The sequence below is a fragment of the Pseudomonas sp. TWI923 genome (assembly GCF_039673365.1).
Taxonomy (GTDB): Bacteria; Pseudomonadota; Gammaproteobacteria; order Pseudomonadales; family Pseudomonadaceae; genus Aquipseudomonas; species Aquipseudomonas sichuanensis.
This window is the reverse complement of the sequence record NZ_JBDJLM010000025.1, coordinates 1-57154: the sequence shown is the minus strand read 5'-3', so window position 1 is coordinate 57154 and position 57154 is coordinate 1. Positions and strand designations below refer to the sequence as shown.

At 63.5% G+C, this 57154-nt stretch carries 54 protein-coding genes, 1 tRNA gene and 1 pseudogene (1 of these 56 cut by a window edge); 19 read left to right on the top strand and 37 right to left on the bottom strand.

Translation table 11 applies throughout. From position 1 onward, the window contains the following. The 9 genes from ABE459_RS12470 to ABE459_RS12430 form a co-directional block, all read left to right on the top strand. Positions 1-1175 carry the 3' portion of an ABC transporter substrate-binding protein gene (locus ABE459_RS12470; protein WP_258705022.1) on the top strand. The gene continues 421 nt to the left of window position 1, outside the view, so only the last 1175 of its 1596 coding nucleotides appear in the window; its start codon lies off the left edge, out of view; the stop codon is at positions 1173-1175. 74 nt (positions 1176-1249) lie between these two features. Next, entirely contained in the window at positions 1250-2260 is a 1011-nt protein-coding gene (locus ABE459_RS12465; protein WP_125465371.1) for an ABC transporter permease subunit, read from the top strand. 10 nt (positions 2261-2270) lie between these two features. After that, a complete protein-coding gene (locus ABE459_RS12460) occupies positions 2271-3197 on the top strand; it encodes an ABC transporter permease subunit (protein WP_125465372.1) in 927 nt (308 codons plus the stop codon). A 10-nt stretch (positions 3198-3207) separates the two neighbouring features. Then, entirely contained in the window at positions 3208-4176 is a 969-nt protein-coding gene (locus tag ABE459_RS12455; protein ID WP_125465373.1) for an ABC transporter ATP-binding protein, read from the top strand. Beyond that, positions 4176-5144 carry a peptide ABC transporter ATP-binding protein gene (locus tag ABE459_RS12450; RefSeq protein WP_110993472.1) on the top strand — a complete coding sequence of 323 codons (969 nt, stop codon included), beginning with the start codon at positions 4176-4178 and terminating at the stop codon, positions 5142-5144. Before ABE459_RS12455 ends, ABE459_RS12450 begins: the two co-directional genes overlap by 1 nt. A gap of 355 nt (positions 5145-5499) precedes the next feature. Then, on the top strand, positions 5500-6309 hold the full coding sequence (locus ABE459_RS12445) for a helix-turn-helix domain-containing protein (RefSeq protein ID WP_323831472.1): 810 nt from the start codon (positions 5500-5502) through the stop codon (positions 6307-6309). Positions 6310-6373: 64 nt separating this feature from the next. Further along, the gene (locus ABE459_RS12440) at positions 6374-7780 is read left to right on the top strand and encodes an FAD-dependent oxidoreductase (protein ID WP_323831474.1); all 1407 of its coding nucleotides are present in this window, start codon (positions 6374-6376) and stop codon (positions 7778-7780) included. A 33-nt stretch (positions 7781-7813) separates the two neighbouring features. Then, positions 7814-8155: a cupin domain-containing protein gene (locus ABE459_RS12435; protein ID WP_125465379.1), complete on the top strand. Its 342-nt coding sequence runs from the start codon at positions 7814-7816 to the stop codon at positions 8153-8155. 52 nt (positions 8156-8207) lie between these two features. After that, on the top strand, positions 8208-9287 hold the full coding sequence (locus ABE459_RS12430) for a polyamine ABC transporter substrate-binding protein (RefSeq protein WP_323831476.1): 1080 nt from the start codon (positions 8208-8210) through the stop codon (positions 9285-9287). Positions 9288-9390: 103 nt separating this feature from the next. On the opposite strand, the gene ABE459_RS12425 is transcribed toward ABE459_RS12430, so the two are convergent. The 3 genes from ABE459_RS12425 to ABE459_RS12415 form a co-directional block, all read right to left on the bottom strand. Continuing rightward, complete coding sequence (locus ABE459_RS12425) at positions 9391-10974, bottom strand: peptide chain release factor 3 (RefSeq protein WP_125465380.1); 1584 nt, start codon at positions 10972-10974, stop codon at positions 9391-9393. A 103-nt stretch (positions 10975-11077) separates the two neighbouring features. Continuing rightward, complete coding sequence (locus ABE459_RS12420; RefSeq protein ID WP_323831478.1) at positions 11078-11407, bottom strand: XRE family transcriptional regulator; 330 nt, start codon at positions 11405-11407, stop codon at positions 11078-11080. Beyond that, positions 11388-11858, bottom strand: a complete 471-nt coding sequence (locus tag ABE459_RS12415; RefSeq protein ID WP_323831480.1) for a type II toxin-antitoxin system RelE/ParE family toxin — start codon at positions 11856-11858, stop codon at positions 11388-11390. Before ABE459_RS12415 ends, ABE459_RS12420 begins: the two co-directional genes overlap by 20 nt. A 302-nt stretch (positions 11859-12160) precedes the next feature. Between ABE459_RS12415 and ABE459_RS12410 the strand changes: the two genes are divergently transcribed. Genes ABE459_RS12410 through ABE459_RS12395 form a run of 4 tightly spaced genes read left to right on the top strand, consistent with a single transcriptional unit; the run spans position 12161 to position 15602 of the window. Next, positions 12161-12874 carry an ABC transporter permease gene (locus tag ABE459_RS12410; protein ID WP_125465382.1) on the top strand — a complete coding sequence of 238 codons (714 nt, stop codon included), beginning with the start codon at positions 12161-12163 and terminating at the stop codon, positions 12872-12874. Positions 12875-12886: 12 nt separating this feature from the next. After that, positions 12887-13798, top strand: a complete 912-nt coding sequence (locus tag ABE459_RS12405; protein WP_323831482.1) for a glycine betaine ABC transporter substrate-binding protein — start codon at positions 12887-12889, stop codon at positions 13796-13798. Continuing rightward, positions 13795-14448: an ABC transporter permease gene (locus ABE459_RS12400; protein WP_125860131.1), complete on the top strand. Its 654-nt coding sequence runs from the start codon at positions 13795-13797 to the stop codon at positions 14446-14448. The genes ABE459_RS12405 and ABE459_RS12400 overlap by 4 nt, the downstream gene beginning before the upstream one ends. Next, positions 14445-15602 carry an ABC transporter ATP-binding protein gene (locus ABE459_RS12395; RefSeq protein WP_323831484.1) on the top strand — a complete coding sequence of 386 codons (1158 nt, stop codon included), beginning with the start codon at positions 14445-14447 and terminating at the stop codon, positions 15600-15602. The genes ABE459_RS12400 and ABE459_RS12395 overlap by 4 nt, the downstream gene beginning before the upstream one ends. A gap of 129 nt (positions 15603-15731) precedes the next feature. Here the strand turns inward: ABE459_RS12395 and ABE459_RS12390 are convergent, their stop codons facing one another. From ABE459_RS12390 to ABE459_RS12380, 3 genes are all read right to left on the bottom strand, one after another. Then, entirely contained in the window at positions 15732-18149 is a 2418-nt protein-coding gene (locus ABE459_RS12390; protein WP_323831486.1) for a TonB-dependent siderophore receptor, read from the bottom strand. 109 nt (positions 18150-18258) lie between these two features. Next, complete coding sequence (locus tag ABE459_RS12385; protein ID WP_323831488.1) at positions 18259-19221, bottom strand: FecR family protein; 963 nt, start codon at positions 19219-19221, stop codon at positions 18259-18261. 17 nt (positions 19222-19238) lie between these two features. Further along, the gene (locus tag ABE459_RS12380; protein ID WP_110993484.1) at positions 19239-19727 is read right to left on the bottom strand and encodes a sigma-70 family RNA polymerase sigma factor; all 489 of its coding nucleotides are present in this window, start codon (positions 19725-19727) and stop codon (positions 19239-19241) included. A 584-nt stretch (positions 19728-20311) separates the two neighbouring features. Here ABE459_RS12380 and ABE459_RS12375 point away from each other — a divergent pair. After that, complete coding sequence (locus tag ABE459_RS12375; protein WP_110993485.1) at positions 20312-21475, top strand: type III PLP-dependent enzyme; 1164 nt, start codon at positions 20312-20314, stop codon at positions 21473-21475. Positions 21476-22185: 710 nt separating this feature from the next. Here the strand turns inward: ABE459_RS12375 and ABE459_RS12370 are convergent. From ABE459_RS12370 to ABE459_RS12355, 4 genes and pseudogenes are all read right to left on the bottom strand, one after another. Further along, a pseudogene (locus ABE459_RS12370) lies at positions 22186-22272 on the bottom strand (sel1 repeat family protein); the annotation flags it as partial. Between the two features lie 101 nt (positions 22273-22373). Then, a complete protein-coding gene (locus ABE459_RS12365; protein WP_125465389.1) occupies positions 22374-22895 on the bottom strand; it encodes a hypothetical protein in 522 nt (173 codons plus the stop codon). A gap of 53 nt (positions 22896-22948) precedes the next feature. Then, entirely contained in the window at positions 22949-23719 is a 771-nt protein-coding gene (locus ABE459_RS12360; RefSeq protein WP_323831490.1) for a tetratricopeptide repeat protein, read from the bottom strand. A 3-nt stretch (positions 23720-23722) separates the two neighbouring features. Continuing rightward, the gene (locus tag ABE459_RS12355) at positions 23723-24403 is read right to left on the bottom strand and encodes a Fe2+-dependent dioxygenase (protein ID WP_125465391.1); all 681 of its coding nucleotides are present in this window, start codon (positions 24401-24403) and stop codon (positions 23723-23725) included. 221 nt (positions 24404-24624) lie between these two features. Between ABE459_RS12355 and ABE459_RS12350 the strand changes: the two genes are divergently transcribed. Together ABE459_RS12350 and ABE459_RS12345 are read left to right on the top strand one after the other, a co-directional pair. Beyond that, positions 24625-26928, top strand: a complete 2304-nt coding sequence (locus ABE459_RS12350) for a TonB-dependent siderophore receptor (protein WP_125465392.1) — start codon at positions 24625-24627, stop codon at positions 26926-26928. 99 nt (positions 26929-27027) lie between these two features. Further along, positions 27028-29583 (top strand): sulfite reductase flavoprotein subunit alpha, encoded by a 2556-nt coding sequence (locus ABE459_RS12345; RefSeq protein ID WP_323831492.1) that lies wholly within the window; start codon positions 27028-27030, stop codon positions 29581-29583. 126 nt (positions 29584-29709) lie between these two features. Here ABE459_RS12345 and ABE459_RS12340 read toward each other — a convergent pair whose 3' ends face one another. The 21 genes from ABE459_RS12340 to trmJ form a co-directional block, all read right to left on the bottom strand. Next, positions 29710-30501 (bottom strand): amidohydrolase, encoded by a 792-nt coding sequence (locus ABE459_RS12340; protein ID WP_125465394.1) that lies wholly within the window; start codon positions 30499-30501, stop codon positions 29710-29712. Then, complete coding sequence (locus ABE459_RS12335) at positions 30489-31637, bottom strand: pyridoxal phosphate-dependent aminotransferase (RefSeq protein WP_323831494.1); 1149 nt, start codon at positions 31635-31637, stop codon at positions 30489-30491. Before ABE459_RS12335 ends, ABE459_RS12340 begins: the two co-directional genes overlap by 13 nt. Before the next feature lie 211 nt (positions 31638-31848). After that, entirely contained in the window at positions 31849-33312 is a 1464-nt protein-coding gene (gene der / locus ABE459_RS12330) for a ribosome biogenesis GTPase Der (RefSeq protein ID WP_125465396.1), read from the bottom strand. Between the two features lie 117 nt (positions 33313-33429). Further along, a complete protein-coding gene (gene bamB, locus ABE459_RS12325; protein WP_189654496.1) occupies positions 33430-34572 on the bottom strand; it encodes an outer membrane protein assembly factor BamB in 1143 nt (380 codons plus the stop codon). Position 34573: 1 nt separating this feature from the next. After that, positions 34574-35215, bottom strand: a complete 642-nt coding sequence (locus ABE459_RS12320) for a tetratricopeptide repeat protein (protein WP_323831496.1) — start codon at positions 35213-35215, stop codon at positions 34574-34576. A gap of 38 nt (positions 35216-35253) precedes the next feature. Further along, positions 35254-36543, bottom strand: coding sequence for a histidine--tRNA ligase (hisS, locus tag ABE459_RS12315; protein ID WP_258643055.1), 1290 nt, complete (start codon positions 36541-36543; stop codon positions 35254-35256). Positions 36544-36568: 25 nt separating this feature from the next. Then, a complete protein-coding gene (gene ispG / locus ABE459_RS12310) occupies positions 36569-37678 on the bottom strand; it encodes a flavodoxin-dependent (E)-4-hydroxy-3-methylbut-2-enyl-diphosphate synthase (protein WP_110993496.1) in 1110 nt (369 codons plus the stop codon). A gap of 3 nt (positions 37679-37681) precedes the next feature. Continuing rightward, entirely contained in the window at positions 37682-38716 is a 1035-nt protein-coding gene (locus ABE459_RS12305) for a RodZ family helix-turn-helix domain-containing protein (RefSeq protein WP_323831499.1), read from the bottom strand. After that, entirely contained in the window at positions 38713-39474 is a 762-nt protein-coding gene (gene pilW, locus ABE459_RS12300; protein ID WP_323831501.1) for a type IV pilus biogenesis/stability protein PilW, read from the bottom strand. Before pilW ends, ABE459_RS12305 begins: the two co-directional genes overlap by 4 nt. A gap of 14 nt (positions 39475-39488) precedes the next feature. Continuing rightward, complete coding sequence (gene rlmN, locus ABE459_RS12295; RefSeq protein WP_110993499.1) at positions 39489-40631, bottom strand: 23S rRNA (adenine(2503)-C(2))-methyltransferase RlmN; 1143 nt, start codon at positions 40629-40631, stop codon at positions 39489-39491. A gap of 28 nt (positions 40632-40659) precedes the next feature. Continuing rightward, entirely contained in the window at positions 40660-41085 is a 426-nt protein-coding gene (ndk, locus tag ABE459_RS12290; protein ID WP_011532343.1) for a nucleoside-diphosphate kinase, read from the bottom strand. 89 nt (positions 41086-41174) lie between these two features. Further along, a complete protein-coding gene (iscX, locus tag ABE459_RS12285; protein ID WP_125465402.1) occupies positions 41175-41375 on the bottom strand; it encodes a Fe-S cluster assembly protein IscX in 201 nt (66 codons plus the stop codon). Positions 41376-41385: 10 nt separating this feature from the next. After that, the gene (gene fdx, locus ABE459_RS12280; protein WP_110735783.1) at positions 41386-41727 is read right to left on the bottom strand and encodes an ISC system 2Fe-2S type ferredoxin; all 342 of its coding nucleotides are present in this window, start codon (positions 41725-41727) and stop codon (positions 41386-41388) included. Positions 41728-41730: 3 nt separating this feature from the next. Beyond that, on the bottom strand, positions 41731-43593 hold the full coding sequence (hscA, locus tag ABE459_RS12275) for a Fe-S protein assembly chaperone HscA (RefSeq protein WP_125465403.1): 1863 nt from the start codon (positions 43591-43593) through the stop codon (positions 41731-41733). A gap of 43 nt (positions 43594-43636) precedes the next feature. Beyond that, positions 43637-44158, bottom strand: coding sequence for a co-chaperone HscB (gene hscB, locus ABE459_RS12270; RefSeq protein ID WP_125465404.1), 522 nt, complete (start codon positions 44156-44158; stop codon positions 43637-43639). An 8-nt stretch (positions 44159-44166) separates the two neighbouring features. Continuing rightward, positions 44167-44490: an iron-sulfur cluster assembly protein IscA gene (iscA, locus tag ABE459_RS12265; RefSeq protein WP_011532338.1), complete on the bottom strand. Its 324-nt coding sequence runs from the start codon at positions 44488-44490 to the stop codon at positions 44167-44169. Between the two features lie 28 nt (positions 44491-44518). Further along, on the bottom strand, positions 44519-44905 hold the full coding sequence (gene iscU, locus ABE459_RS12260; RefSeq protein WP_010452756.1) for a Fe-S cluster assembly scaffold IscU: 387 nt from the start codon (positions 44903-44905) through the stop codon (positions 44519-44521). 46 nt (positions 44906-44951) lie between these two features. Beyond that, the gene (locus ABE459_RS12255; RefSeq protein ID WP_125465405.1) at positions 44952-46166 is read right to left on the bottom strand and encodes an IscS subfamily cysteine desulfurase; all 1215 of its coding nucleotides are present in this window, start codon (positions 46164-46166) and stop codon (positions 44952-44954) included. A 43-nt stretch (positions 46167-46209) separates the two neighbouring features. Beyond that, positions 46210-46701 (bottom strand): Fe-S cluster assembly transcriptional regulator IscR, encoded by a 492-nt coding sequence (iscR, locus tag ABE459_RS12250; protein WP_110993503.1) that lies wholly within the window; start codon positions 46699-46701, stop codon positions 46210-46212. 168 nt (positions 46702-46869) lie between these two features. Beyond that, positions 46870-47658, bottom strand: a complete 789-nt coding sequence (gene cysE / locus ABE459_RS12245; protein ID WP_125465406.1) for a serine O-acetyltransferase — start codon at positions 47656-47658, stop codon at positions 46870-46872. A gap of 3 nt (positions 47659-47661) precedes the next feature. Next, positions 47662-48417, bottom strand: a complete 756-nt coding sequence (trmJ, locus tag ABE459_RS12240; RefSeq protein ID WP_323831527.1) for a tRNA (cytosine(32)/uridine(32)-2'-O)-methyltransferase TrmJ — start codon at positions 48415-48417, stop codon at positions 47662-47664. A 151-nt stretch (positions 48418-48568) separates the two neighbouring features. Here trmJ and suhB point away from each other — a divergent pair, with 151 nt between their 5' ends. Continuing rightward, the gene (gene suhB / locus ABE459_RS12235) at positions 48569-49387 is read left to right on the top strand and encodes an inositol-phosphate phosphatase (RefSeq protein WP_323831515.1); all 819 of its coding nucleotides are present in this window, start codon (positions 48569-48571) and stop codon (positions 49385-49387) included. A gap of 243 nt (positions 49388-49630) precedes the next feature. Here the strand turns inward: suhB and ABE459_RS12230 are convergent, their stop codons facing one another. From ABE459_RS12230 to queA, 6 genes are all read right to left on the bottom strand, one after another. Then, the gene (locus ABE459_RS12230) at positions 49631-50179 is read right to left on the bottom strand and encodes a glycine zipper 2TM domain-containing protein (protein ID WP_125465407.1); all 549 of its coding nucleotides are present in this window, start codon (positions 50177-50179) and stop codon (positions 49631-49633) included. Between the two features lie 120 nt (positions 50180-50299). After that, positions 50300-51208 (bottom strand): protein translocase subunit SecF, encoded by a 909-nt coding sequence (secF, locus tag ABE459_RS12225; RefSeq protein WP_110993507.1) that lies wholly within the window; start codon positions 51206-51208, stop codon positions 50300-50302. A 10-nt stretch (positions 51209-51218) separates the two neighbouring features. Continuing rightward, on the bottom strand, positions 51219-53081 hold the full coding sequence (secD, locus tag ABE459_RS12220) for a protein translocase subunit SecD (RefSeq protein WP_125465408.1): 1863 nt from the start codon (positions 53079-53081) through the stop codon (positions 51219-51221). A gap of 64 nt (positions 53082-53145) precedes the next feature. Continuing rightward, the gene (gene yajC, locus ABE459_RS12215) at positions 53146-53481 is read right to left on the bottom strand and encodes a preprotein translocase subunit YajC (RefSeq protein WP_008092587.1); all 336 of its coding nucleotides are present in this window, start codon (positions 53479-53481) and stop codon (positions 53146-53148) included. A gap of 43 nt (positions 53482-53524) precedes the next feature. Beyond that, on the bottom strand, positions 53525-54640 hold the full coding sequence (tgt, locus tag ABE459_RS12210; RefSeq protein WP_167409821.1) for a tRNA guanosine(34) transglycosylase Tgt: 1116 nt from the start codon (positions 54638-54640) through the stop codon (positions 53525-53527). Positions 54641-54654: 14 nt separating this feature from the next. Then, positions 54655-55704 (bottom strand): tRNA preQ1(34) S-adenosylmethionine ribosyltransferase-isomerase QueA, encoded by a 1050-nt coding sequence (queA, locus tag ABE459_RS12205; protein ID WP_125465410.1) that lies wholly within the window; start codon positions 55702-55704, stop codon positions 54655-54657. 108 nt (positions 55705-55812) lie between these two features. On the opposite strand from queA, the gene ABE459_RS12200 reads away from it, so the two are divergent. Together ABE459_RS12200 and ABE459_RS12195 are read left to right on the top strand one after the other, a co-directional pair. Then, positions 55813-55897: transfer RNA gene (locus ABE459_RS12200), tRNA-Leu, on the top strand. Positions 55898-56406: 509 nt separating this feature from the next. Then, positions 56407-56640: a hypothetical protein gene (locus ABE459_RS12195; protein ID WP_323831523.1), complete on the top strand. Its 234-nt coding sequence runs from the start codon at positions 56407-56409 to the stop codon at positions 56638-56640. Positions 56641-57154 lie beyond the last annotated feature (514 nt).

Here is a 57154-nt window from a genome sequence, read left to right as displayed (position 1 = left end):
TGGCCTTCAAGGACCTGCTCAAATCGGTGGAGAAGACCGACGACCACACCGTGGTGATCACCCTGACCCGCCCGGAAGCACCCTTCCTGCATGACCTGGGCATGGCCTTCACCTCGATCTACTCCGCCGAATACGGCGACCAGTTGCTCAAGGCCGGCAAGACCGCCGAGCTCAACAGCAAGCCCATCGGCACCGGCCCGTTCGTCTTTCAGCGCTACAACAAGGACGCCCAGGTCCGCTACAAGCCCAACCCGGACTACTTCCGTGGCAAGCCACCGGCCGACGCTCTGATCTTCGCCATCGCCACCGACAGCAATGTCCGCCTGCAAAAACTGCGTGCCAACGAGTGCCAGGTGGCGCTGTACCCCAAGCCTGACGACGTGTCCTCGATCAAGGCCGACCCGAAACTCAAGGTTGCCGAGATCGAAGCGCTGGTCACCGGCTACATCGCGATGAACACCGAGCACAAGTACCTGAGCGACGTCCGCGTGCGCAAGGCGATCAACATGGCCTTCGACCGCCAGACCCACGTCGACCAGTTGTTCGGCAAGGGCAACGCGATGGTAGGGGTCAACCCGTATCCACCGAGCATGCTCGGCTACAACAGTGCCAACCAGAACCCGCCCCACGACCTGGACAAGGCTCGCGCCCTGCTCAAGGAAGCCGGCGTACCGGAAGGCACGGTGATCACGCTGTTCACCCGCAATGGTGGTGGCGCGACCAACCCCAACCCACGCCTGTCTGCGGAAATGCTGCAGGCCGACCTGGCCAAGGTCGGTATCAAGCTCGATATTCGCGTGATGGAATGGGCCGAAATGTTGCGCCGAGCCAAGAACGGCGAGGCCGACCTCGTGTCGACCGGCTGGGCCGGTGACAACGGCGACCCGGACAACTTCCTCAGCCCGCTGCTCAGTTGCGATGCGGCAAAATCCGGCGAGAACTATGCGCGCTGGTGCAACCCCAAGTTCCAGCAGTTGATCACCCGCGCCCGTGAAGCCATCGACAACGACGAACGCGCCAAACTCTATAGCGAAGCGCTGGCGGTGTACGATGAGGACCAACCGTGGATCAGCATGGCCCACCCGAAGATGTTCACTGCGATGCGCGAGAACGTCGAGGGCTACGTGATCAACCCACTGACCAACAATAACTTCGCCACCACCAAGGTGAAGTAGAACAACAACGACCGCCGGCGATCTGCAAGGCAGCCGGCGGCTGTGCCCTTAGTGGCTGATGAGGTACCCCAAACATGTTGAGTTTCATTGCCCGGCGTCTGGGCCTGCTGATCCCGACCTTCTTCGGTATCACCCTGCTGACCTTCGCGCTCATACGCCTGATCCCCGGCGACCCCGTCGAAGTGATGATGGGTGAACGCAGGGTCGACCCCGAAATGCATGCCCAGGCCATGGAGCGCCTTGGCCTGAACAAACCGCTCCCGGTGCAGTACCTGGACTACGTCGGCAAGCTTGCCCAGGGCGATCTCGGTGAGTCGCTGCGCACCCGCGAAAGCGTCTGGCACGAGTTCACCACGCTGTTCCCGGCGACCCTCGAACTGGCCTTTGCCGCCCTGCTGTTCGCCGGCATCATCGGCCTGCTGGCCGGGGTGATCGCCGCGCTCAAGCGCGGTTCGCTGTTCGACCACGGCGTCATGGGCATCTCACTGGCCGGCTACTCCATGCCGATTTTCTGGTGGGGCCTGATTCTCATCATGTTCTTCTCCGTGAGCCTGGGCTGGACACCAGTTTCCGGGCGCATCGACCTGCTTTACGACATCGAGCCGAAGACCGGCTTCATGCTCATCGACACCCTGCTCAGCGACGAAGAAGGGGCGTTCAAGGACGCGCTGATGCACCTGATCCTGCCGGCCATCGTGCTGGGCACCATCCCGCTGGCGGTGATCGCCCGCATGACCCGCTCGTCGATGCTCGAAGTGCTGCGCGAGGATTACATCCGCACCGCCCGCGCCAAAGGCCTGTCGCCCGCCCGCGTGGTGTTCATCCACGGCCTGCGCAACGCCCTGATCCCGGTACTGACCGTGTTCGGCCTGCAGGTCGGCACGCTGCTGGCCGGCGCCGTGCTCACCGAAACCATCTTCTCCTGGCCGGGCATCGGCAAATGGCTGATCGAGGCCATCGGCGCCCGTGACTACCCCGTGGTGCAGAACGGCATTCTGCTGATCGCCTGCCTGGTGATCCTGGTCAACTTCGTCGTGGACATCCTCTACGGCCTGGTCAACCCACGCATCCGCCATCAGCGCTGAGGACTTCGTCATGACCAGCCCGATTCCAAAATCCGTCACCCCGCCAGCCGCGGTTGACCAAAGTTTGCTCTACCCCTCGCCCTACAAGGAGTTCTGGCAGGCCTTCTCGCGCAACAAAGGCGCGGTTGCCGGCCTGGCCTTCATGACCCTGGTGGTGTTCTGCGCCCTGTTCGCGCCCTGGGTGGCACCGCACAACCCCAGCGAGCAGTACCGCGACTTCCTGCTCACGCCACCGGTGTGGCTCGAAGGCGGCACCTGGCAGTTCATCCTCGGCACCGACGAACTGGGCCGCGACCTGCTTTCACGGCTTATCCAGGGCGCACGCCTGTCGCTGCTGATCGGCCTGTCGTCGGTGGTGATGTCGCTGATCCCCGGCATCCTGCTGGGCCTGTTGGCCGGGTTCTTCCCGCAGATTCTCGGCCCGTCGATCATGCGCCTGATGGATGTAATGCTCGCCCTGCCCTCGCTGCTGCTGGCCGTGGCCATCGTCGCCATCCTAGGCCCAGGCCTGATCAACACGGTGATCGCCATCGCCATCGTTTCGCTGCCGTCCTACGTGCGCCTGACCCGCGCCGCGGTGATGGGCGAGCTGAACCGTGACTACGTGACCGCCGCACGCCTGGCCGGCGCCAGCCTGCCACGGCTGATGTTCGTTACCGTGCTGCCCAACTGCATGGCCCCGCTGATCGTGCAGGCCACCTTGAGTTTCTCCTCGGCAATCCTCGACGCCGCCGCCCTGGGCTTCCTCGGCCTTGGCGTGCAGCCGCCCACCCCCGAGTGGGGCACCATGCTGGCCTCGGCGCGCGACTACATCGAGCGCGCCTGGTGGGTGGTGAGCCTGCCCGGCCTGACCATCCTGCTCAGTGTCCTGGCCATCAACCTGATGGGCGACGGCCTGCGCGATGCGCTGGACCCGAAACTCAAGAACGCCGCCTGAGGAGACCGCCATGTCACTGTTGCAGATCAACAACCTGAACGTGCGCTTCGGCGACGCCAATGCAGTACCGGTGGTGGACGGCCTCGACCTGAACGTGGACGCCGGCGAGATCCTCGCCATCGTCGGCGAGTCCGGCTCCGGCAAATCGGTCACCATGATGGCCCTGATGGGGCTGATCGACGCCCCCGGGCGCATCACCGCCGATGCCCTCACCTTCGATGGCACCGACATGCTCAAGCTCAGCGGCCGGCAACGGCGCAAGGTGGTGGGCAAGGACATCGCCATGGTCTTCCAGGACCCGATGACCGCGCTCAACCCCAGTTACACCGTGGGCTACCAGATCGAGGAAGTGCTGCGCCAGCACCTCGGGCTCAAGGGCAGGGCCGCCCGCCAGCGGGCCCTGGAGTTACTGAAAAAAGTCGAGATCCCGGGCGCCGAAAGCCGCCTGGACGCCTACCCGCACCAACTGTCCGGGGGCATGAGCCAACGGGTGGCTATCGCCATGGCCATCGCCGGTGAACCCAAGCTGCTGATCGCCGACGAACCGACCACCGCGCTGGATGTGACCATCCAGGCGCAGATCATGGAGCTGCTGGTCAACCTGCAGAAAGAGCGCAACATGGCGCTCATCCTGATCACCCACGATCTGGCCGTGGTCGCCGAGACCGCCAAACGCGTGTGTGTGATGTATGCAGGCCAAGCCGTCGAGGTCGGCCAGGTGCCGGAACTCTTCGACATCCCTGCCCACCCCTACAGCGAAGCGCTGCTGGCGGCCATCCCCGAGCACAGTATCGGCGCCGAACGCCTGGCCACCCTGCCCGGCATCGTTCCCGGCCGCTACGACCGCCCGCAGGGTTGCCTGTTGTCGCCACGCTGCCCTTACGTGCAGGACAACTGCCGCCGCCAACGCCCCGCCCTCGACCCACAGGCCCATAGCCTGGTGCGTTGCTTCTACCCGCTCAACCAGGAGGTGGCGTGATGGCCGTCGTTCTTTCAGCCCGTGAGCTGACCCGTCACTACGAAGTGTCCCGCGGCCTGTTCAAGGGCCATGCCCTGGTGCGCGCGCTTAACGGCGTGTCGTTTGAACTGGAGGCTGGCAAAACCCTGGCCGTGGTCGGCGAATCGGGATGCGGCAAGTCGACCCTGGCCCGTGCCTTGACCTTGATCGAGGAGCCGTCGTCCGGCTCGCTGCAGATCGCCGGCACCGAGGTCAACGGCGCCGGCAAGGCCGAGCGCAAGCAGCTGCGCCGCGATGTGCAGATGGTGTTCCAAAGCCCTTACGCCTCGCTCAACCCGCGGCAGAAGATCGGTGACCAGTTGGCCGAGCCACTGCTGATCAACACCTCGCTGAGCAAAGCCGAGCGCCGCGAAAAAGTGCAGAAGATGATGGAGCAGGTGGGCCTGCGCCCCGAGCACTACCAGCGCTACCCGCACATGTTTTCCGGTGGCCAGCGCCAGCGCATCGCCCTGGCCCGGGCGATGATGCTGCAGCCCAAGGTGCTGGTGGCGGATGAGCCGACCTCGGCGCTCGACGTGTCGATCCAGGCCCAGGTGCTGAACCTGTTCATGGACCTGCAGAAGGAGTTCAACACCGCCTACGTGTTCATCTCCCACAACCTGGCGGTGGTGCGCCATGTGGCTGACCAGGTGCTGGTGATGTACCTGGGCCGCCCGGCGGAGATGGGGCCGAAGGAGGATATCTACGAAAAACCCCTGCACCCGTACACCCAGGCACTGTTGTCGGCGACGCCAGCGATCCATCCGGACCCGCTGAAGCCGAAGATCCGCATTGCCGGTGAGCTGCCCAACCCGCTGAATCCGCCGGATGGCTGCGCGTTCCACAAGCGTTGCCCGTATGCCACCGAGCGTTGCGCCAAGGAGGTGCCGGCGCTGCGGCAGGTGGGTACGCGGCAGGTGGCCTGCCACTACGCCGAGCAGTTCCTTTAAACCTTATCGCGGGGCAAGCCCGCTCCCACGAGTTTGCACAGGCCTCGTGGGAGCGGGCTTGCCCCGCGATTTTCTCAATGCATGAAGAACCAGATCAGAATGATCACCGGAATCGGCACACCGATCATCCACAGCAGTATCGAGCGCATGATGCTTCTCCTCGTTCGTGGTCTACCAAGGTCCGTGCAGCGCTCATGCCAGTTGTGTCAAAAAATGACATCCATATGAAACAAGGCCTTAGCTGTTAAGCCGCTTTGATTCGCCGTGCAAAATGCCGGATCACCGCTTGGCCCCGAAGGCGTTCTGCAATGCCTGGCCTTGTCACCCGCAAGCGGGCCAATGCACTATCGCTGCCATGACCTCGACCACCCTCCCCGACGGCCCTGGGCAAACCCCGCTCACCGCCGACACCGTCATGCGCTACCACCTGTGCTGGAAGCATCGCGACCTGGACGGGGTGATGGCGCTGTACCACCCGGATATCCAGTACCACGACTTCTTCCAGAACCGCGTGCTCGGCCATGACGAGCTGCGCGACTACGTGCGCGCCTGCCTGCCCCACGAGGCCGGCGAGGACATCGTCCACAGCGACCGCATCCGCGTCGACGGCTGTACCGCGTTCATCCAGTACCAGGTCACCGTGCAAGGTGGCGAAGGGCTGGTGGCGTTCCAGTCCAGCGAGGCGATCACGGTCAAGGACGGGTTGATCTGGCGGATCAACGAATACGCAACACTGGTGCGCCAGCACGCCAAGGGCAGCCAGGCGGGTGGCCCGCGCCCGGCCACCAGCCGCCTGGGCCTGTCGCCGCGCCAGCTGTCGACCATGGCCCAGGACCTGGAGCACTACTTCAATCACCAGCGCCCCTACCTGGACCCCGAGCTGGACCTGCAACAAGTGGCCGACGAAAGCGGCTACAGCCGCAACCAGATTTCCTACCTGCTCAACCAGGTGCTGGGCCAGAGCTTCTACCGCTACGTCAACCAGGCGCGCCTGCAATACCTGATGGCCGGCCTGGACAACGGCAGCGCCGAAGCCCCGATCGACCAGCTGGCGTTCAATGCCGGGTTCAACTCGCTGTCGGCGTTCTACAAGTGCTTCCGCGAACACACCGGGCTGTCGCCCAAGGCCTACCTCAAGCAAATTTCCCTGCGTGCACGCACGTAAGACAGCCCTCCCCGCCCTTCACTAGCATCGGCCACAGACCCAACCGGATGTGGAGCCCGACCCGATGCAACCCCTGCGCACGATCAGCCTGTGGATGGACCAGCTCGAAGAGCCGCTGTGCGCACGCCCGGCACTGCGCGCAGACCTGGATCTGGATGTGTGCATCATCGGCGCCGGCTACACCGGGCTGTGGACCGCCTATTACCTCAAGCGCCAGGCCCCGCAGCTGAACATCGCGGTGATCGAGGCCAACATCGCCGGTTTCGGTGCCTCCGGGCGCAATGGCGGCTGGCTGATGGGCAACCTGCTGGGTGAGGACCGCCTGCTGGCCAGCCTGTCACCGCAACAGCGCCGCGCCAGCATCGACCTGCTGCACGGCATCCCCGACGAAGTGCACAGCGTGCTGCAGCGCGAAGGCATCGACTGCGACTACCGCAAGGGCGGCGTGCTCTACTGCGCAGCCCGCTACCCGGAGCAGGAACGCAGCCTGCGCGCCTGGCTGGACGACCTGTATCGCCAGGGCATGACCGAGGGCGACTACCACTGGCTACGCCCCGAGCAGCTGGATGCGCAGCTGCGCATCAGCAACCCCTACGGCGCGATCTTCAGCCCGCACACCGCGACCATCCAGCCGGCCAAGCTGGTGCGCGGGCTGGCCCGCGCAGTGGAAAACCTGGGTGTAGCCATCTACGAAAACACCCCGGCCATCGACTGGCAAACCGGCGAGGTACGCACACCCTTGGCGCGCATCCGCAGCCACTGGGTCGTGCCGGCAGTGGAGGGCTATGCCGCCAGCCTGCCGCCGCTCGGGCGCCATCAGTTGCCCGTGCAGAGCTTGCTGGTGGCCACCGAACCGCTGCCGGAATCGACCTGGGAGCAGATCGGCCTGAGCCAGGGGCAGGCCTTCAGCGAAAACAGCCGCCAGGTCACCTACGGCCAGCGCAGCGCCGATAACCGCCTGGTGTTCGGCGCCCGCGGCGGCTACCGCTTCGGCGGCCGGCTACGCGAAGATTTCACCCTCACCGACAGCGAAGTCGAACTGCGTCGCTACCTGTTCGGCGAGCTGTTCCCGCAACTCAAGCACGTGCGCATCACCCATTCCTGGGGCGGCAATCTGGGCATGGCCCGACGCTTCAGGCCGCACATGCTCTGCGACCGCCAGCGTGGCATCGCGCTGTCGGGCGGCTACGGCGGCGAAGGCGTCGGTGCCACCAACCTCGGCGGGCGCACCCTGGCGGCGCTGATCCTCGGCCAGCACAACGCCCTCACCGCCCAGCCCTGGGTACACGACAACCGCCCGCTGGCCAGCCTGGCCAGCTGGCCGCCCGAGCCATGCCGCTGGCTGGGCTACAACGCGATCATCCAGAGTTTCGTCCACGAGGACCGGACCCTCGCCAGCCCGGCCAGCGCCCCCTGGCGGCGGCGCCTGGCCAGCGGGCTGGCCGACTTCATGGAAGGCTTCATGCACTGACTTCCCCCTCCACAACAACAGGATCCACCGGTCATGAGCATCACCCAGTTCAAGCACACCGACAGCGCCATCCTGCAGAGCTGCAACCCGGTCGCCGTGCCCCTCGGCGAGCCGGTCGCAGTCACCTCGGTCACCTGCGTCGAACGCAGCGACGGGGTCGAGACCGGCATCTGGGAATGCACCCCGGGGCGCTGGCGGCGGCAGATCGTGCAACAGGAGTTCTGCCATTTCATCAAGGGCCGTTGCACCTTCACCCCCGACGGTGGCGAGCCCCTGGTCATAGAAGCCGGAGACGCACTGATGCTACCGGCCAACAGCGTCGGCACCTGGGACATCCAGGAGACCGTACGCAAGACCTACGTTCTGATCTTCTGATCCGCTGATCGCCTGCCTTCGATAACAACAGACAAAGCAAGGTAACCCCGACATGCGCACGCTCCTTTTCGCTCCCCTGATGCTGGCCGCCAGCGTGGCCAGCGCCGCCGACTCGGTGAAGATCTACAACTGGTCGAGCTACATCGCCCCCGACACCTTGAAGAACTTCCAGCAGGCCAGTGGCATCGTGCCGACCTACGACGTGTTCGACAGCAACGAGACCCTCGACGGCAAGCTGATGACCGGCAACTCCGGCTACGACGTGGTATTCCCCTCCAACCACTTCATGGCCCGGCAGATCCAGGGCAAGGCCCTGAAGAAGCTGGACAAGTCGCAGTTGCCCAACTGGAAGAACCTCAACCCGGTGCTGCTCAAGGCCCTGGAGGTCAACGACCCGGGTAACCAGTACGGTTTCCCGTACCTGTGGGGCAGCACCGGCATCGGCTACAACATCGACAAGGTCAAGGCGGTACTGGGCGACAACGCCCCGGTCGATTCCTGGGACCTGATCTTCAAGCCCGAGTACATCGGCAAGCTGAAAAGCTGCGGCGTGGCGGTGCTGGACAACGGCCCCGAACTGCTGCCAATCGCCCTGCATTACCTGGGCTTGCCGCAGCACAGCCAGGACCCCGCCGACTACGACAAGGCCAAGGCGCTGCTGATGAAGGTGCGCCCGTACATCAGCTACTTCCATTCGTCGAAGTACACCGGTGACCTGGCCAATGGCGATGTGTGCGTGGTGGTGGGTTTCTCGGGCGACGTGCTGCAGGCGAAGAACCGCGCCGAAGAGGCGAAGAACGGGGTGAAGGTGGGGTATTCGATCCCCAAGGAAGGCGCGCCGTTGTGGTTCGACATGGTCGCCATGCCGGCCGATGCGCCGGACGAAAAAGCGGGCTACGCCTACATGAACTACCTGTTGCAGCCTGAGGTGATGGCGGGCATCAGCAATTTCGTGCAGTACGCCAATGGCAACCAGCAGGCCGACGCGAAGGTGGACCCGGCCATCAAGGGCAACACGATGATCTACCCGAGCGAGGATGTGATGGGCAAGCTGTATGCCCTGGAGGCGATGCCGGCGAAGATCGACCGCATCAGGACGCGGATCTGGACCAGCATAAAAGCAGGCAACTGACATTCGTCAGTTGCAAAGCCTCAAGCTGCAAGCGGCAAGAAAAAGCGGGCCAATTCGGGCCCGCTTCTTCTTGTAGCTTGCAGCTTGGAACTTGTAGCTGCTGTCAGTGATGCTCGCGGGTCGCGCGGAACTTCACATCCGGCCAGCGCTCTTCCATCAGCGACAGGTTGACCCGGGTCGGCGCCAGGTAGGTCAGGTGCCCACCGCCGTCGATGGCCAGGTTCTCCATGGCCTTGTTCTGGAAGTCCTCGAGCTTCTTCTTGTCATCGCAGCTGATCCAGCGCGCCGACCATACGGTGATGGGCTCGTAGGCGCACTCGACCTTGTACTCTTCCTTCAAACGGCTGGCGACCACGTCGAACTGCAGCACACCGACCGCACCCAGGATGATGTCGTTGCTGCGCTCGGGGAAGAACACCTGGGTCGCACCCTCTTCGGCCAACTGCTGCAGGCCTTGGCGCAGCTGCTTGGATTTCAGCGGGTCCTTCAGGCGCACGCGGCGGAATAGCTCCGGGGCGAAGTGCGGGATACCGGTGAAGCCCAGCGCCTCGCCTTCGGTGAAGGTGTCGCCGATCTGGATGGTGCCATGGTTGTGCAGGCCGATGATGTCGCCAGCGAAGGCCTCGTCGAGCTGTTCACGCTCGGAGGAGAAGAAGGTCAGCGCATCGCCGATGCGCAGGTCTTTGCCGGTGCGCACGTGGCGCATCTTCATGCCCTTTTCGTACTTGCCCGAGCAGATGCGCATGAAGGCGATACGGTCGCGGTGTTTCGGGTCCATGTTCGCCTGGATCTTGAACACGAAGCCCGAGAATTTCTCTTCCACCGGCTCCACGGTACGCTCATGGGCCACACGTGCCAGCGGGCGCGGCGCCCAGTCGACCACCGCGTCGAGCACATGGTCGACACCAAAGTTGCCCAATGCGGTACCGAAGAACACCGGGGTGAGCTGGCCGTTGATGAACTCGTCCTGGTCGAACTCGTGGCAGGCGCCCTGCACCAGCTCCAGTTGCTCGAGGAAGCGCTCGTATTCGTCACCCAGGTGCGCGCGGGCTTCATCGGAGTCGAGCTTTTCGATGATCTTCACCGCGGTACGCTCGTGGCCGTGGCCCGGGGTGTAAACGATGATGTAGTCGCCCGCCAGGTGGTACACGCCCTTGAAGTCGCGGTAGCAACCGATCGGCCAGGTGATCGGCGCGGCCTTGATCTTCAGTACTGCCTCGATTTCGTCGAGCAGTTCGATCGGGTCGCGGATATCACGGTCGAGTTTGTTGATGAAGCTGACGATGGGCGTGTCGCGCAGGCGGCAGACGTCCATCAGGGCGATGGTGCGCGGCTCTACACCCTTACCGCCGTCGAGCACCATCAGCGCCGAGTCCACCGCGGTCAGGGTGCGGTAGGTGTCTTCCGAGAAGTCTTCGTGGCCGGGGGTGTCGAGCAGGTTGATCATGTGCTCGCGGTAAGGGAACTGCATCACCGAGGTGGTGATGGAGATGCCGCGCTGCTTCTCCATTTCCATCCAGTCGGAGGTGGCGTGGCGGTCGGACTTGCGCGACTTCACGGTGCCCGCGACGGAGATCGCCTTGCCCATCAGCAGGAGCTTCTCGGTGATGGTGGTCTTACCGGCGTCGGGGTGGGAAATGATTGCGAAAGTGCGGCGCTTCGCGACTTCGGCGGCCTGGTTGGTCATGGGAAATCGCCTGACTGGGGGATTAAAAAAGGGGCCGTATCATACCTGAAGTTGGGCGGGGACCAAAATCCCGGGAATGAGCGGCAGACCCAACGCCCTCACCCTAGTCCTTCAACAAAGGCGCATCGGTGAACCCGTCCAGGGTGATGGGCGGCCGTCCTGGCAGATGAGCAACCAGTTCCAGCGTGCCGCCCATCGCCTCGATGTAGTCGCGCAATGTGGAAATCAGCATGTCGGTGCGCTTTTCCACCTTGGAAATGTTGGCTTGCCGAATATCCAGGCGCTGAGCCATGCCCTCCTGTGTCAACGCGAGCTGCTTGCGCAGTGCCTGCAAGGTCATTTCCTCACGGATCAACTCACGCCCGCGCTCTTCCGCTTCAGCCCGCAGGTCATCCGGCAGGCTGCGCATCATCTCATCGAGTGTCTTGGTCATTGTTTTCCCTCTCAAGCAGGTAGTTGTCAAAACGATCATCTGCACGCGTGAGTAACCGCTGGTAGAAAAGCCGTTCATTCAACCCCGCCTTATCGCCCGCCACTAGCATCACCGCACAGCGAGCCGGGTCGAATGCAAATGCAATGCGCCACGCGCCTCTGCCGACCCTGAATCGCAACTCTTTCATGTTGCGATGTCGGGAGCCTTTCAGTGTGTCCACTTTCGGCCGGCCCACTTCGGGCCCCTGGTGTTCGAGAAACCTCAACTGCCCCATGAGCTCCTTCTTCACGGCTCTATCCAATGTTTCGAACTCCGCAGCAAACTCCACGCAAAAACTGATCGACCAGGCCAATAAAATACCTCCGAGAGAATACTCCCTCAAGTGAATATTGGTTTTTTTGACCAGGTAATCTTGCTCAGCCAGAAAGCGCACCGATAGCAGGTACTTCAACGGCCGACGGTAGTATTCACGCTGTTTTTTCGTGTGATGTTTCGCTATTGGCAGTGATTAACACTGGCCAAATGCTGCCTCAGATGGGAACCTTTACGCCCACGGAGACGTCCACTCCTCTGCAACCCGCTTCGGTTGGGGGATTGGTTTCATCAGCATTTTCGGGCCCGACGGGGTTCGGCTCATGGCGTGATCGCGGCGTTCTGCCCGCCTCATGCTGCTACTCGCGTTCACACCGCCCGCCGCCAGGAATGGCCGGCCACACGGGGGTGCGAGCGCCGACTACAAGAAGGAGTCCGCCTGTGGCTGCACGCTACGGAAAAGGGCTGTTGGGATGGGCCGCCGTGCTCGTCATCCTGGCCCTGCTGGTCCACTGGATCGGCATTGATACGATCGCGCGCTATCGCGACGATCTTGCTTTCTACCTGCAAGCGCACCTGGTGCTGGTGCTGGCTTCGATGGCGGCGGCGTTGGCCGTGGGCATCCCCGCCGGCATTGCCCTGAGTCGACCGCAACGGGTCGACAAAGCCGAACGCTTCATGCAGTTCTTCAACATTGGCAACACCATTCCTCCCCTGGCCGTCCTGGCCATCGCCCTGAGCGTTCTGGGCATCGGCGCAGGCCCGGCGATCTTCGCGCTGTTCCTCGCCTCGCTGCTGCCCATCGTGCGCAACACCTACGAGGGCCTGAAAAACGTCCCTGCCTCGCTCAAGGAAGCCGCCACCGGCATCGGCATGACCCCGCGCCAGCAGTTGTGGCAGGTGGAGTTGCCCAACGCCGTGCCGATCATTGTCGGCGGCGTGCGGGTGGCCCTGGCCTTGAACGTGGGCACCGCGCCCCTGGCGTTCCTGATCGGCGCCAACAGCCTGGGCAGTTTGATCTTCCCCGGCATCGCCCTGAACAACCAACCGCAGCTGTTGCTCGGCGCCGCGTGCACGGCACTGCTGGCCCTGGTGCTCGACGCGCTGGTAAGTGCCTCCAGCAAGCGCTGGCTGGAACGTGGCCTGGCCCACTAAAAAAGGGAACCCATGAACAAGACAATCGCCTTGCTGCTGGGCGCGGCCCTGCTGTACGCAGGATTTACCCAGGCAGCGGAAAAACCGCTGATCCACGTCGGCGCACGGATGTTCACCGAACAGACCGTGCTCGCCGAAATCACCGCCCAGTACCTGCGTGCCAACGGCTTCGAGGTGCGCGTGACCACCGGCCTTGGCAGCAACATCGCGCGCCAGGCGCAGGAGACCGGCCAGCTCGACCTGATGTGGGAATACACCGGCGTGTCGCTGGTGTCCTACAACCATATCGACGAGCGCATGCCCAACGCAGACGCCACCTACGCCCGAGTAAAAGCACTCGATGCCCAAAAAGGCCTGATCTGGCTGACCCCGTCGAAGTTCAGCAACACCTATGCCCTGGGCCTGCCCAAGCAGGTTGCCGAGGCCTATCCGCAGATCAACACGATCAGCGACCTCAACCAGGTACTGCACGACGAGCACCAACGCCTGCACCTGGTAGCGCTGGACACCGAGTTCGCCAACCGCCCCGATGGCCTGGTCGGCCTGCGCGAGCAGTACGGCCTGCCGCTGGACCGACGCAACATCCGCCAGATGGACGGCGGCCTGGTGTACACCGCGATGCGCAATAACCAGGTATTCGCCGGCCTGGTCTACACCACCGACGGGCGCTTGAACGCGTTCAACCTCAAGCTGCTCGAAGACGACAAGCACTACTTCCCCGATTACACCGCCGCCCCGGTGCTGCGCCAGGCGGTGCTCGACGCCCATCCGCAACTGGCCACGCTGCTCAAGCCGCTGGCCGAACAGCTGGATGACGAGACCATGCGCCAGCTCAACGCCAAGGTCGATGTCGAGCACCAGAGCCCGACCGTGGTCGCCGCAGCGTTCCTGCAAGCGCACCCACTCAGCGAGGTGACACCATGAACCTGCTCGACACCTTCGCCCACCTGGACTGGGCCCAGGTCCTGCAACTGACCGGGCAGCACATCACCCTGGTCGGCATCGCGGTGGGCCTGGCTATCCTCGTCGGCGTGCCGCTGGGCATCCTGATGACCCGCTTCCCGTCCCTGGCCGGCCCGCTGCAGGCCAGCGCCACGGTGCTGCTGACCATTCCGTCGATCGCCCTGTTCGGCCTGCTGCTGCCGTTCTACTCGAAATTCGGCCAGGGCCTCGGCCCGCTGCCGGCCATCACCGCGGTGTTCCTTTATTCACTGCTGCCGATCCTGCGCAACACCTACCTGGCCCTGACCAATGTCGAGCCCGGTATCCGTGAGGCCGCGCGCGGCATCGGCATGACCTTCGGCCAGCGCCTGCGCATGGTCGAGCTGCCCATCGCCGTGCCGGTGATCCTCGCCGGCGTGCGCACCGCCGTGGTGATGAACATCGGCGTGATGACCATCGCCGCCACCATCGGCGCCGGCGGCCTGGGCGTGCTCATCCTCACCTCCATCAGCCGCAGCGACATGTCGATGCTGCTGGTCGGCGCCGTGCTGGTCAGCCTGCTGGCGATCGTCGCCGACCTGCTCTTGCAAACCCTGCAACGTGCCCTGACTCCAGAAGGACTGCGCCCATGATCGAACTGAAGAACCTCAGCAAGACCTTCCACGCCAACGGCAAGGAGGTCAAAGCCGTCGATGCCGTGAACCTCACCGTCAACGAAGGCGAGATCTGCGTGTTCCTCGGCCCCTCGGGCTGCGGCAAGAGCACCACGCTGAAAATGATCAACCGCCTGATCACCCCCACCTCAGGCCAGGTGTTCATCAATGGCGAGGACACCAGCGGGCTGGACGAAGTGACCCTGCGCCGCCATATCGGCTACGTGATCCAGCAGATCGGCCTGTTCCCCAACATGACCATCGAGGAAAACATCACCGTCGTGCCGCGCCTGCTCGGCTGGGACAAACAGCAATGCCACGACCGCGCCCGCGAACTGATGAGCATGATCAAGCTGGAGCCCAAGCAGTACCTGCAGCGCTACCCGCGCGAGCTGTCCGGTGGCCAGCAACAGCGCGTCGGGGTGATCCGCGCACTGGCCGCCGAGGCGCCGGTGCTGTTGATGGATGAGCCGTTCGGCGCGGTCGACCCGATCAACCGCGAGCTGATCCAGAACGAGTTCTTCGAGATGCAGCGAGCGCTGAACAAGACCGTGATCATGGTCAGCCACGACATCGACGAGGCGATCAAGCTGGGCGACAAGATCGCCATCTTCCGCGCCGGCAAGCTGTTGCAGCTGGATCACCCGGACACCCTGCTGGCGCACCCGGTGGACGACTTCGTCAGCAACTTCGTCGGCCAGGACAGCACGCTCAAACGCCTGCTGCTGGTGCGTGCCGAAGATGCGGCGGACAACGCGCCGTCGGTGAGCCCGCAAACGCCGGTGGCCGATGCGCTCGAGCTGCTGGATGAGCACGACCGCCGCTATGTGGTGGTGACTGACGGGCAGAACAAGGCGCTGGGCTATGTGCGCCGGCGCGACATGCATCGCCAACAGGGCACCTGCGGCGACTTCCTGCGGCCGTTCAACGCCACGGCATCGCACGATGAGCATCTGCGCATCCTGCTGTCGCGGATGTACGAGTTCAACCGGGCGTGGCTGCCGGTGCTGGATGCCGAGCAGGTGTTCCTCGGCGAAGTCACCCAGGAGTCGATTGCCGCCTACCTGAGCTCGGGCCGCTCGCGGGGGGGCAAGACGAATATCGTGTCGCCGGCTGAAGCTGTGACTTCCTGATAGTAAGCAGGGGGCGCTTTGCGCCCCTTTCGCCGGCAAGCCGGCTCCCACATTAGTAACCCTGGCCAATGCCATGTGGGAGCCGGCTTGCCGGCGAAAGGGGCGCAAAGCGGCCCCGGCAATCTCGGATCAGAACCCTATACTGGCCTGCACATAGAAGGTGCGCGGCTCACCCACATAGATCCCCGAGTTGTTGTCGCTGGAGCGGGTGAAGTACTGCTTGTCGAACAGGTTCTTCACCCCGGCTGCCAACTTCAGGTTGGACAGCTGCGGCCCGAAGTCATAGCCACCCCGGGCATGCCAGGTCACGTACCCCGGGATATCGCCGTACTGCCCATCGGCGCTCGGTTCGGTGATGTAGTTGCCGGTGAACTGGCCGGTCTTGGTCATGCCGGTACCCGGAGCGCGCTGCCCGGACTGGGCGAACGCATCGAGGTTCCAGGTCCAGCGATTGACCTGGTAACGCAGGCCGGCAGTCGCCACCTGGCGCGAGTAGAACGGCAGGTCGCGGCCTTCGAAGCCGGGGATGTCACCCTCGTAGGTGGCACGGGTGTAGGTGTACCCGGCATTTACCGACAACCCTTGCAGGCGTGGGTCCAGCCCGGCCAGGTCATAGCGCGCCGACGCCTCGATACCCTGGTGCGTGGTGGCGCCGAGGTTGGTCCAGCCCACCGTGTTGCTGATGTACTGCAGTTCGTCATCGAAGTCGATGTAGAACGCCGTCAGCTCACCGGCGAAATGGCCATCGTCATAGCGCGTGCCAAGCTCGTAGGTCTTGGCCTTCTCCGGCTCCAGGCCATTGGCGGTACTGTCGCCGCTACCGCCCTGGCCCAGCTGGAAGTACTGCAGGCTGCCGAACGAGGTCTCGTAGTTGGCGAACAGCTTCCACGCATCGGACAGGTGGTACATCACACTCAGCGCCGGCAGCGGCTCGTTGCTGGTGATGCTGCGGTTCTTCTCCACCACCGGCTTGAGGCTGTCGTCCAGCACCGGGCGGTCGCGCCAGTCGGTGTTGATGTGCTCAAAGCGGATACCCGGGGTGATGGTCCAGTTGCCCACGTCGATCTTGTCATCGATGTAGTAAGCGCTGGCTTCGGTGCCGCCGCTGCGGTCCTGGAACACATGGCCGTCGGACTTGGCGGTCTGGGTCGGCACATTGTCGATCAACGACAACCGGGTCGATTGCTCGCGCATGGCCTCCTTCAGGTAGCGGTAGCCGACGCTGACCTCCTGGGTGGTCGGGCCGACGAAGAACACCCGCGACAAGCGCGGCTCGATGGCGAAGGTGTGGTAGTTGCGCGGGTACGACGACAGGGTCTTCATGTCGCTGGAAGCGATGGTGCTGCCACGGAAACTGTCGGTGTAGTAGGTCAACACCTCGAACTGGGTGGCGTCGTCGAGCTGGCGCTGCCACTTGAACGACACGTCCTTGCGCCGGCCTGCGAAGTAGTCGTAGTCACGCAGCGACTGGTAGGGGTCCTGGTCGTACTGGGCCTGGGTCAGGCCGCCGGGCATGTCGGCGCGGCCATCGTAGTAGTGGAAGTTCAGCCAGAACTCGTCGACATCGGTCGGCGCCCAGTGGGTCTTGAGCAGCACATCGTCGATGTCGTTGTCGTTGTTGCTGCGCCGGTAGCCATTGCCATTGACGCCGCTGTACAGCAGCGCGACGCCGATGCCGTTGTCGGCGGTGCCGCCGAGGAAGGCCGACTCGGTGTGTTTCCAGCCGCCATAACGCGAGGTCTCAAGGGTGCTCGCCAGCTCGCCGCTGGCCTTTTCGGGGATCGCCCGGGTGACGAAGTTGATCACCCCGCCGACGTTCTGCGGGCCATAGCGCACCGAGCCTGCACCACGCACCACGTCGATGCTGTCGAGGTTGCCCGAGGAGATCGGCGCCATCGACAGCTGCGGCTGGCCATAGGGCGCGAAGGCGGCCGGGATGCCGTCGATCAGCACGGTCGAGCGCGGCGACAGGCGCGAGGTGAGGCCACGCACGCCGACGTTCAGCGACAGGTCGCTGCCGCCGGTGCCGTTGGAGTCCTGCACCTGTACCCCGGGGATGCCCCGCAGGGCATCGCGCACGTTCATGGTGCCCTGCTCCACCATCGCCTCGCGGCGTACCACGGTGCGCGCGCCGGGGTGGTTCTGCACCACGCTCTGCTGAGCATCGCCCAGCCAGTCGCCGACCACTTTCACATCGGTGGGCGCCAGCTCAAGGCTGCCGGTTGTCAGCGTCCCGGCGACTGCCGCCGGCTTGACCACCACGGTATCGGCCGACTGCTCGAAGGTCAGCCCGCTGCCTTGCAGCAGCTGCTGCAGCGCCTGTTCCGGGGCCAGGTCGCCGGACACCGCCGGAGCCTCTTTGCCCGCCACCAGTTCGGGGCTGAAGAACAGCTGCAGGTTGGTCTGCTGGCCCAGTTGCTTGAGGGCAGTCGCCAGCGGCTGGGCCTGGATCCGGATGCTGTCGGCGTAGCTGTTGGCGGCAGCGGCACTGACCGCCAGGGCCAGCGCCAGGCGGCGCAGCTGGAGAAGGGGCTTGTTGTTGTTCACGTCTTCGAGAAATCCTGAAAGGTCGGGATAAACGCCAACCGCACGCAAATGTAAATGCTTGGCAGTTGCAGCTGGCGGGGAAGACGAACGGGCGAAAAAAAACCTGAATCTATTTTGCAATTATTTCGCTGGAGCCATCGGCATGCTGTTTGATCGCCACCGGCAGGATGCTCGGCAAGGCGCGCAGCAGGGCATCGGGGTCATCCGTGCTGAAGCTGCTCGACAGGCGCAGGCCGGCCACTTTACCGGGGGCGACCCGCAGCGGTTGGGCACGGTAGCGCGACACTTCGACGACCACTTCGCTGAGTGGCGTGTTGTCGAACACCAGCTTGCCCTGGCGCCAGGCGGTGAGCGAATCGACGTCGATGGCATAGGGCGCGGCAACCTTGCCGTGGGCATCGATATGCGAGCCCTGGCCGGCCCCCAACTGCGCCAGCCCATCGCCTGCGCCTTGCACCCGCACCGAGCCCTGCTCCACTGCCACGCGGGTGCTGGCCGGGTCCTGGCGCACGTCGAAGCGCGTGCCGGTGACCGTCACCTCTCCCTGGGCGGTGCTGACAACAAAGGGGCGACTAGTGTCGTGGGCGACGATGAACATCGCCTCGCCCTGGCTCAACAGCACATGCCGGCGACCCGCTGAAAAGTCCACGCTCAGCCGTGTGCCGCTGTTGAGCTGCAACTGCGAACCGTCCGGCAGGTCGAACTGACGGCGCTCGCCCAGTGCTGTTTGCAATGCGTCCTGATGATTGAGCCGCTGGTAGTGCCAGCCACTCCAGCCCAGGCCAAGTGCAGCAATCGCCACCCCGGCCGCCAGCGCCTGGCGCAGCACCCGTCGGCGTGGCAACTGGCGCACCGGCTCAGGCGCGCAGAGCGCCTGAAGCCGGTGCCGTGGAATCAGCTCGGCGGCGCGCCACAGCTGCGTGAGCCGGCGATACTCGTCGCGGTGCCGTGCATCCTGCGCCAGCCACTGCTCCAGGGCCGCCTGCAGCTCGGCGTCGCCCGGCGCGTCCTGAACCCGGGCGAACCAGGCCGCCGCCTGCTCACCGGCGGGGTCGAACGCATGCTGTTTCATCAATGGGGTCTCCTGACTCATCTGGCCGACACATCCAGGTGCTCACGCAGATGTCGGAGCGTGCGGATCATATACTTTTCGACCATGTTCTTGCTCAAGCCCATGCGCTCGGCGATCTCGGCCTGGCTCAGGCCCTCGAGCTTCTGCCAGACGAACACCTGCCGGCAGTTGAGTGGCAGCTCGGCCAGCGCCCGCTCGACACTGTCGGCCAGTTCCAGGGCATGCACGTAGGCCTCCGGGTCATCACCCGCCGCCGCTTCGTCGTCGAAGCCTTCCAGCACCAGGGCTTGGCGGCGGTCTTCGCGGCGATAGCCATCGACAGCGATATTGCGTGCGGTCTGGTGCAGGTAGGCGCGTGGCTGCTCGACCTGATCGCGCGGATTTTCCAGAACCCGCACGAAGGCATCATGGGTGAGGTCCTCGGCCTGCTGACGACTGCGCAACTTGCGCGTCCAGGTGCCGATCAACTCGTGATAGTGGTCGAGGAAGCCTTTGTGTCCGGACACGGTGGGTGATCATCAGGCAGGCAGATAAGGGTGCGAATAGTAATGTTTCTCATCAAAAGCGGCAATTCCGCCAGTCGGTAACAAAAAATTTATGACGAGTTTCATGCACCGACGTACCAGGTATACGTGGCCATAAATATGAACACCTTGGCCTCCTTCGCGGGTAAACCCGCTCCCACAGGAATCGCGTAATCCCTGTGGGAGCGGGTTCACCCACGAAGGGGCCAGCCCGGTCTATTCCACAATATTTAACGCTTCAAACATCCCGGGGAACATCTGCCGGTCACACGAGTCGGTTATTCAGGTAACTGCTCGTCGATCCACGGCGAACCCACCGGGATTGCCTGTTGATCTTGCTGGAATCACGCCCTAAAGTGCGCGCCGAACGTCCATGCTGGAAACGATCCATCCGGCTCAAGTACTGACGACGAGACAGCAAGGTCACCCGCAGCCACACCCTGGCACGGTTGACCTTTTTGCTTTCGGCGACATGCCTTGGGAAGTAGGCGAACCAAAGTGGGGATACGGAGGACGTTCAGTTTGCAGCCACTTATTCTTTCAGTTTGCCCATGGAGCCCTTGAGCATGTCGATCCAGGTCGAAGACTATTTCGCGCGTGACACCTTCCAGAAAATGAAGGCGTTCGCCGATAAGCAGGAAACCCCGTTCGTACTCATCGACACCCAGATGATCAGCCAGGCCTACGACGACCTGCGCGCCGGGTTCGAATTCGCCAAGGTCTACTACGCGGTCAAGGCCAACCCGGCCGTCGAGATCATCGACCTGCTCAAAGAGAAAGGCTCGAGCTTCGACATCGCCTCGATCTACGAGCTGGACAAAGTGCTTGGCCGTGGCGTCAGCCCTGACCGCATCAGCTACGGCAACACCATCAAGAAGTCCAAGGACATCCGCTACTTCTTCGATAAAGGCGTGCGCCTGTTCGCCACCGACTCCGAAGCCGACCTGCGCAACATCGCCAAGGCCGCGCCGGGCTCGAAAGTCTACGTGCGTATCCTCACCGAAGGCTCCACCACCGCCGACTGGCCGCTGTCGCGCAAGTTCGGCTGCCAGACCGACATGGCCATGGACCTGCTGATCCTCGCCCGCGACCTGGGCCTGGTGCCGTACGGCATCTCCTTCCACGTGGGCTCGCAGCAGCGCGACATCAGCGTGTGGGACGCCGCCATCGCCAAGGTCAAGGTGATCTTCGAGCGCCTGAAGGAAGAAGACGGCATCGAGCTGAAGCTGATCAACATGGGTGGCGGCTTCCCGGCCAACTACATCACCCGCACCAACAGCCTCGAGACCTATGCCGAAGAGATCATTCGCTTCCTCAAGGAAGACTTCGGTGACGACCTGCCGGAAATCATCCTTGAGCCGGGCCGGTCGCTGATCGCCAACGCCGGCATCCTGGTCAGCGAAGTGGTGCTGGTGGCACGCAAGTCGCGCACCGCGGTCGAGCGCTGGATCTACACCGACGTGGGCAAGTTCTCCGGCCTGATCGAAACCATGGACGAGGCCATCAAGTTCCCGATCTGGACCGAGAAAAAAGGCGAAACCGAAGAAGTGGTCATCGCCGGCCCGACCTGCGACAGCGCCGACATCATGTACGAGAACTACAAGTACGGTCTGCCACTGAACCTGGCCATCGGCGACCGCCTCTACTGGCTGTCCACCGGTGCCTACACCACCAGCTACAGCGCGGTGGAGTTCAACGGTTTCCCGCCGCTGAAGGCCTACTACCTGTAATGCAGAACGGGGCCGAAAGGCCCCGTTTTCATGCCTGATCAGAGGCGGCGAAACATCGAGAATTTGTCGAAACTCGGCACATTCACCTCGCTGACGTTCATCCTCATGATCAACTTGTTTGGCGCACCCGCGCTGACATAGCGATCCTCCCAGGACTTTCGGTTACGAACCCCTAGCGGCACGCTGCCCACGGCGGCAATCGTCACCTGGGAGTAGTCGCTGACCTCAGGAATCGCCAGTTTCTGGCCATCGACCCAGATACGCCACAACAGTGGCTTGGCCACCTTCACGTAATAGCCGACGCAATCTCCGCGCCCCAGGCCCCAGATATCACGATGGGATGCACCCGCCTCCGACTCCACGGTAACGACCTTGTAGCCAGGGTCCGCCCCCTCGTAGTAACCGAACCAGAAACGTTGCTGCGCTTGTACCGAAAAATGGGAAGTGAGGGTCAGCCAGTTATTGCAGCGTGAGGCAGGAACGCTTTTGAACTCGACCGAATCGAGAACACCTTCATATCCAGGCGTCGTGGAAGAGAGTGTTGCAATGAATGAACGTTCTTGAATGAAACGCATGCCAGTTCCTCCGTGGTAAAGCGCTACGATGATCGGAAAGGAAGCTTGATGATCAGCTGGAAACACTGACAATGCCGCCCATAAATGCCATGGGCCGGCCGGTTCACCATTACTGTTCGCGCAGTTCGATCGCGTCGGCATACCGCGCCCGGTGGCCAGCAGGTTACCCACGTTGTACATGCCCCAGTCCAGCCCGGTGTCGGCCGCGTGCGCATAGTGAAGGCCGCCTGGGCCAGGGCCAACACCTGCTCACGACGCAACTGGCAGGACACGGCTCAGACCTCGGCCCAGCGGTGAAGCAGGTTGTACTGTCCGACAAAAACCTAAAGCGGCTCTTCGATGCCCATTTGCACGATATCCACATCGAACAGGGCTGACGGCTCCGCCCCCACGCGCAGGTAGCTACCCGCGCGCCCGGTACTCCAGGCGGCCTTGTCCCAGTGCACGCCCACCCCTTTGCCATCGAGGGTGGTCATACGCATCTTGCCGTCGTCGCTACGCGCCACACGCCAAAGTGGGCCGACGATGGGGGTGAGCTCATAGAAGCCGAGGTAACCGTTGGTGCTGATGTCGACCCGCTGGTTGTACATCGGATGCGCACTGTTGCTGGTCCACAGACGAACCTCGTAGACATGCCCTTCATCGCCGTACTCCACGGCGCCGAACCACAGCTGCAGCGCATCGCGGTCCTGGCGGGAGGTGGTCAGCCAGGTGCTCTGATGCCAGTGGACGCTGCCGTTGTAGCCCGGGCTGTACTCCCAGCGACCTACAGGCCCCGGACACTTGGTGTTGAGCACATTCAGACGGGCAATGAAGGATTGTTCTGTGATGTAGGGTTCAGCCATGGTGCGACTCCTGTGGGAAAGTCGCCTCAGCATGCTCGTCACCCCACGCCCGCTTAAGATCGAAGGCTTTCCCCTGCACCAGCACGCAGCTCGAGCTCGCCGCTATAACGGGCCGCCTGAGCAGACAGCAGCGGGCCGGCCGCCAGCAGGAGCGCCTGGCTGCTGCGCAGGAAGTTCTGGTTGCCCTCTGCACGAGCCTGCTCGAACCATGGCTCGGCCTCGGCCATCTGACCGCGCTCGACAAGCACCATCGCCAGGCTGAACATGCCACGGAAATCACCCGCCTCGGCCGAGCGGCGATACCAGCGCACGGCACGGGCCGGGCTGGCGGCGGTGGCGATACCTTGCTCCAGATAACGGCCGTACAAGTTCATCGACTTGGCATGGCCCAGCTGAGCAGCCTTCTCGTAGCACGCCAATGCCTGGGTCTGGTTGGTCGGTACGCCGCGCCCGGTGGCCAGCAGGTTACCCAGGTTGTACATGCCCCAATCCAGCCCGGCGTCGGCCGCGCGTGCGTAGTGAATGGCCGCCTGGGCCAGGTCCACGGCACCGCCCCAGCCATGCTCCAGGCAGCGCCCCAGCATGTTATGCGCCATGCCGTTGCCCCCTTGAGCAGCAATCTGGAACCAGCGCCGGGCGACCTCGGCATCCTGCTCGATGCCGCGCCCGTCGAGCAGGATCTGCCCCAGCAGCAACTGTGCCTCGACCGCGCCCTGCCCCGCTGCCGCGAGGATGGCCTGGGCGGCCTGGCCCGGGCTGTGCTCGAGCATGGCCTGCAGCCCGGCCAGGTCCACCACCTGTTCACGACGCAACTGATAGGACACGGCTCAGACCTCGGCCCAGCGGCGCAGCAGGTTGTGGTAGGTGCCGGTCAGTTGCAGCAGCGATGGGTGATCCGGCACGTCGGCAGTGAGCTGGCGGATGGCGTTGTCCATCTCGAACAACAGTGTGCGCTGGCCATCATCGCGCACCAGGCTCTGGGTCCAGAAGAACGCTGCATAGCGGGCGCCGCGGGTTACCGGGTTGACCTTGTGCAGGCTGGTGCCGGGGTACAACACCATGTCGCCGGCCGCCAGCTTGACCTGCTGTACGCCGTAGGTGTCCTGGATCACCAGCTCGCCGCCGTCGTAACTGTCAGGGTCGCTGAGGAACAGGGTGGAGGACAGGTCGGTGCGCACCCGCTCCGGGCTGCCTTTGGGTTGGCGCAGGGCGTTGTCGATATGGAAATCGAAATTGCCCCCCTCCTGGTAACAGTTGACCAGCGGCGGGAACACCTTGTGCGGCAGCGCTGCCGACATGAACAACGGGTTGCGCCACAGCCGTTCGATCAGCGCGCTGCCGATCTCCTTGGCCAGCGGATGGCCCTCGGCCAACTGCAGGTTGTGCTTGGCCTTGGCCGACTGGTAACCCGCCGTAACCTTGCCGTCGGCCCAGTCGGCTTGCTCCAGGGCCTGGCGAATACGCGAGATTTCGTCGGCGTCGAACAGCCCGGGAATGTGAAGCAGCATGGCGGTGGCACCTGGCGCGGGTTAGGGGCGCCAATGATATTGATTCCCTTTTACCAATCACAAGCCCCTTTCGGACCAATCGACGCACGAACCCGTAAAAACCGTAAGGTGAAAATGTAAAGAATGTAAATTTCTAGCGAATGGTAACGCTTCTCAATTGTTCCTTACATTCGCTTACATTAACATCCGCGGCCTTCATACCTTGGGGAAGGTCAATAACAATGCGTCACGTGCCAACCGCCGTCAGTTCACCACGTCTGCTCGCCTCCGCCATCGGCCTGGCGATCACTGCCACTTCTGCTTACGCTGCCGACCCGGCCGCCAACAACGCCATCACCCTCGACGCCACCAGCGTCAACGGCAAGGCCGAACAGGCGAACACCGAGTACAAGGTCGAGAAAGCCTCTTCGCAGAAGTACACCGCACCCTTGGTGGACACGCCGCGTTCGGTCACCGTGATCCCGCAACAAGTGATCAAGGACACCAACGCCCTGAACCTGCAGGATGCCCTGCGCACCGTGCCCGGCATCACCTTCGGCGCTGGCGAAGGCGGCAACCCGCAAGGCGACCGTCCGTTCATCCGTGGCTTCGACGCCCAGGGCGATACCTACCTGGACGGCGTGCGTGACACTGGCGCGCAAACCCGTGAGATCTTCGCCATCGAATCGGTGGAAGTGGCCAAGGGCCCGAACTCGGCCATCGGTGGCCGTGGCGCGGCGGGCGGCACCATCAACCTGGTTAGCAAGCGCGCCCACCTGGGCAACTCGCTGGACGGCGCCTGGACTTGGGGCAGCGACCAGACCCAGCGTTATACCTTCGACGGCAACTACCAGTTCAGCGATACCGTTGCCGGGCGCCTGAACCTGATGACCCACGAAAGCAACGTCGCCGGCCGCGACAAGGTCAACTACGACCGTTGGGGTATCGCCCCGTCGCTGGCCTTCGGCCTGGGTACGCCGACCCGCGTCAACCTCGACTACTACCACCTGGAAAGCGACGACCTGCCGGATTCGGGTATTCCGTACAGCATTCCTGTGCGTGGCAGCGCCGCACGAACCTCGGCGCACCCGAGCAAACCTCAGGATGGTGGTGACAGCGACAACTTCTATGGCCTGACCGACCGTGACTTCCGCAAGTCGCGGGTGGACATCGCCACCTTCGCCATCGAGCACGACCTGACCGACGCGCTGACCATCAAGAACACCCTGCGCCACGGCAACAGCATGCAGGACTACATCCTGACCCAGCCCGACGACAGCCAGGGCAACGTCAACCGTGGCAGCGTCTGGCGCCGAGCCAACACCCGGGTCGGCAATACCTCCACCACCACCAACCAGACCGACCTGTTCGGTGAGTTCTACCTGGGCGGCCTGAAGAACAGCTTCTCCACCGGTATCGAGCTGAGCCGCGAGGAGTCCGACCGGACGTCCTACGATGTCGCCACCACCGCCGGCACCACCGTGGTCAACAACCTGCGCCAATGCAACGGCATCGGCGCACCGTCCTACAACTGCACCTCGCTGAGCAACCCGAACCCGGACGATCCGTGGAACGGCGCCATCTCGCGCAACTACGCCGGCACCAACACCAAGAGCAACACCCGTGCCCTGTACGTGTTCGACACCCTCGAGCTGAGCCCAGCCTGGCTGCTGAACATGGGCCTGCGCTACGACCACTTCGATACCCAGTACCGCACCCGCAACGCCAACGGCAGCACCACGGTGAACGCCAAGGGCGTCGCCGCCAAGGGCGAGGACACCAGCGAATTCATCACCGGCCAATTGGGCCTGGTATGGAAACCGGCCGACAACGGCAGCGTCTATGTGTCCTACGCCACTTCCGCCACCCCGCCGGGCGCGCAACTTGGCGAAGGCATGGAAGGCAACCCGCTGGGCAACACCACCGACCGCGCCGGCAACCTGCTCGCCAGCGACATGGAGCCGGAAGAAACCACCAACTACGAGATCGGCACCAAGTGGGATCTGCTCGAAGAGCGTCTGTCTCTCACCGCCGCGCTGTTCCGCACCGAGAAAGAAAACGCCCGTGTGCAGGTGGGTACCACCAGCTACGAAAACGTCGGCGAAACCCGCGTGCAGGGCATCGAGCTGTCGGCCAGCGGCAAGCTGACCAACAAGTGGCAGGTATTCGCCGGCTACACCTACATGCAGGCCCGCCAGATCGACGGCGGCCCGCTGGGCAAGGCCAACGACGGCAACCAGCTGCCGAACACCCCGAACAACAGCGCCAGCCTGTGGACCACCTACCAGGTCACGCCTAAGTTCACCGTCGGCGGCGGCGCCTTCTACGTCGATGACGTGTTCGGCAACGTGGCCAACACCACCATGGTCGACAGCTACGTGCGTTACGACGCCATGGCCGCCTACAAGCTGACCAAGAACATCGACCTGCAGCTGAACGTGCAGAACCTCACCAACGAGGTCTACTACGACAAGGCGTTCTCCACCCACTTCGCCAACCAGGCGGCGGGCCGGACCGCATTGCTGACCACCAGCGTCCACTTCTGAAGGATGCAGCCCAAGCCCCGTTCATTTGCTTGAACGGGGCTTTTGCGTATCAAGGCATAATGCACGCCGCGCGGTAGGCGGCCAGACAAGGTGATCGATGTGTTGAAGAAGACGCTGTTCCAGGTGCACTGGTTGTTTGGCATCACCGCTGGCCTGGTGCTGGCGCTGATGGGCATCACCGGGGCGATCTGGTCATTCCAGGAAGAGCTGCTGCGCGCGTTCAACGCCGAGGTGCTCAAGGTCGAGGTGCGCCAGGAGGGCGTGTTGCCGCCGGCCGAGCTGGTGCGCCGGGTCGAAGCCGCGCAAGGCGACAAGGTCTCGATGCTGTGGGTAGACACCCGCGAGGGCAATGCCGCGCGGATCTTCTTCACCCCCGCGCCCGGTGAGCGCCGTGGCGAGTTGCGCTATGCCGACCCCTACACTGGAGAGCTCAAGGGCGAAGTGAGCGGGCTGGGCTTCTTCAATTTCGTGCTCAACCTGCATCGATTCCTGGCCATGGGCGACACCGGCCGGCAGATCACCGGCGCCTGCACCCTGATGCTGATCTTCTTCTGCCTGTCCGGCCTGTACCTGCGCTGGCCGCGCAAGGCCCTGAACTGGCGGACCTGGCTGACCCTCGATTGGGCCAAGAAAGGCCGCGCGTTCAACTGGGACCTGCATGCGGTTTTTGGCACCTGGTGCCTGCTGTTCTACCTGTTGTTCGCCCTGACCGGGCTGTTCTGGTCCTATGAGTGGTACCGCGCGGGCCTGAACAAGTTGCTGGCCGACCCAGCGGTGGCCGGCGAGCAGAAGCGCGGTGAAGGCCGAGGTGGCCGCCATGGCCCGCCCAAGGTCGACAAGAACGCCCCGCCACTGGTGGTCGACTACGACGCCATCTGGGCCAACCTCAAGGACGCGGCGGGCCCTGGCCTTGCCACCTACAACCTGCGGCTGCCGCCGGCCGGCGGCCAGCCGGCCACGCTGTTCTACCTGTTGCAGGGCGCCGACCACGAGCGCGCCTTCAACACCCTCACCCTCGACCCGGCCAGCGGCCAGATCAAGCGCCACCAGCGCTACAGCGACAGCTCGTTCAAGGCCCAACTGCTGCAAAGCGTCTACGCCCTGCACGTGGGCAGCTACTTTGGCTTGCCGGGGCGGATCATCGTCACCGTGGCCAGCCTGACCATGCCGCTGTTCTTCATCACCGGCTGGCTGCTGTACCTCGACCGCCGACGCAAGAAGCGCCAGGTGCGTGCCGCCCGTGGCGCGGTATCTGCTGCCACCGGCAACGGCGACAGCTGGCTGATCGGTTTCGCCAGCCAGAGCGGCTTCGCCGAGCAACTGGCCTGGCAGAGCGCCGGCCAGCTGCAGGCCGCCGGCTTGCCGGTGCAGGTGCGCCCGCTGGCGCAGTTGGGCGAAGCCGAACTGCGCCAGGCCAACCGCGCGCTGTTCGTGGTGAGCACCTTCGGCGACGGCGAAGCACCGGACAGCGCTCGGGCCTTCGAGCGCAAAGTCATCGGCAAGCCTTGGGCACTGGAACATCTGGACTATGCCGTGCTGGCCCTGGGCGATCGCCAGTACCCGCACTTCTGCGGCTTTGCCCGACGGCTGCAGGCCTGGCTCAGTGAACGTGGCGCCAGCAGCGCTTTCAGCGCGGTCGAAGTGGACAACGCCGACCCCGCCGCGCTGCAACTGTGGCAACAAGAACTGGCACAACTGACCGGCGCGCACCCGGTAGCCGCGTGGCAGCCCGCCAGCTTCGGCAATTGGCGCCTGAGCCGCCGTGAACTGCTCAACCCGGGCAGCCAGGGCGCACCGGTGTTCCTGCTGGGATTGCAGGCGCATGCCCCGGCAAGCTGGGCGGCCGGCGACCTGGTGGAGATCCTGCCGCGCAATGGCCAGCCCCGCGTGGCGGCGTTGCTGGCAGGCCTCGGGCTCGATCCGCAAAGCCCGGTGCAACTGGACGGCCTCGAACAAACCCTGGCCCAGGCCTTGTCCAGCCGGCAGTTGCCGGCCAACCGCGAGCACCTGGTGGGCCTGCACGCCCAGGCGCTGGTCGATGCGCTGATCCCGCTGAGTACCCGTGAATACTCGATCGCCTCCATCGCCAGCGATGGCGAGCTGGAATTGATCGTGCGCCAGGAACGCCACCCCGATGGCAACCTGGGCCTGGGTTCCGGCTGGCTGACCGAGTACCTGGCGCTGGACGGCACGGTCAGCGCTCGACTGCGCCGTAACAGCGGCTTCCACTTGCCCGACGCCGCCGCGCCGATGGTACTGATCGGCAACGGCACTGGCCTTGCCGGTTTGCGCAGCCTCTTGAAGGCACGTATTGGCGCGGGCGAACAGCGCAACTGGCTGCTGTTTGGCGAGCGCAATCGTGCCCACGACCTGCTGTGTGGCGAGGAACTTCAGGGCTGGTTGGCCAAGGGGGACCTGCAGCGGCTGGACCTGGCGTTTTCACGCGACCAGGCCGAGAAGGTCTATGTGCAGGATGTGCTGCTGCAGCAGGCCGCCGAGTTCAAGCGCTGGATTGATGATGGCGCCTGTGTGTATGTGTGCGGCAGTTTGCACGGCATGGCTGCAGGGGTGGATGCGGCGCTGCAGGGGATGCTCGGTGAAGCGCAGGTGCAGCAGCTGATCGAGGATGGGCGCTATCGGCGGGATGTGTACTGACGCCTGAAAACATCGCGGGGCAAGCCCGCTCCCACGGGATGGACTGCTCCCAAGGGTTGGATTGGTGTCCAACTTCCTGGGGCAGTCCACGATCCCGTGGGAGCGGGCTTGCCCCGCGATTGGCCCTCAATGCAATTCGAAGGTATCGGCGTCCAGGTTGGCCGGGAATCGCGCCCGGTATGCCGCCAGTTCCGCGGCACGCAGCACCACGGTGAACACCCCGTCGGCCTCGCCCGCGCTCAACAGGCTCTCGCCCTGGAAATCCAGCACCTGGCTGTCGCCAGAGTAGGCAAAGCCTTTGCCATCGGTACCCACCCGGTTCACCGCCGCCACGAAGCACAGGTTCTCGATCCCCCGCGCCGGCAGCAGCCGGTTCCAATGGGTGCGCCGTGCCGCGGGCCAGTTGGCGGTGTACAGCAGCAGGTCGGTGTCCTGGGCATCGCGGCTCCACACCGGGAAGCGCAGGTCGTAGCAGATCAGCGGGCGAATGCGCCAGCCCTTGAGTTCGAACTGCACCTGGCGCTCACCGGGGGTGTAGTGCTTGTGTTCGCCGGCCATGCGGAACAGGTGGCGCTTGTCGTAGTGCAGGATCTCGCCATCGGGGCGCGCCCACAGCAGGCGGTTGCGATGGCTGCCATCGGCGGCCTGGATGATCACGCTGCCGGTGATCACTGCATTGCGCTTCTTCGCCTGGGCCTTGAGCCATTTGTAGGTCGGGCCGTTCTCCGGCTCCGCCAGGCTTTGCGACTCCATCGAAAAACCGGTGGTGAACATCTCCGGCAGGATCACCAGGTCGACTTCACCGGCCTGGCCAATCAACTCCTCGAAATGGGCATAGTTGGCTTCTCGGTCGTGCCAGGCCAGGGTGGTCTGCACCAGGGCGATTTTCAGGTTCGGCAGTTCACTCAGATCGCGCATAGTCTTTGCGCCGCATGTCGCAGCGTCTCCTCACGTTTGGCAAAGCACAGGCGCACCAGGCGTTGCTCGGGGATGGGTTGCTGGTAGAACACCGACACCGGGATGCTGGCCACGCCGTGTTCGCGGGTCAGCCACAAGGCCATGTCGACGTCGTTCAGGTCGGGGCGGATCTGCGAATAGTCCACCAGTTGGAAATAGGTGCCCGGGGTGCGGGTGAAGCTGAACCGCGAGGCCTGCAAGAGGTCGCAGAACAGGTCACGCTTGGCCTGGTAGAAGGCCGGCAGCTGGTCGATGTGCTCCGGGTGCTCGGCCATGAAGTCGGCCAGGGCGCACTGCAAGGGCGTGACACCGCAGAAGTTGACGTACTGGTGAACCTTGCGCAGTTCGGCGCTGAGCGCCGCTGGCGCGACCACGTAGCCGGTCTTCCAGCCGGTGACGTGGTAGGTCTTGCCGAACGAGCTGATGACGAAGGCTCTGCTGTACAGCTGCTCGTGGGCCAGCACGCTGGCGTGGCGCACGCCGTCGTAGATCAGGTGCTCGTAGACTTCGTCACTGACCAGGTAGATGTCGCGGTTGGCGATCAGCGCGGCCAGCTGGTCCAGGTCGTCGCGGCTGATCAGCGCGCCGCTGGGATTGTGCGGCGAGTTGAGGATGACCATGCGCGTGCGCGGGCTGAGGGCGTCGCTGAACTTCTGCCAGTCGATGCTGAAGCTGCCGTCAGTGAGCGGCACGTGCACGCAGCGGCCACCGGCCAGCTCCACCGAGGGTTCGTAGCTGTCGTAGCACGGGTCGAAGACGATCACCTCATCGCCGGGGTGGATCACCGCCTGGATGGCACAGAAGATCGCTTCGGTGGCGCCGGGGGTGATGGTCACTTCCTGGTCCGCGTCCACCGCCACGCCGTACAGCCGGGCGATCTTGGCCGCTACTTGCTGGCGCAGGGCGGGCAGGCCGGTCATCGGCGAATACTGGTTGTGCCCGGCGGCCACATGGCGGCCAACGGCATCGAGCAGGGCCTGGGGGCCGTTGAAGTCAGGGAAGCCCTGGGACAGGTTGAGCGCACCGGTCTGCATGGCGAGCTGCGACATGGTGGTGAAGATGGTCGTGCCGACGTTCGGCAGTTTGCTGCGGATCATGGAGCCCTCTTTCCTGGGGTTTGTCCGGCACGGGGTGGAGCCCGAGCATAGCGGATCAAGCAGTCAGGAAAAAGGTTGAAACAATAGGGGGATTGCGTTGGATCAAAGGGCCCTATCGCCGGCAAGCCGGCTCCCACAGGTACATCGCAGCCCTTGAGACTTGCGCATACCCTGTGGGAGCCGGCTTGCCGGCGATGAAGCCTGCACGGAATCAGCGCTTGTCGCGGCGCTTCTTCTCGGCCTTCTTGTGGTGCGACATCAAGCGGCGTTTCTTGTTGACCTGGCGATCGGTGAGGGTGTTCTTGTTGCCCTCGTACGGGTTCTCACCGCCCTTGTACTCGATGCGGATCGGCGTGCCGACCAGCTTGAGTACACGGCGGTAGGTGTTCTCCAGGTAACGCGAGTAGGACTTGGGCACCTTCTCGGTCTGGTTGCCGTGGATCACGATCAGCGGCGGGTTGGCGCCACCGAGGTGGGCATAGCGCAGCTTGATGCGGCGGCCATTGACCAGCGGCGGCTGGTGCTCGCTGATGGCGTCTTCGAGGATCTGCGTCAGGCGGCTGGTCGGCCAGCGGGTGACCGCCGACTTGAACGCGGCCTGCACCGACTTGTACAGGTGGCCAACGCCAGTGCCGTGCAGAGCGGAGATGAAGTGGATGTCGCAGAAGTCGACGAAGAACAGCCGGCGCTCCAGCTCGGTCTTCACGTAGTCGCGCTCGCCCGCTTCCATGCCATCCCACTTGTTCAGCGCGATGACGATGGCCCGGCCGGCTTCGAGGGCGAAGCCCAGCAGGTTGAGGTCGTGGTCGACCACGCCTTCGCGGGCGTCCATGACGAAGACCACCACGTTGGCGTCCTTGATCGCCTGCAGGGTCTTCACCACCGAGAACTTTTCGACTTCCTCGTGAATCTTGCCGCGCTTGCGCACGCCGGCGGTGTCGATGAAGGTGTACTTCTCGCCATCACGCTCGAACGGGATGTAGATACTGTCGCGGGTGGTACCCGGCTGGTCGTACACCACCACGCGCTCTTCGCCGAGCATGCGGTTGACCAGGGTCGACTTGCCCACGTTCGGGCGGCCGATGATGGCGATCTTGATGCCGTCTTTCTCGCTCGGGCCTGGGATGCGCACGGCCTCTTCGCCTTCGGCGACGTTCAGGTCGAGGGCTTCTTCTTCGGCATCACGCGGGATGTGGCCGAGCAGCGATTCCATCAGGGCGTTGATACCACGCCCCTGGGAGCCGGCCACCGGGATGGCGTTGCCCATGCCCAGCGGCGAGAACTCGGCGCGGGCGATGTCCGGATCGATGTTGTCGATCTTGTTGGCCACCAGCACCGCCGCCTTGTTCCGCTTGCGCAGGTGGTCGGCGATCATCTGGTCGGCGGCGGTCATGCCGGCGCGGGCATCCACCAGGAACAGGACGTAGTCGGCTTCTTCGATGGCCATCAGCGACTGCTCGGCCATCTTCTCGTCCATGCCCACTTCGTCACCGGTGATACCGCCGGTGTCGATGAGGATGAAGGAACGACCCTGCCAGGTGGCATCGCCGTACTGGCGGTCACGGGTCAGGCCCGACAGGTCACCGACGATGGCATCGCGGGTCTTGGTCAGGCGGTTGAACATGGTGGATTTGCCGACGTTCGGGCGGCCCACCAGGGCGATTACGGGAACCATGCGGCTCTCCACTCTTGAATTCTTGAAAATGCAAAGGCCGCTGCAAGGCAGCGGCCGGAGTTCGGGCGGCGTTTCCTACGCCGCTACCTGAGCCCGCGAACGGGCTCAAGCATAGCTTCAGCGGATGGTCAGTGCCTCGAGCTTGCCGCTGTTGCCGAAGACGTAGATGGTGTCGCCGACCACAAGTGGGCGGGCGCGCAGGCCATCGCTGTCGATACGCTCACGGCCGACGAAACGGCCATCGACCTGGCTCAGCAGGTGCAGGTAACCCTCGAAGTCACCCACCGCCACGTAGCTGGAGAACACTTCCGGCGCCGACAGCTGGCGACGGGCCATGCTGTCGTTGCTCCACAGGGCGCTGGAGGAACGCTCGTCGACACCCTCGACGGTGCCCGAAGCCAGGCTCACGTAGACGTTGCCGAAGCCCTGGGCGACACCCACGTAGCTGGAGGCATCACGCTGCCACAGCACACGGCCGCTTTCCAGGTCCAGGCCGGCGACGCGGCCCTGATAGGTGCTGACGTACAAGGTGCCACCGGACAGCAGCAGGCCACCGTCGATGTCCACCACGCGGTCCAGCTCGGAGCGGCCTTGCGGGATGGCCACGCGGCTTTCCCACACCGGTACGCCGTTGTTGATGTCCACCGCCACCACCTTGCCGGTGGACAGGCCGGCGACGGCCAGGCGATTGGTGACGATCGGCGCGCCGGTACCACGCAGGGTGAGCACCGCTGGGGTGTTTTCGTAGATCCAGCGACGGTCGCCGGTGGCGGCGTCGAGGCCGATCAGGCGGTCGTCCTGGGTCTGTACCACCACCACGTCGCCGTTGTTGGCGGGCGGTGCCAGGACTTCGCTGGTGACGCGCGAACGCCAGCGCTCTTCGCCGGTGCTCGAGTCCAGGGCAATCACCTCACCCTTGAGCGTGCCCAGCATGACCAGGCCGTAGCCCACGCCAACCGCGCCGGAAACCGGCAGATCGAGGTCCTTCTTCCACACCACGTCGCCGTTGAGGCGGTCGAGTGCGAAGACTTCACCGGTGACGTCGGCAGCGTAGATGCGGTCGTTCTCGATGGCCGGTACCAGGGTGTTGTACGTCTCGCCCTGGCCGTCACCGATCGAACGGCTCCACTGCTTCTTCAGCACCACTTCCTCGGTGAACTTGGTCAGCTCGGCCGGGGGCAGTTCCTTCTTGCTGTTGCTGCTGCAACCCGCCGCCAGAACGGCGAGGGTGAGCACTGCTGCTTGTTTCCAACCCTTCACTTCAGGCGTCCCCTTTGGCCAGGTCATCCAGCTTCAGTTGCAGGCCACCGATCGCGGCGTCGTCGGACAGCGCGGCCTTGGCTTTTTCGTAGGCGCCGTGGGCGTCGTCGGCACGGCCCAGCTGCACCAGCAGGTCGCCCTTGAGCTCCTCGCGGCTGGCCATGAAGGCTTTGTCGGCATCGCCGTCGAGCAGTTTCAGGGCCTCTTCGGCCTTGTCCTGTGCCGCGAGCACGCGGGCCAGGCGCTGACGGGCGATTTCACCCAGGGTGGCGTCGGCCGGCTTGTCCATCACGGCCTTGAGCTCGGTGGCGGCGTCGTCCAGCTTGCCGCTGTCGACCGCAACCTTGGCCACGAACAGGCTGCCGTACTGGGCGTAGGCGCTACCGCCAAACTCGCTCTTGAGCTTGCCGGACAGCTCGGCGACCTTGCTTGCGTCAGGCTGGCCAGACGGCGTCAGCGAGGTTTCCAACAGGGCCTGGTACAGCGCCGAGGCGCCTTGCGACTGGTTGGCCTGGTACTTGTGCCAGGTCTGCCAGCCCATCACCACTACGCCGGCCAGCAGTGCGCCAGTCAGCAGCGGCTTGCCGTTGCGGTTCCACCAGTCCTTGACCCCAGCCAGCTCGTCATCATCGGTACTCGACACCCCAATACTCCTTTTCGCCTATTCGTTGTTGAACCGCGTTACGCCTGGGCGATCGCGGTTTCCAGGTGCTCGGCAAGAGCATCCCAGGCAATGTTCTGTTGTTCGCCCTGGCCACGCAGGGGCTTCAGACCGATTTCTTGCTTGGCCAGCTCGTCGTCGCCGAGGATCAGGGCGAACAGCGCGCCGCTCTTGTCGGCTTTCTTGAACTGGCTCTTGAAGCTGCCGGCACCGGCGTTGACCGCCAGGCGCAGGCCCGGCAGACGGTCGCGCAGGCTTTCGCTCAGACGCAGGCCGGCCAGCTCCGCCTGCTCGCCGAAGGCGCACAGGTAGACGTCGATGGTGCGGCTGATCGACTCGGGCACCTTGCCCAGGGTCTCCAGCAGCAGGATCAGGCGCTCGATGCCCATGGCGAAACCAACGCCCGGGGTCGGCTTGCCGCCCATCTGCTCGACCAGGCCGTCATAGCGGCCACCGGCGCAGACGGTGCCCTGGGCGCCGAGCTTGTCGGTGACCCACTCGAACACGGTCTTGCTGTAGTAATCGAGGCCACGCACCAGCTTGGTGTTGATCACGAACGGGATACCGGCAGCGTCCAGGCGAGCCTTGAGGCCCTCGAAGTGCACGCGGGATTCTTCGTCCAGGTAGTCTTCCAGTTTCGGCGCGCCGACCAGCACCGCCTGGGTGCCCGCATCCTTGCTGTCGAGGATGCGCAGCGGGTTGCTCTTGAGGCGACGCTGGCTGTCTTCGTCCAGTTGCTCGAGGCGCGCGGACAGGAACTCGACCAGCGCATCGCGGTAGCGCGCGCGGGCTTCGCTGGTGCCCAGGCTGTTGAGCTGCAGCTCCACGGCGTCCTGGATGCCCAACAGGCCCCACAGGCGCCAGGTCAGCATGATCAGCTCGGCATCGACGTCCGGGCCATCGAGGTTGAACACCTCCACGCCGATCTGGTGGAACTGCCGATAGCGGCCCTTCTGCGGGCGCTCGTGGCGGAACATCTGGCCGATGTACCAGAGCTTCTGCACCTGGCCGTTGCCGGTGATGCCGTGCTCGAGTACCGCGCGCACGCAGGCGGCGGTGCCTTCGGGGCGCAGGGTGAGCGAATCGCCGTTGCGGTCGTCGAAGGTGTACATCTCTTTTTCGACGATATCGGTGACTTCACCGATCGAGCGCTTGAACAGCTCGGTGAACTCGACGATCGGCGTACGGATCTGGCTGTAGCCGTAGCTGTCCAGCAGGCCGGCCACGGTGCCCTCGAAGTAGCGCCACAGCGGCGACTGGTCGGGCAGGATGTCGTTCATGCCACGGATGGCTTGCAGCGATTTGCTCACGAGTAGTCCTTACGAATTCTGTGTATCAGCCACGGGCGATCAGCGCCGCGTCGGCCTCGGCCTTCTCGGCCGCTTTCTGGCGGATGAGTTTTTCCAGCTCATCGACCAGGTTGTCGTTGTTCAGCTTCTGCGATGGCTTGCCATCGATGTAGATCAGGTTCGGCGTGCCGCCGGTGAGGCCGACGTGCGCCTCCTTGGCTTCGCCCGGGCCGTTGACCACGCAACCGATCACGGCCACGTCCAGCGGTACCAGCAGGTCTTCCAGGCGCCCTTCCAGCTCGTTCATGGTCTTGACCACATCGAAGTTCTGCCGCGAGCAGCTCGGGCAGGCGATGAAGTTGATGCCACGGGAACGCAGATGCAGCGACTTGAGGATGTCGTAGCCGACCTTCACTTCTTCAACCGGGTCAGCGGCCAGCGAAATGCGGATGGTGTCGCCGATACCTTCGGCCAGCAGCATACCGAGGCCGACGGCGGATTTCACTGTCCCCGAACGCAGACCACCGGCTTCGGTGATCCCTAAGTGCAGCGGCTGGATGATCTGCTTGGCCAGCAGGCGGTAGGCTTCGACGGCCATGAACACGTCGGAGGCCTTGACGCTGACCTTGAAGTCCTGGAAATCCAGGCGGTCGAGGTGCTCGACATGGCGCAGCGCCGACTCGACCAATGCGGCCGGGGTCGGTTCGCCGTACTTCTTCTGCAGGTCTTTCTCGAGGGAGCCGGCGTTGACGCCGATGCGGATCGGAATGCCACGGTCACGGGCGGCATCGACCACCGCGCGCACACGGTCTTCGCGGCCGATGTTGCCCGGGTTGATGCGCAGGCAGTCGACGCCCAGTTCGGCCACGCGCAGGGCGATCTTGTAGTCGAAGTGGATGTCGGCGACCAGCGGCACGCTGACCAGTTTCTTGATCTTGCCGAACGCCTCGGCGGCGTCCATGTCCGGTACCGAGACACGCACGATATCGACGCCGGCATCGACCAGGCGCTGGATCTGCCCCACGGTGGCGGCGACGTCATTGGTGTCGGTGTTGGTCATGCTCTGCACCGCGATGGGCGCATCGCCGCCCACCGGTACATTGCCGACCCAGATTTTGCGGGATTCGCGACGTTTGATCGGAGATTCGCCGTGCATGACTTACTGTCCCAACTTCAGGCGAGCGGTTTCGCCACTGGTGAACGGGGCGACATCGACCGCCTGGCCGTTGTAGCTCACCTGGGCGCCGCGGGCGAACCCGAGGCGTACCGCGAACGGTGGCTTGCCGGTCAGTTCCAGGCTGTCGCCCTTGCGCTTGATGGCGCTGAACAGCACCTTGCCGTTGCCGTCAGAGACCTGGGTCCAGCAATCGGCGGTGAACTGGATGTGTACGCTACCGCTGCCGGCCGGTACTGGCGCCGGAGCCGCTGTCGCCGGGGCGACGGGAGCCGGAGCGACGGCCACCGGGCTGGCGGGCGCAGGCTGGGCGACCGGGGCGACGGTTGCAGCCGCAGCAGGCGCGGGAGCAGGAGCAGTGCTTGGCGCTGGCGCCGGCACGCTGTTGGACGGTGCCACAGCCACTACCGGTGCCGGGGTTTCAGCGGCCACTGCCGGAGCTTGTTCGCTGGCCACTGGCTCCAATGGCAGCACTTCGCCAGCAGGTTGCTGGGCTTCACTGACAGCCTGGTCTTCCGGCTCGTCCAGCGGGTGAATCTGGGTAGTGCCGTCGGCGCTCTCGACCTCGACGTGCTCCAGGGCGATCTTGGCCAGGTCCTTGCCGCGCAGGCTGCCTTGGTCCTGCCACCAGAAGAAGCCACCGCCCACCACGGCCACCAGCAGCAGCAGGCTGACCACGCGCATGATGTTGTGCGACAGGCGGACCGGCTCCTCGATGCGACCGAGCGCGTGCACGTCGCTGCCTTGGGCGTGGGTGCCGGTAATGTTGTCGAACGCCTGCACCAGCGGAGCCTGGTCCATGCCCATCAGTTTGGCGTAGGCACGGATGTAACCACGGGCGAAGGTGTGCCCGGGCAGCTTGTCGAAGGCGCCGGCTTCCAGGTTGTTCAGCGAAGATACCGTGAGGTTGAGCTTTTGCGCGACTTCGGCCTGGCTCCATTCCCGCTGTTCACGGGCCTGGCGCAAGACGTCACCGGGGTTCTGGCGAGTCGCTGCTACTTCTGTTTGCGCGGCTTTCATCGTTGCTCCGACAGGTATTGCTGATATTCCGGCGTACCGGGATAAAGTCGTTGTAATTGCTGGCCCAACCGGGCCTCGTCACCCTGTTGGTCAAGGGCGCGGGCCAGACGGCTGCCCAGCAACAGGCTGCGGGCGTTCTGTTCGCTCAGCTGGCTGAAACGATCGTAGTAGTCCCGGGCCGGCACATAATGCCTGTTTTCGTAGGACAACTCAGCCATTTCAAGCAACGCCTTCGGTTGCCGCTGATCGAGGCGCAGTGCCTTTTCCAGGTATTCGCGGGCCTGCTCGCCCTGCCCCAGCTTGCGCGCGGTCAGGCCGAGGTTCTCGTACACCCGCGAACGCTCAGGGTACAAGGTATCGGCGGCCGCCTGGCGAAACATCGCTTCAGCGTCGGCAAAACGGCCCTGAGCATATAGGAAACTGCCGTAGTTGTTGCGGATTCGCGTGTCATCCGGGCGTGCAGCCAGCGCTTTACGGAAGTGCTGGCCTGCCAGTTGCGGCTCAGCCTCGGCCTGGAACACCAGCGCCAGTGCCGCATTGGCGTCGGCATCGGTACTGTTCAAGGCCAGTGCCTTGGCCAATGGTGCCTTGGCCTGCCCGGTCAAACCTTGTTGCAAATACCCCAGCCCCAGTTGCACATAAGCCCGCACAGCCTCGTCGCGCCCCTGGCGGCTGGCCAGCGGGTCACCCCCACCGCTGGAAACGCAGCCAGCCAGCAGCGCAAGCGTGAGGATCGACAGCGCGGCGCGCAGGGTCATGGGGCGGGTGCTCGTCAGGGGCGCGCGGCGCTGTCTTGCGGCTCGTCGGCAGCCAGCTGGCGCACGGCGATGTAACGCTCGCTGCGGCGGGTGCGGTCGTTGACCTGGCCGACCAACTGCCCGCAAGCGGCATCGATGTCGTCACCGCGGGTGGTGCGGGTGGTGACGTTGAAACCACCGTGGTGCAACAGGTCCTGGAAGCGGCGAATGGCATTGTTGCTCGGCCGCTCGTAGCCCGAGTGCGGGAACGGGTTGAACGGGATCAGGTTGATCTTGCACGGCACGTCGCGCAGCAGCTCGATCATCTGTGCCGCGTGCTCGGGCTGGTCGTTGACGTCCTTGAGCAGGGTGTACTCGATCGTCAGCACGCGCTTGCCGCCGAGCGTGGACATGTAGCCCATGCACGATTCCAGCAGCATCTTCAGCGGGTACTTCTTGTTGATCGGTACCAGCTGGTTGCGCAGCTCGTCGTTGGGAGCGTGCAGCGACAGGGCCAGCGACACGTCGATGTGCTTGGCCAGCTCGTCGATCATCGGCACCACGCCCGACGTCGAGAGCGTCACGCGGCGCTTGGAAATGCCATAGCCCAGATCTTCCATCATGATCTTCATGGCGGCGATGACATTGTCGAAATTCAGCAGGGGTTCGCCCATGCCCATCATGACCACGTTGGTGATGGCGCGGTCGATCTTGGCCGGAACGGTCCCGAAGGATTTGTTGGCAAGCCACACCTGGCCGATCACTTCGGCGGCGGTGAGGTTGCTGTTGAAGCCTTGCTTGCCAGTGGAGCAGAAGCTGCAGTCCAGGGCACAGCCGGCTTGCGACGACACGCAGAGCGTACCGCGATCGTCGGTAGGGATGTAGACGGTCTCGACGCAGCTGCCAGAGGCAACGCGGACCACCCACTTGCGGGTGCCGTCGGCGGAAATGTCTTCACTGACCACTTCCGGGCCCCGAATCTCGGCAACGGCCTCGAGCTTTTCGCGCAAGACCTTGCCGACATTGGTCATGGCGGCGAAATCATCGACGCCAAAATGGTGAATCCATTTCATCACCTGACCGGCGCGGAAGCGCTTCTCCCCGATTGAGTCGAAGAACTGTTCCATTTCCGCCAGGGTCAGCCCCAGCAGGTTGATCTTGCCAGTAGATGTCGTCATGGATTCACCCTCACCCGTAAGCTTTCGCTTAGCGAGTGGTTACCTCGGTAGCAGCGAAGAAGTAAGCGATTTCGCGAGCAGCGGCAGCTTCGGAGTCCGAACCGTGAACGGCGTTGGCGTCGATCGACTCGGCGAAGTCAGCACGGATGGTGCCTGGAGCAGCTTCTTTAGGGTTGGTGGCGCCCATCAGCTCACGGTTCAGAGCGATGGCGTTTTCGCCTTCCAGAACCTGGACAACGACTGGGCCGGAAGTCATGAAGGCAACCAGGTCACCGAAGAAGCCACGAGCGCTGTGCTCGGCGTAGAAGCCTTCGGCTTCGGCTTTGGACAGTTGCTTGATTTTCGAGGCAACGATTTTCAGGCCGGCTTCTTCGAAGCGAGTGGTGATCTTGCCGATGACGTTTTTGGCGACGGCGTCAGGCTTGATGATCGAGAAAGTACGTTGAACAGCCATGGAGAACTCCAGAAATATGAGTGTTGCGAAAAATTAAACCCGCGAATTATACGCGGGTTCCAGGGGATTGCCTAACCTGCAGCGTGCGCTTAGTCGGCTTCGTCGATCCAGGCCGCCTGGATGGCCTCGAGCACTTTCTCACCGCCGCGTGACGGATCGTCGCTGAAGTCTGGCAGTGCCAGCACCCAGCGGTGCAGATCGACGAAATTCACGTAACGAGGATCGACGTCGGGCTTGCTTTCTGCAAGCTGGATGGCGATCTCAAGTACATCAATCCATTTCAGGCTCATGGGGCAAACCTCAGTGCGGCGCTTCGGCGGCGTGGTTGAGCGAGTATTTGGGGATTTCGATGGTGAGGTCTTCATCGGCCACCACCACCTGGCAACCCAGGCGCGATTGCGCTTCCAGGCCCCACGCTTTGTCCAGCATGTCTTCTTCGAGCTCGTCGGCTTCTTCAAGCGAGTCGAAACCCTTGCGCACGATGCAGTGGCAGGTGGTGCAGGCCTTGACGCCGCCGCAGGCGCTTTCCATCTCGATGTGATGGTCGTGGGCCAGCTCCAGGATATTGGTCCCGGCGGGCACTTCCACGGTCAGCCCCTCGGGGCAGAACTTTTCATGCGGCAGGAATGTCACCAGCGGCATCGGTTACTCCTCGATCTCATTCAGGTTGCGCCCGGCCAGTGCGGCTTTGACCGTCGAATCAAGGCGACGGGCGGCAAATGCATCGGTCACCTGCGACAGACGCTTGGTCTGTTGCTCGATGGCAGCGCCATCGGTGCCGCTCAGCAAATCACGTAGTTCCTGCATCTGGAATTGGATGGCGTCGCGCTCGTCAGCACTGAGCAGACGCTCACCATCGGCGTCCAGGGCGCCCTGTACCGCTTCGAGCAGACGCTCGCCGTCGACTTGGTGCTCGCGCAGCTGGCGCGCCTGCTTGTCAGAGCCTGCGTGCTCGAACGAGTCCTTGAGCATGCGGGCGATTTCGCCGTCGGTCAGGCCGTAGGATGGCTTGACCTGGATGCTCGACTCCACGCCCGAACCCAGTTCGCGCGCGGCGACACTGAGCAGGCCATCGGCATCGACCTGGAAGGTGACGCGGATCTTCGCGGCGCCGGCAACCATGGCCGGGATGCCGCGCAGCTCGAAGCGCGCCAGCGAGCGGCAGTCGCTGATCAGCTCGCGCTCGCCCTGCAGCACATGGATCATCATGGCCGACTGGCCATCTTTATAGGTGGTGAACTCCTGGGCACGGGCCACCGGAATGGTGGTATTGCGCGGAATCACCTTTTCCATCAGCCCGCCCATGGTTTCAAGGCCGAGCGACAGCGGGATGACGTCGAGCAGCAGCAGCTCGCCCCCTTCCCGACGGTTGCCGGCCAGGGTGTCGGCCTGGATGGCGGCGCCAATGGCGACCACCTGGTCCGGGTCGATGGAGGTCAGCGGGGTGCGGCCAAACAGCGTACCCACGGCGTCGCGCACACGCGGCACGCGGGTAGAGCCGCCAACCATCACCACCGCCCCCACCTCCTCCAGCTCGATACCGCTGTCGCGCACGGCGCGGCGGCAGGCCTTGAGGCTGCGGGCAATCATCGGCTCGATCATGGCGTCGAAGGCGGCGCGGGTCAGCTCGCCCTGCCAGGCAGCATGCTGCACGCTGACCACGTCGGCATCGGTCAAGGCTTCCTTGGCCGCACAGGCAGTTTGCAGCAACAGGCGCTGGGTGGCAGGGTCGAGATCGGCGGACAGGCCGGCCTGTTCGATGATCCAGCCGGCAATGGCGTGGTCGAAGTCATCGCCACCCAGAGCGGTGTCGCCGCCGGTGGCCAGCACTTCAAAGACGCCGGCCGTCAGGCGCAGGATGGAAATATCGAAGGTACCGCCACCCAGGTCGAAGATCGCCACGACGCCTTCGGCATTCTGATCCAGGCCATAGGCCACGGCAGCAGCGGTCGGTTCGTTGAGCAGGCGCAGCACGTTGAGGCCGGCCAGCTTGGCGGCGTCCTTGGTGGCCTGACGCTGGGCGTCGTCGAAATACGCAGGAACAGTGATCACCGCGCCCACCAACTCACCGCCGAGCGTCTCTTCGGCACGCGCACGCAGCACCTTGAGGATGTCGGCCGACACTTCCACCGGGCTCTTCGGCCCCTGGACGGTGTCGATGAACGGCATGTGCGACTCACCGCCGACAAACCGGTACGGCAGCTGCTCGCCGAGCTGCTTGACGTCGGCCAGGCCACGCCCCATCAGGCGCTTGACCGAAACGATGGTGTTGAGCGGGTCGCTGGGCGCAGCTTCGCGCGCGCTCAGGCCAACGTCGACGCCGTTATCCAGGTAGCGCACCGCGGAGGGCAGGATGACCCGGCCCTGAGCATCGGGCAGCGGCTCGCTGCGCCCGCTACGCACGGCGGCGACGAGAGAATTGGTGGTGCCCAGGTCGATACCCACCGCCAGGCGGCGCTGGTGCGGCTGGGGGCTCTGACCGGGTTCGGCGATCTGCAGTAGGGCCATGCTTATCTGAGTACCTTAGGCGTCATCACGGGTAACGCCGGGATTAATCGTCGAGGCGCTCTTCGAGTTGGCGCACTTCTTGGGCGAGCTTGTCGAGGAACTGCATGCGGCGCATCAGGCGTTCGGCCTGGTCACGCTCGGCTGCAACATCCCAGCAGGCGGCGAAATCCTCGTTCAGCGTGTCCTGGGCGGCCTTGAGCCGCTTCTTGAACACGGCCACGCCGTCGAGGTCGGCTTCGTCCTGCAGCTCTTCGAGCTCTTCGCGCCACTGCATCTGCTGCAACAGGAAGGCCGGGTCGTGCACCGTGACTTCCTGGGGCACTTCATGGCCACCGATGGCCAACAGGTAACGAGCTCGGCGCGGTGCGCTGCGCAAGGTCTGGTAGGCGTCGTTCAGAGCCGCCGACTTTTCCAGGGCAACACGCTGTTCGCGCTCGGAGGCATCGGCGAAGCGGTCCGGATGAACCTCGCGGGCCAGCTCGCGATAGCGAGTGGCCAGTTTGTCGAGGTCCAGGCGAAAGCTCGGTTGCAGGTCAAACAGTGCGTAATGACAAGGAGTACCCACGGCCAGCCTCAAACGTTGAAGCTTTCGCCGCAGCCACATTCACCGCGCACGTTGGGGTTGTTGAACTTGAAGCCTTCGTTCAACCCTTCCTTGACGAAGTCCAGCTCGGTGCCGTCGAGGTACACCAGGCTTTTCGGGTCGATGATGACTTTCACGCCGTGGTTCTCGAACACCTGGTCTTCTTCGGCCAGCTCGTCAACGAACTCCAGCACGTAGGCCAGGCCCGAGCAACCGGTGGTGCGCACGCCCAGGCGAATGCCTTCACCTTTGCCGCGCCCGTCGAGGGAGCGGCGAATGTGGTTGGCGGCGGCTTCTGTCATGCTGATGGCCATCAGAACTCCTTACCTTGCAACAGGCGACTTAGACCAGGCCTTTCTTCTGCTTGTAATCGCGAACGGCTGCCTTGATGGCATCTTCGGCGAGTACGGAGCAGTGGATCTTGACCGGCGGCAGTGCCAGCTCTTCAGCCAGCTGGGTGTTCTTGATGGTTTCGGCTTCGTCCAGGGTCTTGCCCTTCATCCACTCGGTGGCGAGGGAGCTGGAGGCGATGGCCGAACCGCAGCCGTAGGTCTTGAACTTGGCGTCTTCGATGATGCCTTGCTCGTTGACCTTGATCTGCAGACGCATCACGTCACCGCACGCTGGAGCGCCGACCATGCCGGTACCGACATCCGGATCCTCGGCATTCATCTTGCCGACGTTGCGTGGGTTTTCGTAGTGGTCGATGACCTTTTCACTGTATGCCATGGTGCAATTCCTTCCTCATCAGGGAGCCGCTCTTGCCGGCGACTGCTTAGTGGGCGGCCCACTCGATCTTGGAGATGTCGACGCCGTCTTTGTACATGTCCCAAAGGGGCGACAGCTCACGCAGTTTGTTTACGGCCTCGCAGACTTTCTGCGCGGCGTAGTCGACTTCTTCTTCGCTGGTGAAGCGGCCGAAAGAGAAGCGGATCGAGCTGTGCGCCAGTTCGTCGTTACGGCCCAGGGCGCGCAGGACGTAGGACGGCTCGAGCGAAGCGGAGGTGCAGGCCGAACCGGACGAAACAGCGATGTCCTTGAGCGACATCAGCAGCGACTCGCCTTCGACGTAGTTGAAGCTCAGGTTCAGGTTGTGCGGTACGCGGGCGGTCTGGCTGCCGTTGACGTACAGCTCTTCGAGGCCCGAGACCTGCTTGAAGAAGCGGTCGCTCAGAGCCTTGATGCGCACGTTTTCGCTGGCCATTTCCTGCTTGGCAATGGCGAAGGCTTCGCCCATGCCGACGATCTGGTGGGTTGGCAGGGTGCCCGAGCGCATGCCGCGCTCATGACCACCGCCGTGAACCATGGCTTCCAGGCGTACACGCGGCTTGCGGCTGACGTACAGCGCGCCGATACCTTTGGGGCCGTAGACCTTGTGCGCCGAGAACGACATCAGGTCGACTTTCAGCTTTTGCAGGTCGATTTCGACCTTGCCGGCCGACTGGGCGGCATCGACGTGGAACAGCACGCCGCGCGAGCGGGTCAGTTCGCCGATGGCGGCGATGTCGTTGATCGAGCCGACTTCGTTGTTCACGTGCATCAGCGAAACCAGGATGGTGTCGTCACGCAGGGCAGCTTCGACCATGGCCGGGGTGACGATGCCGTCATCGCCTGGCTCGAGGTAGGTGACTTCGAAACCTTCACGCTCGAGCTGGCGAGCGGTGTCCAGGACCGCCTTGTGCTCGATCTTGGAGGTGATGATGTGCTTGCCCTTGGTCTGATAGAAGTGCGCCACGCCTTTGAGGGCGAGGTTGTCGGACTCGGTGGCACCGCTGGTCCAGACGATCTCGCGCGGGTCGGCATTGATCAGCTCGGCCACCTGGCGACGGCCATTCTCGACCGCTTCTTCGGCTTTCCAGCCAAACACGTGGGAACGCGAGGCCGGGTTACCGAAGTTCCCGTCGACCAGCAGGCATTCGGCCATTTTCTGGGCCACACGTGGATCGACCGGTGTGGTCGCGGAGTAATCGAGGTAGATCGGCAACTTCATTGAGTATCTCCTATCAGGCGTTGGCGTCGCTCGGCGCTGAATTTCAGTCGACGGCGGACGTCTCAATCTTGTCCAGCATGGCGGTACGGCCTGCAACACGGCGCAGGTCCTGGCGCTGGGCGACTTCTTGCACCTCACGGCGCTTGACGAGGTCGGCCAGGCTGATGCCGCTGAGGAATTCATGGATCTGCTGGCTCAGGTCGCACCACAGGTGGTGAGTCAGGCAGGTATCACCGGCATGGCAGTCGCCCAGGCCCTGGCAGCGGGTGGCATCGACCGACTCGTTGACCGCGTCGATCACCTGGGCCACCTGGATGGTTTCCATGCCGCGCGACAGCTGGTAACCGCCGCCTGGGCCGCGAACGCTGGATACCAGGCTGCTGCGGCGCAGCTTGGCGAACAGCTGCTCCAGATAAGAAAGGGAAATGCCCTGGCGCTCGGAAATATCGGCCAGTGACACCGGCCCATGCTGCGCGTGTAACGCCAGATCAAGCATGGCGGTCACGGCGTATCGGCCTTTGGTAGTCAGTCGCATGGCGTATGGTTACCACGGGAGTTACAGAATGTGTGCGAGTATGCGATTCCCGAGCATTTAAGTCAACTATTAGACCTAGTGCTTTAGTCGGGTATGCATGCGGGAGGCGGGCGCGAGTGTAGCAGACGAGGGGCGCGAGCACACGCCCCTTGTGTCGGGCTGGCGGAATCAATGCGGCTGAGTGTCGCCCTGCTTCAGCTCTGCGCAGGCATTGGCGAAGTCATCGGCGGGCAGTGCCGGCAGCTCCTTGGCACAGTAATCACTGCCCATCCTGGTCAGGGCGCCACACATCCCCTCCAGGCGCTCGTCGACTGCCTGCAAGTGGTCAAGCATCTGGCCGATGGCCCTGGCCACCGGGTCGGGCATGTCGCCGCTGACACCATAGGCGTCGAAACCGATCTTCTCGGCCATGGCCTTGCGCTTGGCTTCGACGGCATCGTCTTCGCTCTTGACGATGATGCGCCCCGGGATGCCCACCGCCGTGGCGCCGGCCGGCACCGCCTTGGTGACCACGGCGTTGGAGCCGATCTTGGCCCCGGCACCGACCGTGAACGGCCCCAGCACCTTGGCGCCCGCCCCCACCACCACGCCGTTTTCCAGGGTCGGGTGGCGCTTGCCTTTGTTCCAGCTGGTGCCGCCCAGGGTTACGCCCTGGTACAGGGTCACGTCGTCACCGATCTCGGCGGTCTCGCCAATGACGATGCCCATGCCGTGGTCGATGAAGAAGCGCCGGCCGATGGTCGCGCCCGGGTGGATCTCGATACCGGTCATCCAGCGCCCGAAGTTCGACACCAGGCGAGCCAGCCATTTGAAATCGCGCTTCCACAGGGCATTGCCCAGACGGTGCAGCCAGATGGCATGCATGCCCGGGTAGCAGGTCAGGACCTCGAAGGCGTTGCGCGCCGCCGGGTCACGATGGAAAACACTTTGAATATCTTCACGCAGACGCTCGAACATCGTTCAGTCCTTCCGTTTATGCGGCTCGCCCCGGACGACTTTCTGGGTCTCGGTGAGGATGCCGCGCAAAATGCTCATTTCCGTACGCTCGACCAAGCTGCGCCCGAACAGCCGGCGCATGCGCGGCATCAGGTGCTTGGGCTTGGCGGGGTCGAGGAAGCCAATGTCCACCAGGGTTTTTTCCAGGTGGTCATAGAACAGCTCCATTTCGTCCATGGTCGCCAGCTCGTTGGCGTCCGCTTTCTCGACCTTGGGCGCCACGCCCTGCACCGCCAACGAGGCCATGCGCACCTCGTAGGAGAGCACCTGGACGGCGGCGGCCAGATTCAGCGAGCTGAAGTCGGGATTGGAGGGAATGTGCACGTGGAAGTGACATCGCTGCAGTTCTTCGTTGGTCAACCCGGCGTGCTCGCGACCGAACACCAGGGCGATTTCCTCGCCGGCCAGGGCATGTTCCACTGCCTTGGTGCCGCACTCCCGGGGGCCGATCAACGGCCAGGGGATGCTGCGCTCGCGGGCGCTGGTGCCCATCACCAGGTTGCAACCGACCAATGCCTGCTCGAGGCTGTCGACCACCTGGGCATTGTCGAGCACATCGTCGGCACCCGAGGCGCGCGCCGAGGCATCGGCGGCAGGGAATTCTTTTGGCTGCACCAGCACCAGACGCGCCAGGCCCATGTTTTTCATGGCACGCGCAGCGCCGCCGATATTGCCGGGGTGGCTGGTATTGACCAGAACAACACGAATATTTTGCAGCAAGGTGTTGTGCTCACAGACGCGGATGAAGAAGGTTTCGATCTTACAGAACCGACCAGCGTAACGCCATGAAAGCAAATGTGACACTTCTTCCGTCAAAGATTTCTGCTAGAATGTGCGGCTTTCTTCTTTAACATCTCCAGGTGACCTTCCCATGCAGCCTATGCTGAATATCGCCCTGCGCGCCGCTCGCAGCGCCAGTGAACTGATTTTCCGCTCCATCGAACGCCTGGACAGCATCAAAGTCGACGAAAAGCAGGCCAAGGACTATGTGTCCGAGGTCGACCGTGCCGCCGAGAAGGTCATCGTCGAAGCCCTGCGCAAAGCCTACCCGAACCACTCGATCCAGGGCGAAGAGACCGGCCTGCACGCCGGCAACGGCGAAGAAGGCAAGGACTACCTGTGGATCATCGATCCACTGGACGGCACCACCAACTTCCTGCGCGGCATCCCGCACTTCGCCGTCAGCATCGCCTGCAAATACCGCGGCCGCCTGGAGCACGCCGTGGTCCTCGACCCGGTTCGCCAGGAAGAATTCACTGCCAGCCGTGGCCGTGGCGCCCAGATCAATGGCCGTCGCCTGCGCGTCAGCTCGCGCACCAGCCTGGAAGGCGCCCTGCTGGGCACCGGCTTCCCGTTCCGTGACAACCAGCTGGCCGACCTGGACAACTATCTGGGCATGTTCCGCGCACTGACCGGCCAGACCGCCGGCATCCGCCGCGCCGGTTCCGCCAGCCTGGATCTCGCCTATGTGGCCGCCGGCCGCTTCGACGCCTTCTGGGAGTCGGGCCTGTCCGAGTGGGACATGGCTGCAGGCGTGCTGCTGATCCAGGAAGCAGGCGGCCTGGTGAGCGACTTCAACGGTGGCCATGACTTCCTCGAGAAGGGCCATATCGTTGCCGGCAACATCAAGTGCTTCAAGGCCGTGCTGACTGCCATCCAGCCGCACCTGCCGGAGAGCATGAAGCGCTAAGCGCTGATTGCCGAGCACAAAAAAACGCCCCTCGGGGCGTTTTTTTTGGTCTGCACTTCAAGCCTGGTCCCGCACTTACTCTCTCTGTACGAGCGGCCTTGTGTCGCGAAAGGGGCGCGAAGCGGCCCCAGGATCTGATGTACACCTCAAGATTGCCGGGGCTGCTGCGCAGCCCTTTCGCGACACAAGGCCGCTCCTACAGAAAAGCAGACTGTGCGCGCAGCAAGGCAGGATGCACCAGGCTCACTGCCCCGCCTGGTTCTCGCTCAGGATCAGCTTGCCGTTCTTGTCCACAGGGATGGTCGAGCCCGGCTCGTGATTCATCTTCACCTTGCCCACCTGGTCACCGAGGGAATAGGTGACGTTGTACCCCACCACCTTCTCGCTGATGTCGTTGACCGTGCTGCAACGGGTCTGCATGGTCGTGGTGGTGTCACGCTCCTGCATGTATTCCTGGGTCTTGTTGCCCGCGTAGCCACCGCCTACCGCGCCGGCGACCGTGGCGATCTTCTTACCGGTACCGCCGCCGATCTGGTTACCCAGCAGACCACCGGCAATGGCTCCGACCACGGTACCGGCAATCTGATGCTGGTCCTTGACCGGTGCCTGGCGGGTCACAGCGACCTCCTTGCACACCTCGCGCGGTGTCTTCACCTGCTGCTTGATTGGCTGCACGTCGGTGACCTGGGCGTATTCAGGGCCCTTGTTCACCAAGCTGTAGGTCGCTACAGCACCTCCGGCAGTCACACCGACAGCACCCAGTACCGCACCCACCAGCATTGATTTATTCACCTGAACCTCCTGATCTTTCTTACGGGTTCCAGCCCGCTTTCTCCCAGCCTTGGAGCAAAAAAAAAGGCGCGAGTTCAACACTCGCGCCTTTGATTACGCCGAACGGCGCCGAACGATGGTTTACGGACGCTCGTCCACGCCCTCGTTCTTGGCCGGCGGGATCAGGTCTTCACTGTTCAGGTTCAGCCAGATCAGCACCACGTTGGCGATGTAGATTGACGAGTAGGTACCCGCCATGACGCCGATGAACAGCGCCAGGGAGAAACCAAACAGGTTGTCACCACCGAAGAACAGCAGGGCCGCGATGGCCAGCAAGGTCGACACCGAGGTGGCGATAGTGCGCAGCAGGGTCTGGGTGGTCGAGACGTTGATGTTCTCGATCAGCGAAGCCTTGCGCATCACCCGGAAGTTCTCACGCACCCGGTCGAACACGACGATGGTGTCGTTGAGCGAGTAACCGATGATCGCCAGTACCGCTGCCAGTACCGTCAGGTCGAAGGTGATCTGGAAGAACGACAGGATACCCAGGGTCACCACCACGTCGTGGATCAGCGAGACGATGGCACCCACGGCGAACTTCCACTGGAAGCGGAACGCCAGGTAGATGAGGATGCCGCCCAGGGCCAGGAGCATGCCCATGCCGCCCTGGTCACGCAGCTCTTCACCCACCTGCGGGCCGACGAACTCGACGCGCTTGAGGGTGGCCGGGTTGTCACCGCCGGCCTTCTGCAGCGCCGCCGCAACCTTGTTGCCCAGCAGCGGGTCATCGCCCGGCATGCGCACCAGCAGGTCGGTGGTGGCGCCGAAGCTCTGCACCACGGCCTCGTGGAAGCCCGACTCGACCAGCTCGGCACGGACGGCCTTGAGGTCTGCAGGGCGCTCGTAGGTCAGCTCGATCAGCGTACCGCCGGTGAAATCCAGGCCGAAGTTCAGGCCCTTCTGCCACCAGCTGAACAACGCCAGTACGGTGAGGAGCACGGTAATGGCGAATGCGACATTGCGCACGCCCATGAAATTGATGGTTTTCATCGCAGCTCCCTCAAACCCACAGCTTCTTGATGTCACGCCCGCCACAGGTCAGGTTGACCATCGCGCGGGTCACCATGACGGCGGTGAACATCGAGGTGAAAATCCCGAGGGACATGGTGACCGCGAAGCCCTTGACCGGGCCGGTACCCATGGCGAACAGGATGCCGCCCACCAGCAGGCTGGTCAGGTTGGCGTCGATGATCGCGGTGTACGCACGGTTGAAGCCTTCGTGGATGGCACGCTGCACCGACATACCCGCTTTGAGCTCCTCACGGATACGCGAGAAGATCAGCACGTTGGCGTCGACCGCCATACCCATGGTCAGCACGATACCGGCGATACCCGGCAAGGTCAGCGTAGCGCCCAGCAGCGACATCAAGGCCAGCAGCAGCACCATGTTGCCCGCCAGGGCGACAGTGGCGATCACGCCGAAGCCACGGTAGATGGCGATGATGAACAGCGAGACGAACAGCATGCCCCACAGGGATGCATCGATACCCTTGGTGATGTTGTCGGCACCCAGGCTCGGGCCAATGGTACGTTCTTCGGCGAAGTACATCGGCGCAGCCAGACCACCGGCACGCAGCAGCAGGGCCAGTTCAGACGATTCGCCCTGGCCGTTCAGGCCGGTGATACGGAACTGGCTGCCCAGCGGCGACTGGATGGTCGCCAGGCTGATGATCTTCTTCTCTTCCTTGAAGCTCTGGACCGCAACGTCCTTCTCGACGCCGTTGACCGTCTGCTTCTCGTAGTGAGTGACCGGCTTCTGCTCAATGAAGATCACCGCCATGCTGCGCCCGACGTTGGAGCGGGTAGCGCGGCTCATCAGCTCGCCGCCGTGGCCGTCGAGGCGGATGTTCACCTGCGGGCGACCGTGCTCGTCGAAGCTGGCCTGGGCGTCGGTAACCTGGTCACCGGTGATGATCAGGCCGCGCTCGACCGGGGCGGAGCGGCCGCCTTCGCGGAACTCGAACACCTCGGTGGTGGCCTTGGACGCACCCGGCTCGGCGCCGAAGCGGAACTCCAGGTTGGCGGTCTTGCCGAGGATACGCTTGGCTTCGGCGGTGTCCTGCACACCCGGCAGCTCGACCACGATGCGGTTGGCGCCCTGGCGCTGTACCAGCGGCTCGGCCACGCCCAGCTCGTTCACACGGTTGCGAACGGTGGTCAGGTTCTGCTTGATGGAGTATTCGCGGATTTCGGCGACCTTGGCCTGGGTCAGCGCCAGGCGCAGCACGGCGAGCTCATTGCGCTCGGTGGTGGTCAGTTCGAAATCATTGAAATTCTTGCGGATCAGGCTGCGGGCCTGTTCGCGGGTAGCGTCGTCGGCGAAGCCCAGCATGATGCCGCCATCCTGCTGAGGCAGGCTGCGGTAGCGGACGCGCTCTTTGCGCAGCAAGGTCTTGACCTCGCCTTCGTAGACTTTCATGCGGGCAGTCATGGCCTTGTCCATGTCCACTTCCAGCAGGAAGTGCACGCCACCGGACAGGTCCAGGCCCAGCTTCATCGGGCTGGCACCCAGGTTGCGCAGCCACTGCGGGGTGGTCTGGGCCAGGTTCAGGGCCACGACATAGTCATCGCCGAGGGCCTTGCGCGCCACATCCTTGGCTGGCAGCTGGTCTTCCTGGTTGGTCAGGCGCACCAGCGCACTGCCCTTCTCGCCCAGGTTGCCGCCTTTCACCGCGATGCCGGCATCGGTCAGCGCCTTGGTGACGCGATCGAGGTCAGCCTGGCTGACATGCAGCGCGGAGCTGGCGCCGCTGATCTGTACCGCCGGATCATCCGGGTAGAGGTTGGGTGCGGAATAAATAAAACCGATCGCCAGTACCACCACGATCAGCAGGTATTTCCACAGAGGGTATTTGTTCAGCATCACGCCGCCCGTTCAAGACGCGGGGCGCTTTGCGCGCCCCGACTGGAAAAATGAAACCGGTAACTCAGATAGCCTTGAGCGTACCTTTTGGCAGGGTCGCGGCAATCGCGCCCTTCTGGAACTTCAGCTCGACGGTGTCGGACACTTCCAGAACCACGAAATCATCGGAAACCTTGACAATCTTGCCGGCGATGCCGCCGTTGGTGACAACTTCGTCACCCTTCTGCAAGTTGCTCAGCAGGTTCTTCTGCTCTTTGGCGCGCTTGGCCTGTGGGCGCCAGATCATCAGGTAGAAGATGACCAGGAAGCCGACCAGGAAGATCCATTCGAAGCCGGTACCGGCTGGGCCGGCGGCAGGGGCTGCAGCGTCCGCGTAGGCGGCGGGAATCAAGAAGCTCATTGTGCACTCCTAATGCAAATTTTCTAATAATGGATGCAAACAGTCAGTCCAAAGGCGGCACAGGGAGCCCGCGTTTGGCGTAGAAGGCGTCGACAAAGGCGGCCAATTTACCCTGTTGAATAGCCTCGCGTAAACCGGCCATCAAGCGCTGGTAATGGCGCAAGTTGTGGATGGTATTCAGCATGCTGCTCAACATTTCGCCGCACTTGTCCAGGTGGTGCAGGTAGGCGCGCGAGAAGTTGGTGCAGGTGTAGCAATCGCAGGTCGGATCCAGCGGCGATTCATCATGACGATGGAACGCATTGCGGATCTTGATCACCCCAGTGTCGATGAACAGATGGCCGTTGCGCGCATTGCGCGTGGGCATCACGCAGTCGAACATGTCGACGCCGCGGCGCACACCCTCTACAAGATCCTCCGGCTTGCCTACCCCCATAAGGTAACGAGGTTTGTCAGCCGGCATCTGGCCTGGCAGGTAGTCCAGCACTTTGATCATCTCGTGCTTGGGCTCACCCACCGACAGACCACCGATGGCCAGGCCGTCGAAGCCGATGTTGTCCAGGCCTTCCAGCGAACGCATGCGCAGGTCCTGATACATGCCGCCCTGCACGATACCGAACAGCGCCGCGGTGTTGTCGGCGTGGGCGTTCTTCGAGCGCTGGGCCCAACGCAGCGACAGCTCCATCGAGGTGCGCGCCACGTCGTGCTCGGCCGGGTACGGCGTGCACTCGTCGAAGATCATCACGATGTCCGAGCCCAGGTCGCGCTGCACCTGCATGGACTCTTCCGGGCCCATGAACACTTTCGAGCCATCCACGGGCGAGGCGAAGGTTACGCCCTCCTCCTTGATCTTGCGCATGGCGCCCAGGCTGAACACCTGGAAACCACCGGAGTCGGTGAGGATGGGGCCTTTCCATTGCATGAAGTCGTGCAGGCCGTTGTGCTTCTTGATCACCTCGGTGCCCGGGCGCAGCCACAGGTGGAAGGTGTTGCCAAGGATGATCTCGGCGCCGATGGCTTCAATGTCGCGCGGCAGCATGCCCTTGACCGTGCCATAGGTGCCCACCGGCATGAACGCCGGGGTTTCCACGGTGCCACGGGGGAAGGTCAGCCGACCGCGACGGGCCTTGCCGTCGGTGGCCAGCAGTTCGAACGACATTCGACAGGTGCGACTCATGCTTGATCCTCTGGGCCGCGTGGCGCCGGATTGCGGGTGATGAACATGGCATCACCGTAACTGAAGAAGCGGTAACCGTTGGCCACCGCCGCCGCATAGGCAGCCATGGTCTCGGGGTAACCGGCGAAGGCCGAGACCAGCATCAGCAGCGTGGACTCCGGCAGGTGGAAGTTGGTCACCAGGCAGTCGACCACATGGAACGGCCGGCCCGGGAAGATGAAGATATCGGTGTCGCCGCTGAACGCCTTGAGCACGCCATCGCGCGCCGCGCTTTCCAGCGAACGCACGCTGGTGGTACCCACGGCGATCACCCGGCCACCACGGGCACGGCAGGCCTCGACGGCGTCGACCACATCCTGGCTCACTTCGAGCCACTCTTTGTGCATGTGGTGGTCTTCGATCTTGTCGACCCGCACCGGCTGGAAGGTGCCGGCGCCCACATGCAGAGTGACGAAGGCGCGCTCGACGCCCTTGGCTGCGATCTTTTCCAGCAGCGCCTCGTCGAAGTGCAGCCCGGCGGTAGGCGCAGCCACTGCGCCCGCACGCTCGGCATAGACCGTCTGATAGCGCTCACGGTCGGCGCCCTCGTCCGGGCGGTCGATGTAGGGCGGCAGCGGCATATGGCCGACACGTTCGAGCAGGGGCAGCACCTCTTCGGTGAAGCGCAGCTCGAACAGGGTATCGTGGCGCGCGACCATCTCGGCCTCGCCACCGCCATCAATGAGGATCACCGCGCCTTCTTTCGGCGCCTTGCTGGCGCGCACATGGGCCAGCACGCGGTGGCTGTCCAGCACGCGCTCGACCAGCACTTCCAGCTTGCCGCCGGAGGCTTTCTGGCCGAACAGCCGTGCAGGAATAACCCGGGTGTTGTTGAACACCATCAGGTCGCCGGGGCGCAGGTAGTCGAGCAGGTCGGTGAATTGCTGGTGGGCCAGCGCGCCGCTTTGACCGTCGAGCACGAGCAGGCGGCTGCCGTGACGCTCGGCCAACGGGTGGCGGGCGATGAGGGAGTCTGGGAGTTCGAAAGAAAAATCGGCGACGCGCATGATGATGTTCGGTTCGACAGGGCCGGGAAGTTTAGCCCAATGCATGAAAATTGACCATGAAAGACGATTGACCGACCTCATGCGCCTCTCTATACTGCGCCGCGACAAGCCCTGATGGCGGAATTGGTAGACGCGGCGGATTCAAAATCCGTTTTCGAAAGGAGTGGGAGTTCGAGTCTCCCTCGGGGCACCAAAATCCAGAAAAAACCGACCTTATGGTCGGTTTTTTTGTGCCTGGGAATCGGGGAAAGTTGGGCTGACCGTACTGGCTTCATCGCCGGCAAGCCGGCTCCCACAGGTATGCGCCATGCCTGAACCCTGCGCCGTCCATTGTGGGAGCTGGCTTGCCAGCGATGCGCCACGACAGTGAAGCCCGCTTCACTGATTCAATCTTGCACCCAAGTCTTTAAGACTTTCCCCATTCCATGTAGTCCATTTCCCAAACATACTCCAAACCCCTTTCAAGCCATTGCGGTGGTCTGGGTCGGACCCTAGTCTCGGCCGGTCGTTGCTAAATCAACGATCAGCTTTGACAGGCTGACTCAGTAATAAACTCGCATGGCTTCGCCTTTCATGGCGGCTGTACGTGGGGCACTTTCGAGTGCGCCGGGTTTTCCTTACTGACCGGTCTGTCAACCCACGTACGCTGCCACCCACTTGTTTGACAGCAATGGTGGATAGCTCTTCAGTAAGGATTACCCCATGTTGAAGATTGTCCCCGACCCACCGCTTTCCCCTGAGAAGTTCCACTCCCTTGAAGACCTCCTGGTCCAGATCTCGGAGAGGCTCTTCTGCGCCCTCTCCATCATCCACCTGCACACCCCGGCCCAAGTCACGCCCTTGGACCGAGGCCTGTCGCTGACAACCACCCAAGAGATCGAAGCCACCCGTCAATTAGCGGAGTTGGCATTGAGCAAACTGCAGGTCAAGCACTGACCAGGGGGAAAACGCGACGACCGACTGGACTGCCTGCATTAGCGGTTCGGTTTCGGTAATGGCGATAGTGAACAGGACGTGTACGCATAGAGCATGGTAGCCACGCCAGCCCCGCAATTGGGCTATCAGGGCAACATGCTGCGGTACGGGTGGTAAAGCTCTAAACGGCCCTATATGAGGCTCCTGGACGCTTTGTTGGCCACTGCCGCCATACGCAGCACCAACGCCTTATACCTAGAGCGTGGGAGCGGGCTTGCCCCGCGATGACGCCAACCCAGCCAGCCTCACTGCCTGAGCAGTGCCTGGCCAGAGCTATCGCGGGGCAAGCCCGCTCCCGCAGGTGCTCCTCACATCGGAGGCGCAAAAGACCTTTGCCTTGAACCGAGGTTGGAAGAATTAAAAGCCGGAAAAGACAAAACCCCTACCTGCATGCGCAGATAGGGGTTTTGCGAAATGAATCTTGACGATGACCTACTCTCACATGGGGAAACCCCACACTACCATCGGCGATGCA

Bases quoted from the DNA above. Each gene is read 5' to 3' on its own strand.
- iscX (WP_125465402.1), bottom strand. From the start codon at position 41,375: ATGAGCCTGAAATGGATTGATGTACTTGAGATCGCCATCCAGCTTGCA.
- ABE459_RS12375 (WP_110993485.1), top strand. From the start codon at position 20,312: ATGTCGATCCAGGTCGAAGACTATTTCGCGCGTGACACCTTCCAGAAA.
- suhB (WP_323831515.1), top strand. From the start codon at position 48,569: ATGCAGCCTATGCTGAATATCGCCCTGCGCGCCGCTCGCAGCGCCAGT.
- ABE459_RS12430 (WP_323831476.1), top strand. From the start codon at position 8,208: ATGCGCACGCTCCTTTTCGCTCCCCTGATGCTGGCCGCCAGCGTGGCC.
- iscA (WP_011532338.1), bottom strand. From the start codon at position 44,490: ATGGCCATCAGCATGACAGAAGCCGCCGCCAACCACATTCGCCGCTCC.
- ABE459_RS12445 (WP_323831472.1), top strand. From the start codon at position 5,500: ATGACCTCGACCACCCTCCCCGACGGCCCTGGGCAAACCCCGCTCACC.
- queA (WP_125465410.1), bottom strand. From the start codon at position 55,704: ATGCGCGTCGCCGATTTTTCTTTCGAACTCCCAGACTCCCTCATCGCC.
- ABE459_RS12365 (WP_125465389.1), bottom strand. From the start codon at position 22,895: ATGGCTGAACCCTACATCACAGAACAATCCTTCATTGCCCGTCTGAAT.
- tgt (WP_167409821.1), bottom strand. From the start codon at position 54,640: ATGTCGTTCGAACTGCTGGCCACCGACGGCAAGGCCCGTCGCGGTCGG.
- der (WP_125465396.1), bottom strand. From the start codon at position 33,312: ATGGTTCCCGTAATCGCCCTGGTGGGCCGCCCGAACGTCGGCAAATCC.
- ABE459_RS12425 (WP_125465380.1), bottom strand. From the start codon at position 10,974: ATGACCAACCAGGCCGCCGAAGTCGCGAAGCGCCGCACTTTCGCAATC.
- ABE459_RS12335 (WP_323831494.1), bottom strand. From the start codon at position 31,637: ATGATCCGCAGCAAACTGCCGAACGTCGGCACGACCATCTTCACCACC.
- ABE459_RS12350 (WP_125465392.1), top strand. From the start codon at position 24,625: ATGCGTCACGTGCCAACCGCCGTCAGTTCACCACGTCTGCTCGCCTCC.
- iscU (WP_010452756.1), bottom strand. From the start codon at position 44,905: ATGGCATACAGTGAAAAGGTCATCGACCACTACGAAAACCCACGCAAC.
- fdx (WP_110735783.1), bottom strand. From the start codon at position 41,727: ATGCCGCTGGTGACATTCCTGCCGCATGAAAAGTTCTGCCCCGAGGGG.
- secF (WP_110993507.1), bottom strand. From the start codon at position 51,208: ATGAAAACCATCAATTTCATGGGCGTGCGCAATGTCGCATTCGCCATT.
- yajC (WP_008092587.1), bottom strand. From the start codon at position 53,481: ATGAGCTTCTTGATTCCCGCCGCCTACGCGGACGCTGCAGCCCCTGCC.
- ABE459_RS12305 (WP_323831499.1), bottom strand. From the start codon at position 38,716: ATGAAAGCCGCGCAAACAGAAGTAGCAGCGACTCGCCAGAACCCCGGT.
- hscA (WP_125465403.1), bottom strand. From the start codon at position 43,593: ATGGCCCTACTGCAGATCGCCGAACCCGGTCAGAGCCCCCAGCCGCAC.
- ABE459_RS12405 (WP_323831482.1), top strand. From the start codon at position 12,887: ATGAACAAGACAATCGCCTTGCTGCTGGGCGCGGCCCTGCTGTACGCA.
- rlmN (WP_110993499.1), bottom strand. From the start codon at position 40,631: ATGACGACATCTACTGGCAAGATCAACCTGCTGGGGCTGACCCTGGCG.
- secD (WP_125465408.1), bottom strand. From the start codon at position 53,081: ATGCTGAACAAATACCCTCTGTGGAAATACCTGCTGATCGTGGTGGTA.
- ABE459_RS12195 (WP_323831523.1), top strand. From the start codon at position 56,407: ATGTTGAAGATTGTCCCCGACCCACCGCTTTCCCCTGAGAAGTTCCAC.
- ABE459_RS12450 (WP_110993472.1), top strand. From the start codon at position 4,176: ATGGCCGTCGTTCTTTCAGCCCGTGAGCTGACCCGTCACTACGAAGTG.
- ABE459_RS12395 (WP_323831484.1), top strand. From the start codon at position 14,445: ATGATCGAACTGAAGAACCTCAGCAAGACCTTCCACGCCAACGGCAAG.
- pilW (WP_323831501.1), bottom strand. From the start codon at position 39,474: ATGACCCTGCGCGCCGCGCTGTCGATCCTCACGCTTGCGCTGCTGGCT.
- iscR (WP_110993503.1), bottom strand. From the start codon at position 46,701: ATGCGACTGACTACCAAAGGCCGATACGCCGTGACCGCCATGCTTGAT.
- ABE459_RS12465 (WP_125465371.1), top strand. From the start codon at position 1,250: ATGTTGAGTTTCATTGCCCGGCGTCTGGGCCTGCTGATCCCGACCTTC.
- ABE459_RS12340 (WP_125465394.1), bottom strand. From the start codon at position 30,501: ATGCGCGATCTGAGTGAACTGCCGAACCTGAAAATCGCCCTGGTGCAG.
- ABE459_RS12400 (WP_125860131.1), top strand. From the start codon at position 13,795: ATGAACCTGCTCGACACCTTCGCCCACCTGGACTGGGCCCAGGTCCTG.
- ABE459_RS12255 (WP_125465405.1), bottom strand. From the start codon at position 46,166: ATGAAGTTGCCGATCTACCTCGATTACTCCGCGACCACACCGGTCGAT.
- cysE (WP_125465406.1), bottom strand. From the start codon at position 47,658: ATGTTCGAGCGTCTGCGTGAAGATATTCAAAGTGTTTTCCATCGTGAC.
- ABE459_RS12460 (WP_125465372.1), top strand. From the start codon at position 2,271: ATGACCAGCCCGATTCCAAAATCCGTCACCCCGCCAGCCGCGGTTGAC.
- ndk (WP_011532343.1), bottom strand. From the start codon at position 41,085: ATGGCTGTTCAACGTACTTTCTCGATCATCAAGCCTGACGCCGTCGCC.
- ABE459_RS12440 (WP_323831474.1), top strand. From the start codon at position 6,374: ATGCAACCCCTGCGCACGATCAGCCTGTGGATGGACCAGCTCGAAGAG.
- ABE459_RS12435 (WP_125465379.1), top strand. From the start codon at position 7,814: ATGAGCATCACCCAGTTCAAGCACACCGACAGCGCCATCCTGCAGAGC.
- ABE459_RS12420 (WP_323831478.1), bottom strand. From the start codon at position 11,407: ATGACCAAGACACTCGATGAGATGATGCGCAGCCTGCCGGATGACCTG.
- ispG (WP_110993496.1), bottom strand. From the start codon at position 37,678: ATGCACGGCGAATCTCCGATCAAACGTCGCGAATCCCGCAAAATCTGG.
- ABE459_RS12385 (WP_323831488.1), bottom strand. From the start codon at position 19,221: ATGAAACAGCATGCGTTCGACCCCGCCGGTGAGCAGGCGGCGGCCTGG.
- ABE459_RS12355 (WP_125465391.1), bottom strand. From the start codon at position 24,403: ATGCTGCTTCACATTCCCGGGCTGTTCGACGCCGACGAAATCTCGCGT.
- ABE459_RS12455 (WP_125465373.1), top strand. From the start codon at position 3,208: ATGTCACTGTTGCAGATCAACAACCTGAACGTGCGCTTCGGCGACGCC.